Below are 55,400 nucleotides of genomic sequence, written 5' to 3' on the forward strand. Positions count from 1 at the left end.
ACCCTTGGCCGTGCCGTAGGCGCAATAGCCGCCGTACTGGGGAGCGAACTTCGCGGGTTCGGCCTTGAACGCATCGAGATTGGCCTTCGAGGCGAACTTCCACTTCGCGCCCTGCCATTCGGTGACCCACTGGTCGGTGCCCTTCACTGCCTTGCTGTCGGTGAAGTAGGCGACGGGATCGTAGCCCTTGATCGCCACGCCGTTCGGCGAGTAGTAGGCCGGCGCGGCGTGCGCGAGCGCCGAGACCAGCAATCCGGCGGTCATGACCAGTCCGGAGATCGATTTGCTGAGCAGTTTCATGTTGAAAGTCCGTGTCTTGAGCGTGCAGCCGTCAGGCCGCGCGCGTGATGATGGGTATCGCTGCGGCCGTCCGTGGAATGGCCGCAGCGGCAAGATTCGCTTACTTCTTGATCAGCGTGGTGAACTTCGCGTCGGCCTGCTTGATGTAGCCCGCCGTGTCCTTCTTCCACTTCTTCAGAATGTCGTCGTCATAGTTCAGATACAGCTTGCCGTCGACGATCGTCCACTGGTCCGGCTCGATCTTCACGACATTGTCCTTGGCGATGCCGTAGGCGCAGTAGCCGCCGTACTGCGGCGCGTACTTCGTCGGATCGGCCTTGAACTTGTCGAGATGATCCTGGCTCGCGAACTTCCACTTCGCGCCCATCCACTCGTGCACGAACTGGTCGCTGCCCTTCACCGGCTTGCCGTCGGTGAAGTAGGCCACGGTGTCGTAGCCGCGGATCGCGGTATCGGTGCGCTTCGGGTCGGTGAAGTAGCTGCCGCCTTCGCCAAACGTGTTGATCACCGGCGCAGCAATGGCGGCACCCGTCATCGCGACGCTCAGTGCCAGCGCCACACCGAACTGCTTCATCGTCTTCATCTTGATCATGGAATGTTCTCCTTGAGGTTGGGCGCCACGTTGTCACCGTGCGCCTGAATCCATCGTGAATGCGACGGGTTGCCGCATCGTGGATGACTTCTTTCCACTATGGGATGCATCGTGCCGTTGCCGACGATGCCGCTCCAGTGGTCTGCGTCCGCCATTTGATACTGATCGTTCAACCGCCGGCGCCATCGCAGACCGGCACCTGACCGACATCAACGCGCACTCCTGTTTGATTTGATTGGCAATATTTAGATTGCAGTCACTTTCTATCTTTCGTACGCTGGCGGCTCGGCCTCTTACCGGTGACTGCCATGCCCGCACACGCTGCCTTCGATCTGATCATCAAGAACGGCCGCCATTTCGATGGAACGGGCGCGCCGTCGGGCATTCGCCACCTCGGCATCCGTGACGGCCGGGTCCGCGCGATCTCGACCACGGCGCTCGATGAAACCGGCTGCCCCGAGGTGATCGATGCCGCCGGGCAGTGGGTCACGCCCGGCTTTCTCGACACCCACACGCATTATGACGCCGAACTCCTCGCTGGGCCGGGCCTCAAGGAAAGCGTGCGCCACGGCATCACCACGGTGACCTTCGGCTCCTGCTCGATCGGCATGGTCTGCTCGGAAGCCGAGGACTGCTCGGACCTGTTCACCCGCGTCGAGTCGATCCCGCGCGAGCAGGTGCTGCCGCTGCTGCGCCGGACCAAGACCTGGAACACGCCGCGCGCCTATGTCGATCATCTCGAGCAGATGCCGCTCGGGCCGAATGTCACCGCGTTCCTCGGCCACTCCGACCTGCGCGTGTCGGTGATGGGCCTGAGCCGCGCGGTCGATGCCAAGGTGCAGCCGACCGAAGCCGAAATGCAGCGGATGGAGGCCGTGCTTGCCGAAGGGCTGGACGTCGGCCTGCTGGGCCTGTCCACGATGACGACCAAGTGGGACAAGCTCGACGGCGACCGCGAACGCTCGAAGTCGCTGCCGACCACCTACGCCAAGTGGCGCGAGTACGCGCGGCTGAATCGCCTGCTGCGTGCCCGCGGCCGCATCCATCAGGGGGCGCCGGACATCGTCACCAAGATCAACATGTTCGCCTTCCTGTTCGCGAGCTTCGGCTGGTTCCGCAAGCCGCTGAAGACCACGCTGATCACGCTGATGGACGTGAAATCGAACGGCTTGCTGCATCGCGTCGTCGGCAAGCTGGCCCATGTCTGCAACCGCTTCTTCAACGCCAACTTTCGCTGGCAGGCGCTGCCCTGCCCGTTCGAGGTTCATGCCGACGGCATCGATCTGGTGATCTTCGAGGAATTCGGCGCCGGCGAGGCCGCACTGCACCTGGCCGACGAGATCGCTCGCAACGACCTGATGCAGGACGAAAAGTATCGCCGCTGGTTCCGCCGCAACTACGACTCGAAGCTGACGCCGCGGGTCTGGCACCGCAATTTCCACGATGCCGAGATCGTCGACTGCCCGGATCGCGCGCTGGTTGGGAAGAGCTTTGGCGCCATCGCCGATGTCCGCGGCATCCACCCGGTCGACGCCTTCCTCGATCTGGTCGTCGCCCACGGCCGCAAGCTGCGCTGGAAGACCACGATCGGCAATCATCGTCGCGCACGACTCGAGGCGATCGTGCAGGACAAGGGCGCGATCATCTCGTTCTCCGACGCCGGCGCCCACATCCGCAACATGGCGTTCTACAACTTCCCGCTGCAGCTGCTGAAGCTGGTCAACGACGCGATCGTCGAGAACCGCCGCTTCATGAGCGTCGAGCACGCCGTCCATCGTCTGACCGGAGAGCTCGGCGACTGGTTCGGCATCGACGCCGGCCACCTGCGGCTGGGCGACCGGGCCGACATCGCCATCATCGATCCGAACGGCCTCGACGACGCGATCAAGGCCTACGCCGAAGCGCCGATGCCGGAATTCGGCGGCATCCTGCGCATGGTCAACCGCAATGACCGCGCCGTGTCCGCCACGATCATCAACGGCCGGATCGCCTGGCGCGATGGCCGCTTCGCCGCCGACTTCGGCCAGGCGCGCGGCTACGGCCGCTTCCTGCGCGCCGACGAGATCCCGGCGCGACCGCCGGCCGACGAGGCGCTGGCCCGCGCGGCGTGACGATGGCGTTCGACTCCCCGGCAGACAGCGCCGCCGCGACCGGAGCGACGGTCGCGGCCGGCGTGGCCCCTCGCCGTACCCAAGCCGAGCGCCGGGCCGAGATGGTTCGGCGCCTGCTCGATGCCGCCACGGCAGCGCTGATCGAGGTCGGCTACAACCGCACCACGGTGCAGGAAATCTGCACCCGAGCCGGCGTCTCGCAAGGCGCGCTGTTCCGGCATTTCAGCACCCGCATCGCGTTGATGATCGAGCTGGCCGAAGACATCGGCAGCGGCCTGCGCGCGTTGTACCGGCGAGACTTCGAACAGCATCCGGCGCGGCGCGAGGACGAGCTGCGCCTGGCGCTGGAACTGCTCCGCAGCAACGTTGCCTCGCCGCTGCATCAGGCTTGGTTCGAACTGCTGATGGCGGCGCGCACCGACCCGGCGCTGCACGCCGCCCTGCTGCCGATCTGGCAGCGTCGTTCGGCCGAAGATCAGGCATTGGCCGCCATGCTGCTGCCGGCAGCGGCGCGCGAATTGCCTGATTTCGCGGTGATCGTCGACACCATCGTGACCCTGTTCCACGGCGAGGGTGTCGATCGCTTCCTGCGCGACGATCCGACCGCCGAGCAGCGCCGGATGGACTGGCTGCTGCAGCAATTGCGCCCGCTGCTGAGCGCGGCGCCGATCTGATCCGGCGTCCTTTCCGGCGCCCGGTCCGACGCACGCCGATGACCCGGGGCCATGCCGGAAGCGCGATGACGCCAGCTATCCGGAATCATGAACCGATAGTTAATCCGGATTGACTTTTATCGGCCGCAAGCTATCGGGCTTGCACTATGATCATGCTTTGAGATCAAGCGTTTCCCGACTCGCCTGCTTCGCGAGCTCACGCCCCCGGCCCGAATGAAGAAGCTCTTCCTCAGCGTTCGCACCCGACTGCTCGCCCTGTGCCTGAGCCTGGTGGCGGTGCTGGGCGGTGCCAGCGTAATGCTGGGCTACCTGATCCTGCGCGATCAGGACTTCCAGCTGGCGCAGCAGAAGCAGTACGACCGCTTCGAGACGATCTATTCCGCTCAGCAGGCGATGAGCCTGCTGCGCCATCGCGGTGGTCAGCTGAACTCAGCCGTGCTCGCCCGCGACGCCGAACTGCAGAGCCGTGCCAAGGCCGCGCAGGAGAAGGCCAAGGCCGCGCTCGATCGGGAACTGGTCAAGCTGGCGGCGTTCGACCCCGCGAGCGCGCGGATCATCGACGACAGCATGGCCGACGTGCCGGGCCTGACCCGCAAGGTCATGGAAGCGCTGATCAGCGGCCAGCAGGCGCAATCGGCCCCGGTGTTCGGCGCCTTGCAGCAGAAGCTGAACGTGATCGAGGAAACGCTGCAGCGTGCCAGCCAGCGCGAGCAGGCGCTGGCCACGGCGATCCAGTCGCGCGAGCGCGTTCGCGTGCAGCGCGCGATCCAGCTGGCGGCGGTGATCATCATCGGCGCCGGTCTGGCCGGCGTGCTGGTGACGCTGGCCGTCGTCCGCTCGATCATCCGGCCGCTGCAGGCCACGACGAACGCGATCCGACAGGTCAACAGCGGCGAGATCGACATCGACCTGCCGCCGATCCGCTCCGACGAGTTCGGGGACATGGCCGTGGCGTTGCGCCAGTTCCGGGATCAGGCCGAGCGCCTGCGCCGTCTCGCGTATCAGGATCCGCTGACCGGGCTCGGCAATCACGCGCGGCTCGAGGAAAGCCTGCAGCGGGCGATCGAGCGTGCGCGCCAGACGCGGGAATCGCTGGCGCTGCTGTATGTCGATCTCGACAACTTCCGCGCCGTCAACGACAAGTTCGGCCACAAGGCCGGCGACCGCTACCTGTGCGAGGCGAAGTCGCGCCTGCATCGCTTCATGCCGTACGACGCGCTGCTGTGCCGCCACAGCGGCGACAAGTTCACGATCATGGTCGAAGGCCTCGATGCCGGCCCGAGCCTCGAAGGCCTGCTGCGAGATCAGGCCGACTGCATCCTGCGCGGGCTGGCCGAAAGCTATCCGTTTGGCGATCACCTGCTGAACATGTCGGTGTCGATCGGCATCGCCGTGTTCCCGGGCGATGGCGAGACGGCCGAGCAGATCCTGTCCAGTGCCGACGCGGCGATGTATGTCGCCAAGAAGAACGGCCGCAACAACGCCCGCTTCGCGTCGGCCCAGCTGACCGGCACGATGCGCAAGCAGCTGGCGCTGGCCAGCGACATCCGGCGCGGGCTTGAGCGCGGCGAGTTCGAGCCGTTCTACCAGCCGGTGGTCGATGTCGAGCGCGGCCGCGTGGTCGGCGCCGAAGCGCTGCTGCGCTGGCGCCATCCGGAGAACGGCCTGCTGCCGCCGAGCGAATTCATCCAGGTGGCGGAGGAATCCGGCCTGATCAACCAGCTCGGCGAGCTGTGCCTGATGAAGGCACACGAACAGTCGCTGATCTGGGCCTCGCGCAATCGGCCGCTGCGGATTTCGGTGAACCTGTCGGTGCGCCAGGTGCACGACGGCAAGATCCTGCAGATCCTGCGCGGGCTGCGCACGGCGCCGGGCCAGCGCGAACGCCTGATCGATTTCGAACTGACCGAGAGCGCGCTGCTGGACTCCACCGAGTACAGCCACAACATGCTGATGGAAATCAAGAAACTCGGTTTCCGCATCGGTCTGGACGATTTCGGTACCGGATACTCGTCGTTCAGCTACCTGCAGCGTCTGCCGATCGACAAGATCAAGATCGATCGCCAGTTCGTGATCTCGATGGGCACCTCGAAACAGGCGCTGGCGATCGTCTCGGCAACACTGACCCTCGCCCAGAACCTCGACCTCGGCGTGATTGCCGAAGGTGTCGAGAACACCGAACAGATGCGCCAGCTGCGCATTCTCGGCTGCAAGTTGCAGCAGGGCTTCTACTTCACGCGCGCGCTGCCGGCGGCGGATTTCGAGGCCTGGGCCGCCGCGTTCGAGCAGAACGGCATGGCGGCGCATGCCACCGCCGTGGCGGCGCGGGAACCGGTGACGATCGGCCTCAGCGCACGCTGAGGCGCGCGTGCGCCTGATTGACGACCAGCGGCGACGCATCGGCCGTCGCCCGTTCCCAGATTCGCGCGGCATCGTCCGGCAGCAGCTTCGCGAGTGATTCGTAGGCGGTCAGCCGCGTGCGCCGACACGGGTGCCGCAGCGCGAGATCGGTCAGCAACTGGCAGGTTTCGGAATTGCCGGCAAGTCCGGCCATGGTCACGACGTTGACCCGGCGCGAGCCGTCGGATTCCGCCGGGTAATTGGTGATCGTGCGGCGCTCGAGATCGAAGAAGTACTGATCGCGCGAGCGGACTTCCGGCGTCTCCACCATCAGGTTCAGCGTGATGCTGAGATCCTCCGGCGGATACTGCACGTGCAGGTCGCGGCTCGCCCGGTACAGCATCGCCCGGCCGGACGCGAAATGCGTGCGCTCGAGAAAGCGGAAGTCCACCGGCTCGCCCGGATAGCCCTCGACCTTGTCGTGCTCGTACTCGTAGATTTCCGTCACGTAGCCGGGGCCGAAGTAGCCAACGGTCATGAAGTGGTAGTTGTGGTCGTGCGCCACGTTGTACGAGAACTGGTCCTGATAGACCCGACCGGCCGCGATGTCCGCCGTCGAGGGCCAGGCGTTGGCGCGCACATAGAAGTTCTTGCCTTCGCCGAGAAAGATCACCTGGGCCGAGGCGACCGTCGCGCCCTTGAAGATGCCCTTCATCTGGCGATTGAGCTGGTTGACGACCAGATCCCGGTCATTGGCGAGTGCGGCAAGCATCGGGGCCGCTTCCGCGATGCTGTCGACATCGCGCAGGTCGACCTCGCGCCGCACGTGGTCGATGAACTCCTCGAGACCGATCGAGCGGCTGGTCGTGCAGGGAATCGTCAGCGCCATGGACAGGACATCCGTTCAGCGTTTCCGGGGAGCCTGCTCGGCACGATCGAGCGATTTCTTCGCCGCGCGCCGAATGTGGGGATGCGGATCATCGAGCGCGACCTTCAGCCGCTTCAACGCCTCCGAACGGCTGAGACGGCCGATGCTCTGGATCGCGGCCCAGCGCACGTTCGGGTTGGCATGGCCAGCCAGGTCCTGCAGCGGCGCCAGTGACGATTGATGCGCGAGCCGCCCGAGCAGATAGGCCCCGACCCGGAGCTGGGTCGACGACAGGTCGGCATCGTTGGCCTGCCACGGATGCAGCGTTTCCTTGCTGAACAGCCACTCCAGCATCTGGAACGGCGCCGTCGTCAGCTTCAGCACGAGCTGCGGCTCGCCGATCTGGAAATCGTAGGCGAACTGCTGCGATTGCAGACGCAGCACCTCGCTCGGCGCCACGGTGAGGCCGGCATCGCGCTCGAGCTTCAGCGATGGATCGAAGACCGCGTTGTCGTAGCCTGCCGGCAGCCGGAAGCGGTCGACGACCAGCGGCCGGCCGCCGATCGGCGCATACAGTCCCAGGAACGGCGTGCTGTGGATGTAGCGTCGCGGGGTGTCGAACACCGCCAGCGACAGCGCGAAGCCGGCGCCCCGATGCAGCATGATCTGCTTCGGCGGCCAGTCCCCGACGTGGTTGGGGTCGGCCACCAGCGCCTTGAGCTGTGCGACCAGCACCGCTTCGACGAAACCGGGATCGGCCAGCTTGCGGAACAGCGGCTCGCAATCCCAGAAGGATTCGAGGCGGTCGGGCTGAAAGCGGGTACGAACCTGCTCGGCAAATACCGTGATCAATCGGTTGGATTCGGACATGCAGACGGGAGGGGGACAGCGAGCGCGTCAACCCTTGCGCGCCCGCCGACATTAGTGCGTTCGCGCAGCGTGCGCCACTGCCGGCAGGCAGGCAGACGACCGATGGTTTCGCGATGCCGATGGCCCGGCGTCAGGCACAAAAAAACCCGGCCTCGGGGAGTGGCCGGGTTTGCGTCCGCTTGCTTCAGGCCTGTGGGGAGGGCCGGCGCTGCAAGACGAAACGAAGCACTGCTTGAACCATGCCGGTGCTGACGGCACGGCTTCAGCGAATCGGTCAGGCGTTGGCGACCGGCAGGCGATACGAAACCAGATAGAAGGCCGCATGATTGGCTTCCGACGAAGCGGATTCCTCGGCGCCGACGCCGGCGACGTCATACTCCAGATCGCAGATATCGAGGAAATCGTTCTGGTGGGTATCGAGGTTCATCGAGAAGCTCCTAGGCTCTGTTCTGGTGGCGGGAAGGGGGTTGTATCCCGTGCAGCAACCGTACCCCACCCGAAGGCAAATGTAAATATTTACGACCTGACAATCCTGATTTTTTATTGAGGCTTCCGTCTTTCCTGAATTCGAGGGCTGTGCGAAGCCGCACTTCGCGCGTTCGCACGGCGGCTGACATCGTCACGCCGCGTTGCATCCAATCTGCGGCCGGCGGCATCCAACCGGTATTCGCGCGCCACCGGAGACCGCCATGAACCATCGCTTTGTCGTGCTGTCCAGCCTCGCCTGCGCCGTGATCTGGCTCGGTCTGGCCGATCTGCAGAGCGCCGTCGCCCACGATGACGGCCCGCACACCGGTCACCGCGAAGGCTGGTGGGGCGACCAGGTCCGCGGCTCCGGCAAGATCGTTCGCGAGACGCGCGAAATCGAGGAATTCGACGAGATCGACCTGCGCGACAGCACCGATCTGGAGCTGACCATCGGCAGCCCGCGCTCGCTGACGGTGGAAGCCGACGACAACCTGATGTCGCACATCGTCACATCCATCGGCGGCAAGCGCCTGCGCGTCGAAAGTCACGGCAGCTACACGACGCGGCACAGCCCGAAGCTGATCGTCACGGTGCCGTCGCTGACTGCGCTCGCGATCCACGGCAGCGGCGACGCCACGCTGGTCGGCCTCAGCGGCGAGCGCCTGAAGCTGTCGATCGACGGCTCCGGCGACATCCGGGCGCGCGGCGATGCCGGCACGCTGGAGCTGCGCATCAACGGCTCGGGCGATGCCGACCTGTCCCGTCTCGTCGCCCGCAGCGCGACCGTCGCCATCAACGGCAGCGGCGATGCGCGCCTCGACGTTCGCGAACAGCTTGACGCCGTGGTCAATGGCAGCGGCGACATTCGCTACGACGGCGAACCGGCGCGGGTCCAGAAGCGCGTGCGCGGCAGCGGCGAGATCTCCGCGCGCTGACCGTTCGCGCCGCGACGCGTTGGTGCCGCAGCGCCGCTCAGAACGCTGCGATCGGCATGGTCAGCGTGGTGTCGTCGAGGCTGTCGAGCAGCGCCGCTGCCACCGCCGTCTTCGGCAGTTCGTGCCGGAAGAAATAGCGGCAGGCCTGCAGCTTGCCGGCGTAGAAGTCCGCGTCGTCGCCAACGGCAGCGCCTGACGCGGCCCTCGCAATCACCGCCTGCCGCAGCCACAGCCAGGCGATGACCGTGTGGCCGACGAGATCGAGATAGCTCGCGGCATTGGCGAGAAACCGTTCGGTGCGACCGGACGCCGCCACCGCCGCCAGCGCCTGCGTCGTCCGCGCGATCCGGTCGACCGCAGCCGACAGCGCCGTCGCGAACTCGGCCAGTGCCGGCTCGTCCGCCGCCTCGGCAACCGTTCCCGCCATCTCACCGAGCAGCAGCTTCAGTGCCGCCCCGTCCTGCATCATCGCCTTGCGCCCGAGCAGATCGAGCGCCTGAATGCCGTTGGTGCCTTCATGGATCGGGTTCAGGCGGTTGTCGCGATACAGCCGCTCCACCGGGTAGTCCCGCGTGTAGCCGTAACCCCCGAGGACCTGGATCGCCAGCTTGTTCGCCTCCAGCCCCCACTCCGATGGCCAGGCCTTCGCGACCGGCGTCAGGATCTCGAGCAGCAGCCGGCAGCGCCGGTGCTCGGCCTCGTCGACCGCCGTTTCAAGCCGATCGACCAGCGTGGCGCAGTACAGGCCGAGCGCCAGCCCCCCTTCGACATACGCCTTCTGCGCCAGCAGCATCCGGCGCACGTCGGCGTGCTCGATGATCGCGACCGGCTTCGACGACGGATCGCGGTTCGTCGCCGGGCGACCCTGCAGCCGGGTGCGCGCGTAGTCCAGCGAGTAGCGGTAGCCGACATAGCCGAGCATCGTCGCCCCGAGGCCGACGCTGATCCGGGCCTCGTTCATCATGTGGAACATGCAGGCGAGGCCGTCATGCTCGTGCCCCACCCGCTCGCCGATCGCCGGCTCGGCCTCGCCGAAGTTCAGCGCACAGTTGGTCGTGCCGCGATAGCCCATCTTGTGGTTCAGACCCGCCAGCCGCACGCCGTTGCGTTCGCCCGGATTGCCGTCGGCATCGAGCCGCCGCTTCGGCACGATGAACAGCGAGATACCGCGGGTGCCGGCCGGTGCGCCGTCGATGCGCGCCAGCACCAGATGCACGATGTTCTCGCTCAACTCGTGCTCGCCGCCGCTGATCCACATCTTGCTGCCGACCAGGTGGTAGCGGCCATCCGGCTGCGGAATCGCCCGGGTGCGGATATCGGCCAGCGACGACCCAGCCTGCGGCTCGGACAGGCACATCGTCCCGAAGAATCGCCCGGCGATCATCGGCTGCATGTAGCGCCGCTGCTGCTCCGGCGTGCCGTGCACGCGCAGCAGGTTCGCCGCGGCCGCAGTCAGGAACGGATAGCCGGACGTGCCGCAGTTGGCGCCGACGAACAGGCCGTTCACCGCGGCCGCGATCGTGTACGGCAACTGCAGGCCGCCGTGCTCGATGCCGAACGAGGTGCCGAGGAAGCCGGCCTCGATGTACGCGCGGAGTGCCGCCTGCACTTCCGGAATCATCTGCACCTGCTGGCCGTCGAAGTGCGGCTCGTGCGCGTCGGCCTTCGCGGCATGCGGCAGGAATTCGTCGACCGCCAGCCGGTGCGCCGCCTCGATCACCTGATCGAAGGTTTCGCGATCATGCATCGCGAAGCGCGGCCGGCCGCACAGCGCCGTAGCGTCGAGCAGTTCATACAGCAGGAAATCGAGATCGCGGCGGTTGATCAGCGGGGACATGACGGGACTCGGAAACGGACGGGAATCCGGAAGGAGGCCGATGGTACGTCGGCGCCGGGTTCGCCACGACATCGAGGCTCCGGCGTCGGCAGGATTTGCCCACTGGTAAACACTCGTGCGCCCATTTTCCTTATCCTTGTCGTCTCCCCGAATTGCCCCTTGAGGACCCCTGCATGAACGCCGCTGCTCCGCTGACCGTGGTCGACGCCGAAGAACTGAGCCTGTTCCGCGACAACGTGGTTCGTTTCCTCAAGGACAACGTCGAGCCGCATTACGAGAAATGGGAAAAGGCCGGCATCTTCCCGAAGGAGCTGTACCTGGAACTCGGTGCGGCCGGCCTGCTGTGCGTCGACCTGCCGGAAGCCTACGGCGGTGCCGGTGCGCCGTTCGAATTCTCGATGGTGGTGCTGGAAGAAGCCGCGCGCATGGGCTTCCTGGCGCTGGCGTCGAACCTGTCGGTGCATTCCGACATTGCCGCACCGTACATCCTGCATCTCGGCACCGAAGCCCAGCGCCAGAAGTACCTGCCGCGCATGGTCAGCGGCGAATGCATCGGCGCCATCGGCATGAGCGAGCCGGGTGCCGGCTCCGACCTGCAGGGCATGAAGACCTCGGCGATCGATGACGGCAACGGCGGCTACGTCATCAACGGCTCGAAGACCTTCATCACCAACGGCCAGCACGCTGGCGTCGTGGTCCTCGCGACCAAGACCGACCCGAAGGCCGGCGCCAAGGGCACCACGCTGTTCACCTTCGACACCACCCTGCCCGGCTTCAAGCGCGGCCGGAATCTCGACAAGGTCGGCATGCATGCCGCCGACACCAGCGAACTATTCTTCGACAATGTGCGGATCAGCGCCGACGAGGTGCTGGGCCGCGTCGGTGGCGGCTTCGGCCACCTGATCGACGAACTGCCGCGCGAGCGTCTGGCGCTGGCGGTGACCGCCGTCGGCCATGCCCAGGGCGCGCTGGAGAAGACCATCGAGTACACCAAGAGCCGCAAGGCCTTCGGCGCACCGATTTCGAGCCTGCAGAACACCCGCTTCGAACTGGCCAAGTGCAAGACCGACATCGAGGTGCACCGCGCCTTCGTCGAGAAGTGCAACACGCAGTACGCCAGCGGCCAGCTCGACGTGCCGACGGCGGCGATGGTCAAGCTCGCGACCACCGAGATGGAAGGCCGCGTCACCGACGCCTGCCTGCAGCTGTTCGGCGGCTACGGCTACATGACCGAGTACCCGATCAGCCGCTACTGGGCCGATGCCCGCATCCAGCGCATCTACGGCGGCACCAGCGAAATCATGAAGGAAGTGATTGCGCGGTCGCTGGTCGGGCGCTGATGGCCGGGCAGGGGTCAGCCTGACAAGGACGCAGCCTCGCCATGGATGGCGGGGAAAGCGAGTTCGAAGCGGGCGACTCAAGCCTCCCCGCCAATCTCCGGCAAAGGCTCATCGACCGGATGCGGCTCGTCCTTCGGAAAGCGGAAGCTGTTCCAGCCGATCAGCGCCGACACGCCGCCAGCCGCAACGATCAGGCCGACCACGCCGGGCCAGCCGGCCCAGTGCCAGACCACGGCCGGCAGCACGCCGCCGACGCTGCCGCCCGCGTAGTAGCAGGTCACGTACAGGCCCACCGCCGGGCCCCGTTCGGCGCCGGCGGACTCACCGACGAAACTCGTGGTCGTGGTCTGAGCCACGAACAGGCCGAGCGAGAACAGCGCCAGTCCGGCGGCGACCGCCAGCAGCAGCGGCAACAGGGTCGCCAGCAGGCCGCAGACGGCGATCACCCAGGCCAGCACCAGCACCCGCGCGTGGCCGAAGCGGTTCAGCAGTCGGCCGGAATACGGCGTCACCAGCACGCCGATCACGTAGACGCCGAAGATCGATGACAGCGCCGCCGGCCCGAGCGCGAACGGCGGCTCGGACAGGTGCAGCGTCATGTAGGTGAAGCCGCCGACCAGCGCGAACAGCATCAGAAAACCCGTCGCGTAGGCCCCGCGCAGGCCCGGCCGGAGCATCAGCGGCAGCAGCGGCGTTCTCGGCGATCCCCTGAGCTTCGGCTGATCCCGGCCCGGCGGCAGCCAGGCCCGGATCGCCAGCGCCAGCAGCAACTGCACGACCGCGAGCGCGGCGAAACCCCAGCGCCAGCCGGCGAACTCGGCGACAACACCGGACAGGAAACGCCCGACGAAGCCGCCGCCGATGGTCCCGGCCACGTACACCGCCGTCACTGCCCGCGCCTCGGCCGCCGGCCATTCCTCGGCGATGTAGGCCACGGTCACCGCGAAGATGCCCGGCAGGCAAAGGCCCTGTACCAATCGGATCGCCATCAGCGCTTCCGGCGTCGGCGCCAGCCCGGCGAAAAGTCCCGGAATCACCGCCAGGAACGCTGCGATCACGATCACGCGGCGACGGCCATAGCGATCGGCCAGCAGACCGGCGAACGGTGCCGCGAGCGCGACACCAAACGTCCCGGCCGAGACGATCAGCCCGGCCCGCGCCGCGTCGTCACCGATCCATGCCCGCAGCAGCGGCAGCAGCGACTGCGGCGCATAGAGATTGATGAAGGCCGCAACCCCGGCGAGGATCACGGCGAGACGGCGACGGTTCATGCGCAACTCGAAGGACCGCTTGAAGCCATCGCCCTGAACTCGGCGAGACCCGCCACTACTTCTTGGTCTTCGCCGACTGCGCCGCGAGCCGCTTCTTCTTCATCTGCATGGCCTGCGACAGGTCGCTCTTCTTGTTCTTGAACGGGTTGTCGCCGGTCTTGAATTCGAGCTTCAGCGGCACGCCCTTGAGCTTGAACGCGTCGCGGAAGGTGTTCGCGAGGTAGCTCTTGTAGCTGTCCTTGAGCTTGTCGGTCTGGTTGCCGTGAATCATGATCTCCGGCGGGTTGCGGCCGGTCTGATGGCAGTAGCGCAGCTTGATCCGGCGGCCGAGGATGGCGTGCGGCGCGTGCTTCTCGATCGCGGCGATCAGCACGCGGTTCAGTTCCGGTGTCGGCATCTCGCGGGTCGTCGCCTCGTAGCCGGCGACGACGTGCTCCATCAGCTCGCGCAGGCCCGAACCGTGCAGCGCCGAGATGAAGTTCACCGGCACGTAGTCGAGAAACGGCAGCTTGAAGTCGACCATCTCGCGCACCCACTTGCGCTTGTCGGTGTCCAGCCCGTCCCACTTGTTGACCGCCAGCACCATCGCCCGGCCGTGGTGGGCAACGAGGCCCATCACCCGCGCGTCGTGCGTGCCGATCTCGTCGTGGGCATCGACCATCGCGATCACCACGTGCGCGCGGTCGATCGCCTGCAAGGTCTTGACGATCGAGAACTTCTCGATCACTTCGGTGACGCGTGCCTTGCGCCGGATGCCGGCGGTGTCGATCAGTTCGAAGGCCTTGCCGCCCCATTCGAACGGCACGCTGATCGAATCGCGCGTGGTGCCCGGCTCGTTCGACGACAGCACGCGGTTCTCGCCGATCAGCCGGTTGACCAGCGTCGACTTGCCGGCGTTCGGGCGCCCGACGATCGCCACGCGGATCTTGCCGTCATCGAATTCCGGCTCGAAAGCGCCCGCCGGCGTATTGGCCAGCAGTTCGCGCAGCAAGGCCCCGATGCCATCGCCATGCTCGGCGGAGATCGTCGTCGGCTCGCCCAGGCCCAGCTTGTAGAACTCGGCGACCAGCGACTTGGTCATCCCTTCGGATTTGTTCGCCAGCAGCCGCACCGGCTTGCCGAGCTTGCGCAGCACGCTGGCAATCTCGATGTCGGACGCCATCAGCCCGGCCTTGGCATCGACCAGGAACAGCACGGTGTCGGCGTCCTCGATCGCGATGCGCGCCTGCGCTTCGGCAAGGGCGGCCAGTGCGTCGTCGGATTCCGGCATCAGGCCGCCGGTGTCGACGACGATGAAGCGCTTGTCCTCGAACTTGCCCTGCCCGTACTGACGGTCACGGGTCAGGCCGGCGTAGTCGGCCACCAGGGCATCGCGGCTGTTGGTGAAGCGGTTGAACAGGGTCGACTTGCCGACATTCGGCCGGCCGACCAGCGCGATCACCGGCAGCACGTTGACCGGCGTTTCCGCCGCCGCAACAGGGGATTCAGCGGCCGGCTGGACGGATTCGGTTGTGGCCTCGGAAGGCACTTCTGGGATGCTGCTCATGATTCACGACCACCGGGAAAAGCTGACGATTCAAGCACTTGCGCACTCATCGCCATGACGACAAAAGCCCCGGAGCGGACGCTCCGGGGCGTGGGAACCGCATCCGGGCAAGCGGTGCCCGGACCCATCAAGACTCAGCGCGACGTGCCGATGCGGTAGGCGGCGAGCTTGCCATCGACATCCATCACGAACAGGCGCTCGCCATCGCTGACCGGCGGCGCGGTGATCGGCTCGCCGCCGAGATTGTTGCGGGCAACGAGACGGCCTTCGCCGTTCTCGTACCAGTGCAGGTAACCCTTGTAGTCGCCGACGACGGCATATTGGCCGAGCGTGATCGGCGGCGACAGGCGGCGGTACTTCACGCCTTCCTGCTTCCAGCTGACGGCACCGGACTCCGGATCGAGGCTCCACAGCACGCCGTCGTTGTCGGTGACGTACAGGTGCTTGGGATCGGCGAACATGCCGGAATAGCTCTTGATGCTGCGGCGCCAGCGGCTTTCGCCGCTCGCGGGATCGAGCAGCGCGATGTCGTTGCCATAGGTCACGACATACAGGCCGTTGTCGGATGCAATCAGATCGGCATCGATGTCGGTCAGGCGGTCGAGATCGCCGCGGCCGGTCGGAACCGAGATGTTCTGTTCCCACGCGGTGACGCCATCGGCCAGGTTCAGCGCCACCAGCTTGCCGCTGTCGAGCCCGGTGTAGACCTTGTTGCCGAGGATCAGCGGCTCGGACAGGCCGCGCAGGGTCAGCGTCGGCACCTGACGGTCGAAGCTCCAGATGCGGCTGCCATCCTTTGCCGACAGGCCGAACTGCTTGCCGTCGACGCCGCGGACCACGACGATGTCGCCGCTGCCGACCGGCGCTGCGGTCAGCTCGCTGGCGAAGTTCGCGCGCCACACTTCCTTGCCCGTGGCGCGCTGCAGCGCGATGGCGTCGCCATCGAGCGTGCCGACCAGCACCAGGTCGCCCGACACGCTCGGCCCGGAAATGACGCGAGCCTTCGTCGAGGTGCTCCAGATCGTGGCACCGGTCTTCGGCGACAGCGCCACGACCTTGCCGTCGACCGATGCGGTGTACAGCGCATCCGCTTCGAGTGCCAGACGCAGGCCGGCGTAGAAACCGCCGCTGCCGTTCCCGATCGAACGCGACCAGACCTGCTCGACCTTGATTTCCGGCGATTTCAGCTCGGCCAGCTTGGTCGGCTGACGAACCTTCGGCTTCGACGAACAGGCGCTGCTGCCGAGCAGCGCGATACCGAGTGCAACGCCGAGTGCAGCAGCGCGGCGCATCGGCATCACGGAGTCACCGCAGCGGCGGCCGCAGGCGCGGCGCTGGCGACGTCGGCGAGGTCATCGACCTTGCGCTGCAGCGCTTCGGCGATCGGCGCGTTCGGCGTACCGGCCGTCGCCGTGCCGAGAACGCCGAGTGCCTTGTTGTATTCGGCCAGTGCCGCGGCGCGATCGCCTTCGGCGAGCTTGATGTCGCCGCGCAGTTCGTCGAACAGCACGGCGTAGGTGCCGGCATCGCCGTCGAGCAGCTTCAGCGCCTCGGGCGCCTTGCCCTGTTGCCAGGTCACGCGCGCGAGACGCAGCTGGATCAGCGGCTTCAGCGCGGCGTCCTTGGCATTGGCGGCGGCCCATTCCAGACGGGCACGCGCCTCTTCCAGCTTGCTCGCTTCGACCGCGGCCTGCGCCAGCTTCAGGGCGCCCGCCACGGCGTACGGTGTCGAATCGAAGTCGGCGACCAGACGGTCACCCATCTTCACGGCCTCGTCGTACTTGTTGCCAGTGACGGCGGCCTTCAGCTCCTCGAACAGTTGCGAGGCTTCGGCGCGCTTGTTGTCCTTGTTCCGGGTGTAAGCCTCGTACGCGAAGATCGCGCTCAGACCCAGCACCAGACCGATCGCCAGCGGCTTCCAGTTTTCCTTCCACCAGCGGCGAAGGTCTTCGACTTGGGCTTCGTCGTCGTAATGGGTGCTCATCGGTCTTTCTCGGCAGTCGCGTCAGGAGGCAGCTCGAAGCTGCTTTTGGGATTCGGGATCGAAACGAAATACGGGATCTGGCTTCAGAGCCCCAGCCGGCGGGAGAGTTCCGCGGCCAGCTCGGTTCGGGCGCAGGTGAAGGCGTCGCCCTCGCCGCGCAGCGATTTTACTTGAATGGTGCCGGCGGCGACTTCGTCGTCTCCCAGCACCAGTGCGTAGCGGGCGCCGCTGTTGTCGGCGCGCTTCAGTTGCGACTTGAGCCCGCCACCGCCGGCGTTGAGCACCAGCCGCAGGTTCGGAAAGCTGTCGCGCAGCGACTCGGCCAGGGTCAGCGCGACGTGTTCGGCACCGTCGCCGAAGCGGCAGACATAGACCTGCGGGCCGTTCGACACCACCGGCACGTTCTGCACGCCCATCAGCAGGATCAGCCGCTCGATGCCGAGGCCGAAGCCGACGCCGGTGGTCTGCGGCCCGCCGAGCTGCTGCACGAGGCCGTCGTAGCGGCCACCGGCGCAGACCGTGCCCTGGGCACCGAGCTGGTTCGTCGTCCACTCGAACACGGTGTGCGTGTAGTAGTCGAGCCCGCGGACCAGCTTCGGGTTTACGATGTAGCCGATGCCGAGTGCATCGAGCCCGGCCTTCACCGCCGCGAAATGTGCCAGTGACGCCTCATCGAGATAGTCGAGCAGCTTCGGCGCACCTTCGACGATGGCCTGCGTTGCGGGCACTTTCGAGTCGAGCACGCGCAGCGGGTTCGTGTGCAGGCGGCGGCGCGCGTCGTCGTCGAGCGCGGCCTCGTGCTGCTGCAGATAGTCGATCAGCGCCGCACGATGCACGGCGCGGCAGGCCGGCGTGCCCAGCGTATTGATCTCCAGCTGGAAGCCGCTCATGCCGAGCCGCTTCCACAGTTGTGCGGCGATGGCGATGATCTCGACATCGACATCCGGCGTGTTGATGCCGAACGCTTCGACATCGAGCTGGTGGAACTGGCGGTAGCGGCCGGCCTGCGGGCGCTCGTAGCGGAACACCGGGCCGGTGCACCAGACGCGCTGCTGCTGGTTGAACAGGATGCCGTGCTCGATGCCGGCGCGAACGACACCGGCGGTCAGTTCCGGCCGCAGGCTGATCGCTTCGCCACCGCGATCCTCGAACGAATACATCTCCTTCTCGACCACGTCCGTCACTTCGCCGACCGCGCGCTTGAACAGCTCCGTGCGCTCGACCACCGGCAGGCGCAACTCGCCATAGCCATAGGCCGCGAATACCTGCGCGGCCACGGCATGCACGTGCTGCCAGGCCGCGGAATCGGCAGGCAGGACATCGTTCATGCCACGGACGGATTGGATCTTCATGGGGCGAGTCGGCGGCGGGAGGGCCGCAGGGAAAGTCGAAAAAGGATGGGAGTCGAAACGCGGGCTTGCGGCAACGATCAGCCCGCGGTCAGGGCGTCGGTGCCGGTGTCGCGGTCGCGGGCGGCAGCGGCACGCTGATCCGCGCCGTCGAGTTCTGGCGCACGAACGGCGTGGTGTCGATCGGCCGGCCGTTGTACTCGACGCTGACACCCGGCGCGTAGCCGAGGAACAGCGCGTACGGTGCCCGCCCGCTGAGCTGCTGGCGGTCACCGGCCTGGATCGTGCCGGACAGCAGCAGACGGCCGTCGGCATCCTCGATCCGCACCCAGGAACTGGACTTGAAGCTCAGCACGAGCGGACCGGATGACGCCGCTGCGCCCGACGCGGCCGGAATGGTCACGGCGGCCGACGTCGGCGCCGGTGTCGGCGCGGCCGCAGTGGTGTTGCCGGCCAGCGTGGTCGATGGCGTCAGCGTGGCGGGCGCGGGCGAAGCACCGCCCGCGGTCGACGGCGACACCGACGGCGGCGCCGTCTGCGTGCCGGGCTGCGGCGCGCTCTGCGGGGTGCTCGACGTGCCGGACGGCGACGTCAGCGTGGCATCGAGATTCAGCGACGCGGCCGGCGTCGCAGTTGCCGGGGTCGCGGTCGTCGCGCCGCCATCGGACGTCGTCGTGACGGCCGACGGCTCGATCGGCGATGGCGGCGGCAGCGGAATCGGCGTCGGCGCGGGTGCGCTGGCGGCGACCTCGGTGGTGCCGGTCGCCGCGGCATCGCCGAAGCCGAAACGCGACGGGTCGTGGGTCACGAACCAGATCGCGGCGGTCAGCACGGCGACGACCACGACCGTGGCCAGCATGCCGCGTGAGCCGCCACGACGGCCGCTGGGACTCATCGTGTCGGAATTGCTCAACAGCAGCTTGGTCGGGATCGACTGGCTCTTCGGCGCGAACAGCTTGTCGTAGCTGGCGATCAGCTCGTTCTCCGACAGGTTCAGCACCTTCGCGCACTTGCGGTAGTAGCCGCGGACGTAGACCGGCTCGGTCAAGGTCGAGAAGTCATCACGCTCCAGCGCTTCGAGCGTCGCCCGCGCGAGGCGCGTTTCCTTGGCCAGCTCTTCGAGGCTCAGGCGCGCGCGTTCGCGCGATTGACGGATCGTGCGGCCGGGGCCGGCGGAACCGGTGTCGTGCGGCTGATCGGAGGTTTCGGAGGCCATGCGCAGCGTGGTCGGGATGTCGGAAGTCATGGAGCGGCCGGCTTCTTCTGCAGTTGCACGGCCTGGTCGGATTCGGGGAATTCGCGCAGCAGCTTCTGCTCGTGACGGCGGGCGGCCGCCTCGTCGCCGAGCGCGCGTTCGGTGCGCGCCGCCACCAGCAGCAGTTCCGGCGTCAGGGCCGCCACGCGCTCGTAACGCTGCAGGAAGGCGCGGGTCCGCAGCCAGTCGCTCTTGCGCGCGGTCAAGACCGCGATTCGCGCCAGCGCATCCGGAAACTCCGGATCGATCTTCAGCGCCTGGCGGAAATTCTCTTCGGCGCGCGCCGTGTCACCCGCCTTCTGGGCGCAGACGCCGGCATTGGTCCAGGCCGCCGCCGGTGTGCCGTAGTTGCGATCGGCCAGCGCGGTGCGGAATTCCTTGTCGGCCTCGGCGGTCTTGCCGCGGGCACACAGGAACACACCGAAATTGTTGTGGGTGCCGGCATCGTTCGGATCGAGCGCCAGCGCCTTGCGGTACTCGCGCTCGGCGCCCTCGGCGTCGCCGATCTGGGTCAGCACGTAGGCCATCGCGGTACGCGCCGGTGCATAGCGGTCGTCCTGCTCGATCGCCTTCAGCAGCTTTTCCTGCGCGATGTCGAAGCGACCCTGCCGCGCATAGTCGACACCGAGCTGGGTGTTGATCTGCGCCGCTTCGCCCAGGTTGGCCGGCGTCTGGATGCGGGCATCGCCGACCTGCTCGGTGACGCACGAAGCGAGCAGGACTGTCGCAGCCATGAGGGCGAGTCGGCGCGTCATGACACGCGCACCGGAATGTCACCCAGCCGCTTCTTCTGCTTCGACTGCACCTTGCCGACGAGCTGGCCGCAGGAAGCCCGCGAGCCCCCGACGAGGGGCCCCGCCGCAACGGCGGTGGGGATCGGAGCCAGGCGAGTCGGGCGCACGGCCTGCGGGCTGGTCATGACACGCGCACCGGAATGTCGCCCAGCCGCTTCTTCTGCTTCGACTGCACCTTGCCGACGAGCTGCCCGCAGGCCGCGTCGATGTCGTCGCCGCGGGTGCGGCGGGTCATCGTCAGCAGGCCCTTGGCGCGCAGGATTTCGGAGAAGCGCTCGATCGCTTCCGGCTTCGAACGCTTGTAGCGCGCCTGCGGAAACGGGTTGAACGGGATCAGGTTGACCTTCGCCGCCTGACCCTGGCTGTTCAGCAGCTTGGCCAGCTCGCGCGCGTGCTCGGGCTGGTCGTTGATGCCGTCGAGCATCACGTATTCGTAGATGATGTGCGCCTTGCGGTCCTTGCCGGCGAGGTAGCGCTTGCAGGACTCCATCAGCTCGGCGATCGGGTACTTCTTGTTGATCGGCACCAGCTGGTCCCGCAGCTTGTCGTTCGCCGCGTGCAGCGAAATCGCCAGCGCGGTATCGACATCGCCGGCCAGCCGATCGATGAACGGCACGAGGCCGGACGTGGACACCGTGACCCGACGCTTGCTCAGGCCGAAGCCGAAGTCGTCGAGCAGGATGCGGATCGCCGGCAGCACGTTGTTGTAGTTGGCGAGCGGCTCGCCCATGCCCATGAACACGACATTCGAGATGACGCGTTCGTTCTGGAAGTCGCCACCGAGGGTTTTCCCGGCGAACCAGACCTGGGCCACGATTTCCGCGGTGCTCATGTTGCGCGAAAAGCCACCCTGCGCCGTCGAGCAGAACGAGCAGTCCATCGCACAGCCTGCCTGCGACGAGATGCACAGCGTTCCGCGATTGGCTTCGGGGATGTAGACGGTCTCGATCATCGTGACCGGCTTGCCTTCAGCTTCCTCCAGCCGCAGCACCCACTTGCGGGTGCCATCGACCGACACCTGTTCGGTGACCAGTTCCGGCGGACGGATGACGAAATGCTCGGCAAGGCGCGCGCGCAGCGCCTTGCCGATGTTGCTCATCTGCTCGAAATCCGAGACGCCGCGCCGGTAGATCCACAGCATGACCTGATCGGAACGCCAGCCGGCTTCGCCCATCTTCTCGAACTGCTCGCGCAGCGCGGCGCGATCGAGGCCGAACAGGTTGACGCGCTTTGCTGCGTCAACGTGAGGCGTAAGGGGTGAGGAGAGAGGCGTGACAACGGGTACGGGATTACAGGGCGGCACCTTGCCCCCCAGATCCACCACCGGCATTTCCGCCTCACGCCTCACGCCTCACGCCTCCCGTCGACTTCAGCGCGTGCGCGGCGCGAGTTCGGTGATGCGGAAGAAGTAGCTGATTTCGCGCGCGGCGTTTTCGAGGCTGTCCGAACCATGCACGGCGTTCTCGTCGATCGAGTCGGCGAAATCTGCACGGATCGTGCCCGGTGCGGCCTTCTTCGGGTCGGTGGCGCCCATGATGTCGCGGTGCTTGGCGACGGCGTCCTCGCCTTCGAGCACCTGGATGATGACCGGGCCCGAGATCATGAAGTTGACCAGGTCCTTGAAGAACGGACGGGCGCTGTGCACCGCGTAGAAACCTTCGGCTTCTTCGCGCGTCATGTGTTCCATGCGGGCGGCGACGATGCGCAGGCCGGCTGCTTCGAAACGCGAATAGATGCCACCGATGACGTTCTTGGCAACGGCGTCGGGCTTGATGATCGAAAGGGTGCGTTCAACCGCCATGATGATGTTCCGTGTGTTGATGAAAATAGCGCCCACGGAGCATCCGGGGGCGGAAAAACACGGAATGTTAGCGGGTTACGGCGAGCAGCGGCAATCTGCGGCGCTGCAACAAGCACGCCAGCCGCCGAGGCGGCCGGCCATCGGAAGCCTCAGACGGCGAAGCTTTCGCCGCAGCCGCACTCGCCGGTGACGTTCGGATTGCGGAACTTGAACGCCTCGTTGAGGCCATCGCGCTGGAAGTCGAGCGTCAGCCCGTTCAGGAACGACAGGTGTTCCTTCGCCACCACGACCTTGGCGCCATGGGCGTCGAACACTTCGTCATCGGCACCCGGCGCGTCGGCGTAATCGAGCACGTAGGCGTAGCCCGAGCAGCCGGATTTCTTGACGCCGATGCGCAGGCCATAGCCCTTGCCGCGCTTGGTCAGCTGGGACTGGATGCGCTTCGCGGCGCTTTCGGTCAGTGCAATGCTCATGTCGATTCCCTCGAATACCGGGCCAGAACGGCGCGCAGCGCATCTTCCCCGAGTAAGGCACAGTGTGCACGATCTTCCGGAATTTCAAGCGCTTCGCGCAGATCGCCGGCTTTCAGTGTCGACAGTTCCGCCATCGACCGCCCACGGACCCAGCCGGCGATGTAGGCACCAACGGCGATGCTGGCCGGGCAGCCGTACGCGCGGAACCGGGCGTCGGCGACCATGCCGGCGTCCACGCGCAGTTCCAGCCGCAGCACCGAGCGCGCTGCCGGCGTGCCCGCTTCGGCCGCGACCACGCCATCGGTGCCCGGCGGGAAGGCGCCGGCGTTCGGTGCCGTGCGGAACAGCCGCCAGATTTCCGGCGCGTAGCCGTACGGATTGTCGAGATCAGAATCGCGAGCGGTCATCGCGTCACCGCCGGAACGGGCAGCGGTGACAGTTCGCGCAGCCACGCCACCTGCGCGATGACGGTCTTCGCGACCTGCTCGATCTGCGCCAGGGTCGTGGCGCGGCCGACCGAAAACCGCAGGCTGGCGTTGGCCAGTTCGTCGTCGCGGCCGAGTGCCCGCAGCACGTACGACGGCTCGGCCGTGGCCGATGAGCAGGCCGAGCCGCTCGAGACCGCGATCGCCGGCAGCGAGGCCCGCAGCGCTTCGCCCTCGACACCCGGGAAGCTCAGGTTCAGCACGTGCGGCGCCACGCGGTGCTCGCCATCGCCGCCATCCGGACCGTTGCGCAGCACGCCCGGAATGTCGCGCAGGCCGGCCCACAGCGCATCGCGCAGGCCGCGCCAGTGGGCGACATCGGCATCGAACTGCTGCATCGCCAGCGCGCAGGCCGCCCCCATGCCGACCACCTGATGCGTGGCCAGCGTGCCCGAGCGCATGCCCTGCTCGTGTCCGCCACCGTGCATCTGCGGTGCCAGTCGCGCGCGCGGCTTGCGGCGCACGAACAGCGCGCCGACCCCTTTCGGCCCGTACAGCTTGTGCGCGGACAGGCTCAGCAGATCGATCGGCACGGCTTTCAGATCGATCGCCAGCTTGCCGGCCGCCTGGGCGGCGTCGACATGCAGCATCACGCCGCGCTCGCGCAGCCGCGGCGCCAGTCGCTCGATGTCGTTGACCGCGCCGATCTCGTTGTTCACCCACATCAGCGAGACCAGCACCGTGTCCGGCGTGATCGCCGCCATCACCGCCTCCGGCGTGACCCGGCCGAGCGCGTCCGGCTTCAGGTACGTGACGCGCGCACCGAGCGTTTCGAGATGTCGGCAGGTATCGAGCACGCACTTGTGCTCGATCCGCGAGGTGACGATGTGCGCGGCCTTCGCGTTCTTCGGAAAGCCGCGGAACTCGAGCGCCCCCTTGATCGCGAGGTTGTTCGATTCGGTGGCGCCGGAGGTCCAGACGATTTCGGCGGCGTCCGCGCCGATGAGCCCGGCGACCTGCGCCCGCGCCTTCTCCACCGCCGCCCGCGCCTTGAAGCCCGGACCGTGGGTCGAAGCCGGATTGCCGTGGAAACCGTCCGGCTTCAGGTACGGCAGCATCGCGTCGAAGACCCGCTCGTCAAGCGGCGTCGTCGCGGCATAGTCGAGATAGATCAAGCCGCCACCTGCATTTTCAGTTCACCCAGCACGATCAGGAAGCGGTCGATTTCGGCCTCGGTCGAGGCAAGCCCCAAGCTGACGCGGATCGCCGAGAACGCGATGTCGCGCGGCCAGCCCATCGCCAGCAGGACATGGCTCGGCTCGCCGGTGCCGCTGGCGCAGGCGGAACCGCTGGACACGGCGATGCCCTTGCGATCCAGCGCCATCAGCAGCGCTTCGCCTTCCCAGCCCTCGACGCCGAACTGCACCGTGTTGGCCAGACGCGCCACGCCATCGCCGAAGATCGTGATGCCGGGAAGCCGGCGCAGACCGGCCTCCAGACGCGCCTTGAGTTCGGTCCAGCGCGCCATCCGGCCTTCGACTTCCGCCGCCGCCAGCGCGCAGGCCGCGCCGAAGCCGACGATCGCGGCGAGGTTTTCGGTGCCGCCGCGCAGGCCGCGCTCCTGGCCACCGCCGTGCAACTGCGTCGCAAGACCGACGTGCGATTTCACCAGCAGCGCGCCGACGCCTTTCGGACCGTACAGCTTGTGCGCCGACAGGCTCATCAGATCGGCGCCACTGCTGCCGAAATCGAACGCGAGCTTGCCGGCGGCCTGCACCGCGTCGACATGCAGCAGGCCACCGCGGGCGTGAACCAGGGCTGCCGCGCGCGCGGTATCGTGGATCACGCCGGTTTCGTTGTTCGCGAGCATCAGCGCCGCGAGCCGCACCGGGCCACCCGCCAGCTGCGCCTCGAACGCCGGCCAGTCGATGACGCCGGAACGGTCGACGGCGATGGTCTCGACCGGCCAGCCCTGGCCACGCAGCGCTTCCGCCGCCTCGAGCACCGCGGGATGTTCGGTGCCGCCGTACAGGATGCGCGCGGCATCCGCGGCCCGCGGCACGCCGTCGGCCAGCCCCTTCAGCGCCAGGTTGTTCGATTCGGTGGCGCCGCTGGTGAACGTCACTTCCGAGGCTTCGGCCCCGGCCAGCGCCGCCACCTGCACCCGCGCGGCCTCGATGGCATCGCGGGCGGCGCGGCCGTAGCGGTGCACGCTGGACGCGTTGCCGTACGGCCCGCTGAGGTACGGCAGCATCGCATCCAGCACCCGCGGGTCCAGCGGCGTGGTCGCGTTGTGGTCGAAATAGATCGGCATGCGCGGAGTTTACCGCTCCGCCCCGGCTGCCCCCGACGACAGCCCCGACGCGGCGCTCAGGTCAGCTTGATCTCGCGCAACCGCTCCCACAGGTAATCGTTCGCGGTGATCGGCGTCGGATACCGGCTCGGGTTGTCCGGGGTGATGCACGACGGCAGCACGTCGATCAGGAAATCCGGATTCGGATGCAGGAAATACGGCACCGAGAACCGGGCGCGGCGCGCGGCCTCGCCTTTCGGATTGACCACGCGGTGCGTCGTCGATGGGTACACGTGGTTGGTCAGCCGCTGCAGCATGTCGCCGATGTTGACGACGATGGCATCGCCCTCGGTGGTGATCGGCAGCCACTCGCCCTTGCGGGTCTTGACCTCGAGCCCGCCCTCGCTGGCGCCCACCAGCAGCGTGATCAGGTTGATGTCCTCGTGGGCGCCGGCGCGCACGTTCGGGATGTCGTCCGACGTGATCGGCGGATAGTGGATCGCGCGCAGGATGGCGTTGCCGCTGTCAATCTTGTCGTCGAACCAGTGTTCCGGCAGGCCGATGTGCAGCGCCAGCGCCGACAGCACGCGGGCGCCGAGTTCGCCCAGCGCGGTGTACAGCGCATAGCCCTTCTCGCGGAAGCCCGGCACTTCGGCCGGCCAGACGTTCGGCGCCATGATCGCCGCGTACTTCGAATCGCGCGGGATTTCACGCCCGATGTGCCAGAACTCCTTGAGGTCCGGCAGGCTCGCGCCCTTCGCGGTCTCGACCTTGAACGGCGTCAGGCCGCGCGTGCCGCCGGGGCCGGCGACGTACTGCAGCTTCGCTTCCTGCGGCAGCGCGAAGAACGCCTGGAAGACCGAATAGGCCTCGTCGATCAGGGCTTTCGGGATGCCGTGGTGGCTCAGGCCACAGAAACCGTATTCGCGATACGCCGCGCCGAGTTCGGCGACGAAGGCGGCACGGTCCGTGTGGTAGCGGCGGAAATCGAGAGTCGGGACGCCGTTCATGGCTGCTCTTTCTGGGTCTGTGCGTGGAGCGGGAGGTGGGGAAAGGTCTTGGTCGTCGGCTTGATCCCGAGCGCTTCCTCGACCGAGGTCAGGATGCCTCGAAGAATATTGATTTCGTGGCTGTCCGGCGCGGCGCGGCCGAACATCCGTCGCATCCGCCGCATGATGAAGCGCGGCGCAGCCGGATCGACGAACGTGGTCGCGATCAGCACCTTCTCCAGATGATCGAAGAAATGCTCCATCTGGCCCTGCGGCACCGGCTGGTGCTCGGGCATTTCCGGAATCCTGGCACCCGCGGCCAGCCGCAGTTCGTAGGCCATGATCTGCACGGCGGCGGCCAGGTTCATCGAGCCGAATTGCGGATCGGTCGGGATCGCGACCGCTTCGCGGCAATGGTCGAGCTCCTCGTTGGTCAGCCCGGTGCGCTCGCGGCCGAAGACGATCGCGACCTTCCCCGGATGCTGGCCGGCGGCGAGTCGCGCCACGCACTCGCGCGGCTCGGAAAACGGGATCGACACGTAGCGCACGCGCGCGGTCGTTGCGATCACGTGCTCGCAGTCGGCAATGGCATCGACCAGCGTCGCGTGCACCGTCGCGCTGTCCAGAATGCTGTCGGCGCCACTGGCCAGCGCGGTCGCTTCAGGGTCCGGAAAGCGGTGCGGATCGACCAGCGCGAGATCGGTCAGGCCCATGTTGCGCATCGCGCGGGCGGCGGAGCCGATGTTGCCCGGATGGCGGGTGGCAACGAGTACAACGCGGATGCGGGATAATAGTTCCACTTCTTGATTCATCGACGGCAAAGCCGGAAGTTTCCGGCTTTGAACGCGCGGATGCCAGTTCCGCGCCGCGCCACACGATCACCGGACCCGATTTTCCATGCATCCGCTCGTCAACATCGCCACCAGCGCAGCGCGCTCGGCCGGCAACTTCATCATGCGCAGCCTCGATCGCGTCGACCAGCTGACGATCGAATCGAAGGGCCGCAACGATTTCGTGACCCAGGTCGATCGCAGCGCGGAAGCGGAGATCATCAAGATCATCCGCAAGGCCTACCCGAACCACGCGGTGCTCGGCGAGGAATCCGGTGCGACCGGGGACAACGAAGTGGTCTGGATCGTCGATCCGCTCGACGGCACGACCAACTTCCTGCACGGCCTGCCGCATTTCGCGGTGTCGATCGGCATCCAGGTGCGCGGCAAGCTCGAACACGGCGTGATCTACGCCCCGTGCACGCAGGACCTGTACTGCGCCACGCGCGGCTCCGGCGCCACGCTGAACAATCGCAAGATCCGCGGCAGCCAGGCCAAGGAACTCGACAGCGCCCTGATCGGCACCGGCGTGCCGATCCGCGCCGACCTGCTCGACGCCTATCTGCCGATGCTGAAGACCATCGCCGGCAACTCGGCCGGCATTCGCCGCGCCGGCTCGGCCGCACTCGATCTGGCCTACGTCGCCGCCGGCCGTCTCGACGGCTTCTTCGAACTGGGCTTGAAGCCCTGGGACATGGCTGCCGGCGTGGTGCTAGTGCAGGAAGCCGGCGGCACCGTCAGCGAACTGTTCGGCGGACTCGACCCGATGACCACCGGTCATGTGCTGGCCGCGCCGCACAAGCTGCACGCGCAGCTGGCGGAAGCGCTGCGCGGCGTGGCGCAGCCGATCGTCAGCGATCCGGCCTGAAGCGCCGGCACCGGTCAGCGACCGGGACATCGCGCCGACAAAAAACCCCGCCGCAGCGGGGTTTTTTGCATGCGCTGCGGTGGATCAGACCACCGCGCCGTCGTTCTCGGCCTTGGCCAGCTTTTCGGCCTTGATCTTCTCGTCCTTCTCTTCCGGCGGCAGCAGGTCGTCGCGCTTGACGCCGAGCGCCACGGCCAGACCGGTCGAGACGTAGATCGATGAGTACGTTGCCACGATCACGCCGACGATCATCGACACCGAGAAGCTGTGCACGCTGGAACCGCCGAGCAGGAACAGTGCGGTACAGACCAGCAGGGTCGTGACGTGGGTGATGATCGAGCGCAGCAGGGTCTGGTTGACCGACAGATTCACCACCTCGAACACCGTGGCCTTGCGGGTCTTGATCAGGTTTTCGCGAACGCGGTCGAAGATGACGATGGTCTCGTTGTTCGAATAGCCGATCAGCGCGAGGATCGCCGCCAGCGTGGTCAGGTCGAACTCGACCCAGAACGCCGACAGGAAGCCGAGCACCATCACCGCGTCGTGGATCAGGGCCGCGATGGCGCCCAGCGCGAACTTCCATTCGAAGCGGAAGGCGATGAACGCGGCGATCAGGCCGAACGCGACCAGCATCGCGATCGAGCCCTTCTGGCTCAGTTCCTCGCCGACCTGCGGGCCGACGAACTCGATGCGGCGCATGCCTTCCTTCGCCACGCCGACCGCGGCGAGCACCTTCGTGCTCAGCTCCGCCGACGTGTCCTCGTTCGGCGGCAGGCGGATCAGCACGGTGGACGAGCCGCCGAAGTACTGGACGATGCCGTGCTCGTAACCGCCCTTGGCGAGATCCTCGCGGACCTTTTCGAGCTCGACCGACTGCGGAAAGTTGACTTCGACCAGCACGCCGCCGGTGAAGTCGATGCCGAAGTTCAGGCCGCGGAAGATCACCAGCAGGATCGACGCTGTCGTCAGCAGCGCCGAGATCGCAAGGCCGACCTTGCGCTGCGCCATGAAGTCGAACTTCGGGACATTCGAGAAGATTTTCATGCGTTCAATGTCCTCTGCTTACCAGATCGGCAGGTCTTTCAGGTTGGTGCGCTTGCCGAACACCCAGTGGGCGAGCGTGCGCGAACCGACGATGGCGGTGAACTGCGAGGTCACGATGCCGATGGCCAGCGTGATCGCGAAGCCCTTCAGCGCGCCGGCGCCGAGGAAGAACAGGATCAGCGTGCCGATCAGCACGGTGACGTTGGCGTCGGCGATGGTCAGGAATGCGCGGTCGTAGCCGGCGTCAATCGCCTGATGCGGCTTGAGTCCCGCCCGCAGTTCTTCGCGAATGCGCTCGTAGATCAGCACGTTGGCGTCGACCGCGATACCCATGTGCAGCACGATGCCGGCGATGCCGGGCATCGACAGTGTCGCCTGGAACAGCGACAGCACGGCGGTCAGCAGCAGCAGGTTGACGGTGAGCGCGGCGATCGCGAACAGGCCGAACACGCGGTAGTAGATGACCATGAACGCCATCACCAGGCCCAGGCCGAGCACGGCGGCCGAGAAGCCGCGGCGGATGTTGTCGGCGCCGAGGCTCGGGCCGACGGTACGTTCCTCGATGATCTCGATCGGTGCCACCAGCGCACCCGCCTTCAGCAGCTGGGCCAGCGTGCTGGCTTCGCGGCTGCCGAGACCGGTGGTCTGGAACTGCGCGCCGAACACGCCGCGGATGGTCGCGGCCGAAATCACTTCCTGCACGTCCTTCCGCTCGCGGATCGGTTCGCCCTTCGCATTGTACGTGGTCCTGATCTCGGTTTCCTTGTAGACGACGGCCATCAGCTTGCCGACGTTCTTCGACGTGAAGTCGAGCATCTTCTTGGCGCCGCTGCTGTCGAGCTTGACGCTGACCGCCGGGGTGCCGGATTCCTGATCGATCGTCGGCGTGGCGCTGGTCAGTTCGGCGCCGCTGGCGATGGTTTCGCGCTTCAGCAGGAACGGCCGACGCGTGCCGCGCTCGTAGAACAGTTCGTCGCCGACCGGGATCACGCCGCTGGCAGCCGCCGCGTTGGCATCCGCGGCTTCGTCGACCGCACGGTATTCGAGCGTGGCGGTGGCGCCGAGCAGTTCCTTGACCCGGGTCGGGTCCTGCACGCCGGGCAGCTGGACGACGATGCGGTCTGCGCCCTGGCGCTGCACGATCGGCTCGGCCACGCCGAACTGGTTGACGCGGTTGCGCAGGGTGATGAGGTTCTTCTCGACGGCGTCGTCGATCAGGCGCTTGGCGGCGACTTCCGACAGCGTGACCTGCAGCGACGGCGCCGTGGCGTCAGCCGGCGGGGTCAGGGTCAGGTCCGGATTGTCCTTGGCGATGGCGGCACGGGCCTTTTCAAGCCGATCGGCATCGGCGAATTCGATCACGATCGACTCGCCGGCCTTGCGCCGGCCGGTGTAGCGGATGTCCTTGTCGCGCAGCAGCTTCGGCACGTCGTTGAACAGGCGGTCGACCGCGGCCTTCTTGACGTCCTCGATCGCGACCTGCAGCAGGAAATGCACGCCGCCACGCAGATCGAGGCCCAGCGACATCGGCTTGCCGCCGATGGCCCGCAGCCAGTTCGGCGTCGTCGACACGAAATTGAGGGCAGCGACGTAACCCTGACCATCGAGATCGCGCTTGATCGCGTCAACCGCCTTCAGCTGCGTTTCCGGGTCGGCGAAGCGGACGATCCACTGGTTGCCTTCGAGGCGCGAACCCTTGGCCACGATCTGCTTGGCTTCGAGCGTCGCCGCGACCGTGTCGCCGAGGCTGGCCGGCACCGGATCACCGGAGGTCGTGCTGATCTGCACGGCCACGTCTTCGCGATAGACGTTCGGCAGCGCGTACAGCGCGCCGAGCAAGGTGACGATGACCAGCGTCACGGGTTTCCAGAAAGGGTAGTGATGCATGGGATTCGTCAGGCTGCGAGGCGGGACCGGCGGCTGACCGGCCGGTGCGTGAAGGCAGGCGCGCCGGGTGGACCGGCGGCCGGACGCCGGGAATTACAGGTTCTTGAGCGTGCCCTTCGGCAGGACGCTGCCGATGGCCGATTTCTGAAGCTTGACCTCGACCTTGTCGGCGATTTCGAGGGTGATGTAGTTCTCCCCGATCGTCGTGATCCGGCCGGCGAGGCCGCCGCTGGACACCACCTCGTCGCCCTTGGCGAGCTTGCCGAGCATTTCGCGGGCTTCCTTGGCGCGCTTCATCTGCGGCCGGAGCAGCATGAAATAGAACAGCGGCAGCAGCACGAACAGCGGCCAGATCGCGGCCAGGACTCCCGGCGGGGACGCGGAGCCGGCAGCGCCCGTGCCCTGGGCCTGCGCCACGGGAATCAGAAAGTCGAGAATTTCCAGCACGTTGAAAACCTGATGTTCGTGGAAAAAGGGGCTGGATTATGCCACACGGTCCGCAGCGCTCTTTCAAGGTGCATTTCGGGGCAAATCCGGGCTCCTGACGCGGACTTTTCGTCGAACTTCCGCGCCGGCTTCCCTGCTGTGCGGCCGCCGCCGCGGAGATTCAAGGCTGCACGCGATCACGGTGGATCGGCCTTGATCCGGATCGCATCCGTGCTCGCCGGTCGATATCCCGGTCGACACCTTGCCCGAACCAGGTGCAGCGCCGTCGGCTCGGGATCGACGGTGATAATCTGCCGACCCGGCATCCGTTCTGCCCTGCCATCTCCCGACGAGCCCTTCCGATGAGCACGCCTGCCCCGACTCCGCCGCCGTCCGCAACGCCCTCCGCGTCGAGCACCGGCCCGCAGGGACCGTTCGGACCGACGCATCGCGGCGACAAGCGCACGGCCGGCGTCATCTGCGTGGCGATCGCGGCGGCGCTGCTGCTGGCCTACCGTGCGCCGTCCGCGGAAGCGGTCGCGGCGGCGCAGACACCGGCCGTGTCCGATGCCGAACCGTTCAATCTGAACGCGGCCATGCGGCTGGCCGGCGAACAAGTGCCGGCCGAGGTCGAGAGCTACTACTTCTTCGCATTCACCGACGACAAGCCGGCCAGCGAGGAGATTGCCGAATTGGGCGAGAAACTGGTGCTGGCCGCTGCCGAGAACGACTTTCTCGGCATTTCCGGGCCGGACGCCGAGCGCAATCGCCGCAACCTGCTCGGCGCGCTGGCGGCGCACCGGGACGAAAGCCTGAGCGGCCTGACCATCATCTATGTCGGCCCGGCCGTGCATGCCACGGAACTGACCGGTGCAGCCAAGGCCGCCGGCGCGGAACTGCGATACGTCGTCTACCCGGCTGCCAAGTCCCCGATCTGACGGCATTTCCGGGCGCGTTCGGCATCACGCGCCACGCGCCAGCGGCCGCCCGCGGCGTGTGTTGACGCCCCGGCCGGCGTGCGGCCGACACGCCACGCGCCGAGTCTGATCCGCGGACGGCAGCGTCCCGCGGACGACGCAGCCTGCGCCGGATTCGACACGATGGGCACATCCTGACCGGGGCCAAACCGGGTCCGGATCGGGTGGCCTGTGTTAGCCTTTCGTTCAATAAATTTCCCTTTCCATTCACCCCAAACCCGGAGTTGCTTGATCCATGGCGACCTATACAGCGCCCGTGCGCGAAATCCAGTTCGTGCTCAACGATGTCCTGAATGTCGGTCAGCTGACCGAGATGCCGGCCCTCGCCGATGCGACGCCGGACACCCTCAACGGTCTGGTCGAGGAAGCCGCGAAGTTCATCCAGAACCAGATCGCGCCGCTGAACGCGCCGGGCGATGCCGAAGGCTGCAAGCTGGCCAACGGTGAAGTCACCGTGCCGAAGGGCTTCGTCGAAGCCTACAAGCAGTATTGGGAAGGCGGCTGGGTCGGCATCGCCAACCCGGCGGAATGGGGCGGCGCCGGCCTGCCGTACACGCTGGCCAAGGTCATCGACGAGATGCTGTGCTCGGCGGACGTGGCGTTCGCGCTGTACCCGGGCCTGACCGTCGGCTGCTTCGAGGGCATCCTCGCCAGCGGTTCGGACGAGATCAAGCAGAAGTACCTGCCGAAGCTCGCGACCGGCGAGTGGACCGGCACCATGTGCCTGACCGAGCCGCAGGCCGGTTCGGACCTCGGCGCGGTGAAGACCAAGGCGACGCCGAACGGCGACGGCTCGTTCTCGCTGGAAGGCGGCAAGATCTTCATCACCTCTGGCGAACACCAGATGGCCGACAACATCATCCACTTCGTGCTGGCCCGGGCCACCGATTCGCCGCCGGGCGTGAAGGGCCTGTCGACCTTCGTGGTGCCGAAGTTCCTGGTCAACGATGACGGCACGCTGGGCGCGCGCAACGGCATTCGCTGCACCTCGATCGAGCACAAGATGGGCATCCACGGCTCGTGCACCTGCTCGCTGCAGTTCGAGGGTGCCAAGGGCTGGCTGGTCGGTGCGCAGAACACCGGCATCCAGAACATGTTCGTGATGATGAACCTCGCGCGCATCCTGGTCGGCATGCAGGGCCTCGGCCTGTGCGAGCTGGCCACGCAGAACGCCATCGCGTACGCCAAGGACCGCAAGCAGGGCAAGGCCTTCAACGGCGGCACCGCGATCATCGACCACCCGGACGTGCGCAGGATGCTGCTGACGATGAAGGCGACCACCGAAGGTGCCCGCGTGCTGGCCTACGAGACCGGCATGTACGTCGACATGTCGCACCACCACCCGGACCCGGCGGTGCGCGAGGAAGCGAACGACTGGGTCGAACTGAACACGCCGCTGGTCAAGAGCTTCTGCACCGACGCGGCGGTGGAACTGGGCTCGACCGCGATCCAGGTCTACGGCGGCCACGGCTTCATCCGCGAACACGGGGTCGAGCAGATCATGCGCGACGCCAAGATCCTGTGCCTGTACGAAGGCACCAACGGCATCCAGGCGATGGATCTGGTGCGGCGCAAGCTGATGATGCACAACGGCCGTCTCGCGCAGCGCTTCTTCGCCAAGGTCCGTTCGGAATCGACCGGCGACGCGCCGCTCGGCTTCATCGCCAAGCCGCTGCGCGAAGCGCTGGACGATCTGGAAAAGACCGCCACCTGGCTGCAGGAATCGTTCAAGACCAACCCGAACGATGCCGGCTTCGGCGCCGTCGACTTCCAGCGCGCGTTCTGCCTGACCTATCTCGGCTACAACTGGCTGCGCATGGCCAAGGCGGCGATCAATTCGAGCGACGAGCTGTTCAAGCAGCAGAAGCTCAACACCGCGCAGTTCTTCGCGGCGCGCATGCTGCCGCAGGTGCACAGCCTGTGCGCAAACGTGCGGATGCCGGCCAGCGAGCTGATGGAACTGGAAGCGGCCAACTTCTGAGGCCTCGACAGGCGGAATCGGCGGGCCGACACCAGTCGGCCCGCTTTCGTTGCACCACCGGTTCAACACGGAGCGACCGATGACCACTCTTTACGATTTCAGCGCCAAGACCATCACCGGCAGCACGACCACGCTCGACGCCTACAAGGGCAAGGTCCTGCTGATCGTCAACGTCGCATCGAAGTGCGGCTTCACGCCACAGTACAAGGGCCTCGAAGCGATCTACCGGCAGTACAAGGACAAGGGTCTGGAAATCCTCGGCTTCCCGTGCGACCAGTTCGGTCATCAGGAGCCGGGCGACGAAAAGGAAATCCAGCAGTTCTGCTCGCTGACCTACGAAGTGAGCTTCCCGATGTTCGCCAAGATCAAGGTCAACGGCGACGATGCCCATCCGCTCTACAAGTTTCTGAAGAGCGAGGAGAAGGGTATCCTCGGCTCGGAAGCGATCAAGTGGAACTTCACCAAGTTCCTGGTCGGCAAGGACGGCACGGTGCTCAAGCGCTACGGCTCGATCGATACCCCGGCGTCGATCGCCAAGGACATCGAACCGCTGCTCGCCTGAACCCTGCGCGCCCGCTGCCGACATGCGTCAGCTTCGCGATGGTCTGATCCTGAACCTGCTGTTCGGCGCCGCAGCGTTCGCGGTGTTCCGCTTCCTGCATGCGCCGGTGCTGGGGCTGGGCATTCTCGCCCTCGTCATCGGCTACAACGTGCTGCTGCCGCTGATCGCCCGCAGCGGCGGCCACGGCGACTGGTTCGATCTGTGGGCGTTCCTGCTGCCGCTGTCGGTGTTCCAGGTGGTGCCGGACTGGGTGCTGTCGCAGCTGCTCGGCATCCTCGTGTTTCCCGATGTCGGCGCACCGCGCATCGGCACGGTGCCGGTCTACATGGCCGGCATGTGGGTGATCCCGCTGTTCTGGATCCTGTGGCTCGGCGGCCGGTCGACCGCGCTGTGCGGCCTGCTCGCGCTGCTGGTGTTCGGGGCGTCGGAGTGGGCCGCGCCAATCTTCCACCTGTGGCGCCCGCAGAACGTGGCCATGCATTACGGCATTGCCGATTACGTGCTGATTCCGGAAGCGCTGCTCGGCTGGGCGGCCGCCTTCGCGTATCGCGAAACCGCATCGGCGCACCCGCTGGCGCGGGTGGCGGCGGCCGCGGCGGTCAGCGTGTTCTATACCGGCGCGCTGATCGTGTCGTACTTCCTGATGACGCGCGCCGCCATCTAGGGCCCGCCGGCGTCATCCGCGCACCGGCGTCAATGCCTCGCGACTGACGCCCCGGCCGGGCTGCACCCGATCTACAGGCGCGCAGCCGAGAACGTGTCGCAGCCGGCGATCTGCCCGCCATCGAATCCGGTGCGGAACCAGGTCACGCGCTGGCGCGAGGTGCCGTGCGAGAACGATTCCGGACTGACCGTGCCGCGGGCCTGCTTCTGCAGCCGGTCGTCGCCGATCGCGGTCGCCGTGTTCAGCGCTTCCTCGATGTCGCCCGGCTGCAGCCACTGGTGCCGCGCCTGCGCGTGATGCGCCCAGACACCGGCCAGGCAGTCCGCCTGCAGTTCCTGCCGAACCAGCAGGCCGCCGTCCCCGAGCACGTCCTCGCCGCGCTGCCGCGCCGCGTTGACCTTGGCCGACACGCCGAGCAGCGTCTGCACGTGATGACCGACCTCGTGCGCAATGACATAGGCCTCGGCGAAATCGCCGCCGCCGCCGAGCTGCGTGCGCATCTGCTCGAAGAAGCCGAGGTCGAGATAGACCTGCTGGTCGCCCGGGCAATAGAACGGCCCGGATGAGGCCGAGGCGCTGCCGCAGGCCGACTGCACCTGATCGAGGAACAGCACGAGCCGCGGCTGCGCATAGCGGGCGTTCGCGTTCTGGAAGATCGTGCCCCAGACGTCTTCGGTGTCACCGAGGATGCGGGCAACGAATTCGGCGCCGGGATCATCCGCCGCCGGGGCGTCGCCGGCGGGCTGCTGCTGGGTCGGCGCGCCAGCGAGCCCGGACTGTTCGAGCAGGCCGATCATCTCCAGCGGGTTCTTGCCGAGCAGCACGCTGACCACGACCACGGCGAGCAGCGCCCCGGCACTCAGCTTGCCGCCGCCCCCTCCGCCGCCACCGCCGCGGCGTCGGTCCTCGACATTGTCGCTGCGGCGTCCTTGTTTCCAGTCCATGGCGTGCTCCGGTGACGGGTGTCGGGTGGGTCGATGGGCGATCAGGCGGGGTCGCTGACGGCTGCCGATTCGGCGGCGCGGCGCGACTGCCCTTCCGGCCCGGCGAGGAAGGCTTCGGCGAACGCGGCGAAGGTGCCGGCCTCGATCGCGGCGCGAATCCGCTTCATCAGGTTCAGGTAGTAATGCAGGTTGTGGATCGTGTTCAGGCGCGCGCCGAGAATCTCGTCGCAGCGATCCAGATGATGCAGGTAGGCGCGCGAATAGTGCGTGCAGGTCTCGCAGTCGCAGGCCGGATCGAGCGGCCCCGGATCGGTGCGATGCCGGGCATTGCGCAGCTTGATCACGCCTTCGGACGTGAACAGGTGGCCGTTGCGGGCGTTGCGCGTCGGCATCACGCAGTCGAACAGGTCGATGCCGCGGCCGACCGCCTGCACCAGATCGCGCGGCGTGCCGACGCCCATCAGATAGTGCGGCCGGTTCGCCGGCAAGGTCGGGCCGATGGCATCCAGAACTTTCAGCCGCTCGTGTTCCGGTTCGCCGACCGACAGACCACCGACCGCGTAGCCGTCGAAACCGATCTCGGTCAGGCGGGCCAGCGATTCCGCGCGCAGGTCGGTGTGCATGCCGCCCTGCACGATGCCGAACAGCGCCCCGCGTGGTCCGGTTTCCGGCAGCGGCGTGCCGTCCGGGGGCGGCGGCGCAGCCTCCGGCGTCCACGCCAGATGCTGGGTCTTGCAGCGCGCCGCCCAGCGCGCCGACAGTTCCATCGACTTGCGAGCCTCGTCGGGTGTCGCCGGATACGGCGTGCACTCGTCGAACTGCATGATGATGTCGCTGCCGAGCCCGTGCTGGATCTGGATCGACTTCTCCGGCGACAGGAACACCTTGTCGCCATTGATCGGCGACGCGAAATGCACGCCGTCCTCGGTCAGCTTGCGCAGCTCGGCAAGGCTCCAGACCTGAAAGCCGCCGGAATCGGTCAGGATCGGCCCGTCCCAGTTCATGAAGCGGTGCAGGCCGCCGAGCGCGCGAATGGTGTCGTGCCCCGGCCGCAGCCACAGGTGAAAGGTGTTGCCGAGGATGATCTGGGCGCCCGCCGCGCGCAGCTCCGCCGGCGTCATCGCCTTGACCGTGCCATACGTGCCGACCGGCATGAACTGCGGCGTCTCGATGGTGCCGCGCGGGAAGGTCAATCGACCGCGACGGGCGTGGCCCTCGGTGGCAAGCAGTTCGAAACGCATGGGATCGGGCAAGGCGGCAGGGCAGACCCCTTGATTATCGGACATCCGGCCGGCACGACGCTGCGGCTATGATCGACGCCCGCCCGCGCCGGAACCGCCGGACGCGCCGCCCCGCCCGCTGCCACTCAGGAACACCGCATGCTCCGTCTGCATTCCCATCCGTTCTCGACCTTCGGCCGTCGCGTCGAGATCGCCCTGATCGAGAAGAACGTGCCGTACGAACGGGTCGAAATCGACCTCGCCGGTCGCCAGCACAAAACGCCGGAGTACAAGGCGATCAACCCGTACTCGCGGGTGCCGACGCTCGAGGACCACGGCTTCTACCTGTACGAATCGTCGGCGATCCTGCAATACCTCGAGGCCGAGCACCCGGAACCGGCGCTGACGCCGGCCGACAACAAGGGCCGCGCCAAGGTCGACATGCACCTACGGCTGTGCGACGGGCAGATGGCCGGCCCGGCCGGCGTGATCATCTTCCAAAAGCGCTTCTTCCCGGAAGCGAAGTGGAATCTGGACTCGATCGCCAAGGCCTCGAAGGACATCGCGGCCCATCTGGAAATCGTCAATCAGGCGCTCGAAGGTCAGGACTATCTGGTCAACGACCGCTACACGCTGGCCGACATCGCCTACATCCCGTTCCTGCACTTCCTCCCGCTGATGGTCGATCCGGCAACGGTGCCGGCGAACGTCGCGAAGTGGTCGGCGCAGTTGCTGGCCCGTCCGAGCAGCCAGCAGACGATCCCGGCGAAGTAGGCCCCCACGCGGGCAAGGCCGACGCGGCGGGTCACGACCGCTCGTCGGCACGTTCGGCGGGACCGGAGCTTGCAAGGGAGCGGCTCAGGTCACCGGTCGAGACGGAAAAATGCCATCCCAGAGTGCGCTGCGGCTGCCCGAGCCGCAGTTGTCGACACACCAGCTTTTACAATCGATTGCGGAGGTGACCGACAGTCAGGACTGCCGGCGCTTCCGCCGCAGTCTGGCCGACACCATCCGCGAGCTGCTGCCGGTGCAGGAACTGGCGTTCTCCAAGCCGGTGCGGCATGACGGCGTGGTTGAATACCGCGTGCTGTTTTCCGATGCCGCGTACGTGCGCCGCGGCCCGCAGCGCAACGGCCCGACGGATTGGCACACGCTGCTGACCGCCGACAACATCCTGACGATGATGAGCAGCGGCCAGTACGTGGCGGTCGACGCCCATTCGGCGCTGGCGCTGCTGCCGGTGATCCATCGCGACAGCCTGGTCGAGGTCGTCATCGTGCGCGCGCTGGCGATCCCGCAGGCCACGCTCGACGTGATGAAGTCGTTCATCCGCCTGTACCGCAACTTCCGGGCGCTGATCTTCGAAAGCGAGACCGATGCGCTGACCGGCCTGCTGAACCGCAAGACGCTCGAAACCGAGCTGCGCCAGCTGGTGCGGGACTCGGCCGAGCAGGCCGCGAGCGATGCGCTGGCCGTCGCCGGCGACGGCCGCCGCCCGGCGCTGCATCCGCGGCCGTTCCTGGCGGTGGTCGACATCGACAACTTCAAGCGGATCAACGACACGCTCGGGCACCTGTTCGGCGACGAGGTGATCCTGCTGGTGTCGCGGCTGATGCGGGAATCGTTCCGCGACCACGACCTGCTGTTCCGCTATGGCGGCGAGGAATTCGTCATCGTGCTGATGGCCGAGGATGCGGCCGCGGCATTGGCGGCGCTCGAGCGGCTGTGCCTGCGCATTGCCCAGCATCGCTTTCCGCAGCTCGATCAGGTGACGGTCAGCGTCGGCTTCGTCGAGGTCGACCTGCAGGACGTCGTGGCCAGCGTCATCGGCCGCGCCGACAAGGCGCTGTACCACGCCAAGCGTCACGGCAAGAACCGCGTGACCCATTACCGCGACCTGCTGACCAGCGGCACCGTCACCGAAACGCGGGTGTTCGGCGGCGTCGACCTGTTCTAGTGCCCGTGCTGGTGCCGGTCGCGAACCGGCGACGGGCGCGCTAGCGGCTGGCCAGCCGCGCCAGCCCGGCGATCACCAGATCGCCGGCGACGGTCCAGTCGCCGTCGAGAAACGGTCGCAGCACGGCGGCATCGCCGCCGGTCAGATAGCGCCGCTCGCCGCCGTGACGCGCCGCCAGCCGTTCGACCAGCCCGGCGCAGGCGTGCAGCGCGCCCTGCCGCACGCAGGCTTCGGTGTCGGTTCCCAGATGGTCGCCGTAGACATGCGCCGGGCCGGCCGCGGCGAAGCGCGTGGCCCCCAGCACCGCCTGCTGCGCGGTGAGCAGGCCCGGCGCGATGATGCCGCCGAGGTGCTGGCCCGCGGCATCGACGGCATCGAAGGTCAGCGCCGTGCCGGCACTGGCGACACAGGCCGCGGTCCCGCCTTCGGCCCAGGCCGCCAGCAGCCCGAGCCAGCGATCGACGCCGAGCCGCGTCGGCTCGGCATAGGCGATGCGCAGACCGAGCAGGCCATCGACCGGCTGCGCGAATTCCGGCACGCGCCCGAAGCGCGCGACGAGCGCGGCGCGCAGTGCCTCCGCGTGGGCGGCCCCGGTGACGTTGGCGACGACGATGCGATCGACCGCGCCGGCATCGATCGACGCGATGGTCTCGGCCGGGGCGCCGTGATGGCTGATTGCCGTGGCTGGCGTGCGCCCCGTGTCATCGAGCAGCGCCCACTTCAGCCGGCTGTTGCCGACATCGATCAGCAGGCGTCGCGCGCTCACGGTGCGGCCGCGACCGGCAGGCGCAGGCTGACGTCGCCCGCGTGCAGATGATGGCGCGCGCCATCGTCGGCCTGCACGATCAAGGCCCCGTGCGCGTCGATGCCGCAGGCCACGCCGTCGAGCCCGCTGCCGGCCGGGCCAAGGCCGCTGCCGTCGATCCGCACGCGGCGGCCGGTGGCGATGTCGAAGCGGTTCCAGCCGTCGACGAACGGCGCGAAGCCCGCGTGCTGGAAGCGATCGAGCATCGCCAGCACGGCATCGAGCAGCGCCGCCGCCAGCCCATTGCGCGACAGCGGCGGCAGGCCATGCGCAGCGCGCACCGCCTGCACCGAGGTCCACGGCTGGCCGACATCGGCCGCCTGCGCAGCCGTCATCGCGACATTCAGGCCGATGCCGATGACCACGCGGCAGGCGCCGCCGAACTCGCCGCGCTGCTCGATCAGGATGCCGCCGAGCTTGTCGTTGCCGACGCGCAGATCGTTCGGCCACTTGAGCCCGAGCCCTGGCACGCCCGCGCCCGCCAGCGCCGTGGCGCAGGCCACGCCGACCGCGAGCGGCAAGGTGCCGAGCGCCGGCGGCCATGCCGGAAAGCTCCAGCCGAGCGACAGGTACAGATTGGCGCCAAACGGCGAGCGCCAGTCCCGCCCGCGCCGGCCCCGGCCGGCCGTCTGGGCTTCGGCGAACAGCGCCTGCGGATCGTGATCCGGGTTCGCATGCAGTTGCTGCTGATTGGTCGAATCGACGCGCAGCGCCACGTCCAGCCGCTTCAGCGCGGCCCGCGCGTGCGGAGCGAGGGCCGCGAGAATCCGGGCGTCATCGAGCCGTTCGAGTGGTGCCGCCAGCCGATAGCCGAGACCCGGCCGCGCCTCGATGTCGAGGCCCCAGGCTTCGATCTGATCGATGCGCTTGGCCAGTGCCGCGCGACTGACGCCGGCCGCGGCGGCCAGCGCTTCCCCGGACAGCCATGCGCCCGGCGCCAGTGCATCGACCAGCGGCAGCAGCGCCTCGTCGTCGAGCGCGCGGGTCAAGTCGGGTTGTCCGGCTTGCGCGCCAGCCAGCGGCCAAGCACGCGGGCCTTCTCGAAACGCGATTCGGTGCCGCGCACCAGCCGCAGCAGATTGTCGCGATGCTTGAACAGGATCAGGGCCAGCATCGCCGCGGTGAAGGCGCCCGTCACGGTCCACAGGCCGGCGCCGAAACAGGTCACGTAGAACAGCGCGACCACGCCGCCGGTGATCGAGGCCAGACTGACATAGCCGCTGAGCAGCACGACCGCCGCGAACGCGGCGATGATCCACGGCAGTGCGGCCGGCAGCAGCGCGCCGAACACGCCGGTCAGCGTGGCCACGCCCTTGCCGCCGCGGAATTTCTGGAACACCGGATAGCAGTGGCCGAGCGCCGCGCCGAGGCCGCAGGCATACGGCAGCCACGGCCGCAGCGCGGCATCGCTGGCCAGCGGCCACGGCAGCGACGGCAGCGCCAGCGCGGCCAGCACGCCCTTGCCGATGTCGATGGCCAGCACGCCCAACGCGAACTTCGCGCCGCGCGTGCGCAGCGCATTGGTCGCGCCGACATTGCCCGAACCGGCCGCGCGCAAGTCGCTGCCGCCAACGAGGCGGCGCATGACGTCGCCGCCCATGACGCCGCCGAGCAGGTAGGCCAGCAGGAATTTCGCGATCAGTTCCACGGGGCAGCCCGGCTGCGGGATCGGAGGGTGGCCGTTGCGTTCAGGCGCCGAGCCAGGCGCGGCGCCGCGCCAGTTCGTCGCCATCGACTTCCGCGAGGGTCAGGGTCCAGGTGTCCGATGGCCACGCGGCAGCGGTGATCTCGGCCTGCAGCAGTTCGTCGCCGCGGAAATAGCTGACGGCCACGCGCTGGCCGACCGCCAGCGCCTCGAGCCGGTTGGCCCAGTTGCCGGCGGTGAGCTTCAGGCCATCGAGCGCGATCAGTACGTCGCCACCGGCCAGTCCGGCCGCCGCCGCGGGCCCGGTCGACAGCACGCTGGCAATCGTCGTTTCGCCGCCCCTCAGGGTCAGCCCGAGCCACGCCACCGGATGCGGTTTGACTTCGCCGCGGCCGCCTTCGTCGGCGAGGCCGCGGGTCGGATGCCGGTTGGCGAGAATGCCGAACTCGGACAGCAGCTCCGCCAGCGGCAGTTCGTCCGTGCTGCGCAGCCAGCGATCGAACTGCGGCTTCAGATCGAGCCCGGACAGCTCGCAGGCCACCGCTTCGAGCCCGCCTTCCGGCACGCCGAGATCATGGCGGCCGTAGCGCTGCCACAGGCCGCGCATGACATCGTCCAGCGTGATCGCCGAATGGCGGCGCAGGGTCAGGTCGAGGCACAAGGTCGCCAAAGCACCCTTGACGTAGTAATTCACCGCCGCGTTTGGCGTCTGCTCGTCCGGCTGGTAGTACTTGATCCAGGCTTCGAAGCTGGCATCGGCCAGGGTCTGCACGCGGCGGCCCGGTGTCCGTTCGAGGCGGGTGGCGGCTTCGGCGACGAGATCGAGATAGCTCGCCGCGTCGATCAGCCCGGCGCGCAGGAGCATCAGGTCGTCGTAGTACGAGGTCGTGCCCTCGTAGGCCCACAGGTCTTCGGAATAGGCCTCGGCGGCGAGGTCGGAATCGGCGAAGCGTGCCGGCGTGATCCGCTTGACGTTCCACAGGTGGAAATACTCGTGGCTGACCAGCCCGAGAAAGCCGCGATAACCCTTGCGCAGGCCGGCCTGACCAGGCCGCGGCAGCGCATCGCGCGCAGTGACCAGCGCGGTGGACGTGCGATGTTCCAGCCCGCCGTAGCCGTTGCCGGTGACCTGCGTCAGGAACAGGTACTTCGGCATGGCCGGTTCCTGCCCGAACATCTCGCGCTGCACGTGGCAGACCCGCGTGATGTCGGCCGCGAGGCGCGGCAGGTCCGGCTCGCAGCGGCCGGACAGGATCAGGCTGTGCGGAATGCCGTCGACGTCGAAATCGACGCGCTGGAACGCCGCCATCTCGACCGGACAGTCGATCAGTTCCTCGTAGTGCGCGGCGCGGTAGCGGCCGAAGCCGGCAGCGTCGACCTCGACCGCAGTCAGCGCGGTGGCGAGCTGCCAATCCGGCGCGACCGCGGCATCCGGCCGGGCGATGGCGACCTCGAACGGCGACTGCGCATGGCCTGCCGGGCAGTAGAACAGCGAGCTGCCGTTGAAGAAGCCGCGCCGGGTGTCGAGGTAGGCCTTGCGCACCGACGGGTCCCAGGCATGGACGCGGTAGGCCAGCACCACGGTCCCGGCGGCCGGGCAGGCCACGTCGAAGCTGCGCTTGTCGATGCGGGTGATTGTGGCCGGTGCGCCGTCGAGGGTCGCGACCAGCCCTTGCACGTGCTTGGCAAAGTCGCGGACCAGATAGCTGCCGCGAATCCACGACGGCAGGCTGAAGCGCTGCGCGCCCGGTGTCGTGACCGCGAGTTCAAGCGTGACGTGGAAGGCATGCGCCAGCGGATCGGGCGCGACGGTGCAGCGAATCGATGCGGAAGTCATGCCCGGATTATGCCGCGCGACGAAGGCCGATCGGGCGCCTTCGCGCACCGTCTCGTCGGCTGGACGACACAGGTCCGCCGAAATGACGAAGCCCGCCGGGTGGCGGGCTTCGAGGCAGCGGCGCGGCGCGGATCAGAGCGCGAAGCCGTTGCGCTCCGGCGGGTTCAGGTCCACCGCCATCCCACGGATGATGCGATCGCCGTCGATCCGGTCTTCCTGGCTGGTGTTGGCGCTCGACAGATTGAAGTTGTAAAAGCGCGAGGTGCCGCCACGCGGCGCGATGATGACGTACGGCGTGCCGACTTCATCGTTGTCCTGGTCACCGCGGTCGCGAACGATGTCGAAGCCGGCCTGCGAGACGAAGCCGCGATCCAGCGCACCGACCGTCGTCAGCACGCCGGCGTTGGTGATCCGCACCAGGGTCTGCGTCGTCACTTCGAGGCCGTACAGCGTCGTCGTCGTCGCGTTCGTGCGGCTGTTGGTGTACGCGATGGCGGCCAGCTGCGGCACTTCGCCGTCGTTGACGTCGTCCGGATCGAAGATCGGCGCGGCATCGGTCTGGATCAGCATGCCGTTGGTGGGATTGACCCGGCCGTTGAATGCCGCCGTGCTGCCGCTGGACGACGAGATCACGCGCAGGTAGTCATCGATGGCGTTCACGTCCATCACCGGCGACACCAGCGTGGCCGTCGTGAACGGCGTGGTCGACACCAGAGTGGCAGCGCCGGAGGTCGGATCGATCGTGACGATGCGGTTGTTGCTGGTCAGGCCGTACAGCTGCTCGTTGGCCGGGCGGAAATCGATCTGCACCACGGTTTCGTTGGCAGCCAGACCGGTGAACGACACTTCGCTGTCGATTCTCGTGGCGTTGTCAGTCTGGAAGCTGATCAGGGTATTGGTGTTGGTGATGGCATAGGCCACGCGGCCGTCCTGGCAGCCGGCCAGCACGAGTCCGGCGGTGATGACAGCCGCCAGGCGCAACAGAGATTTTGAATTCGGGAAGCGCATCGCTCAGGTCCTGGTGTCGGCCGGGGGCGGCCGCGGGGCGGGGTTCGGCGGTGATCCAGCATCGGCCGGGCACAATGCCAGATGATAACGACCCTGGCTCAACGCTGGGTCGCCCGGCAATGGACCTTTGGCCTGCGCCGATGTTCCGCATCGGGCCTTCGCGCAGGGCGTGGCCCCGGCGGCGGACAATCGGGATTGTCGTCTCGTCCGACGGTGGATGATCGGCTACGCTTTCCGACCGCTCCCTGACCCGATCTCGCCCGATGACCGTGACCCTTAGCCTGCGCGCCCGCCTGTTCGGCCCTGTCTGCCAGTTGCTGCTGCAGCCGGTGCTCGCCAAGCCGGCCGAGCAGATGCGGCCACAGCTCGACGCCATCGCCCGGCTGATCACCCGCATCCCGCGCGGCACGACGATCTCGCCGACGATGCTCGGCGCACGCCCAGCCGAGATGCTGACGCCCGCGAAGCTGGAATCGGACACCGTCATCTACTATCTGCACGGTGGCGCCTATCTCGGCGGCTCGCCGCGCTCGCACCGCGGCATGCTCGCGCACTTCGCCAAGGCGGCGGGCTGCAAGGTCATCGCGCTCGACTACCGGCTGGCTCCGGAAGACCCGTACCCGGCACCGCTCGAAGACGCAGTGGCCGGCTACAAGGCGCTGCTGGCGCAGGGCATTCCGGCTTCGAAGATCGTCATCGCCGGCGATTCGGCCGGCGGCAACCTGAGCATCGTCACCGCCATCGCGCTGCGCGACGGCGGCCTGCCGGCACCCGCGGGCCTCGTGCTGCTGTCGCCGTGGACGGATCTGTCGTCGAGCGGCCGCTCGATGGGCAGCCGCGCCGAGCGCGACCGCATCCTCACCGTCCTCGGCATCAGCAAGGCCGCCGAAGTCTTCGCCAATGGCCGCAAGCTGACCGACCCGCTGCTGTCGCCGCTGTTCGCGGACCTGAAGGGCCTGCCGAAGATGCTGATCCAGGTCGGCGACGACGAAGTGCTGCTCGACGATTCCACCCGCTTCGCCGCCGCCGCCCGCAAGGCTGGCGTCGACGTCACCCTCGACGTCAAGCCCAAGCTCTGGCACGTCTGGCAGATCCTCGCCGGCTGGATGCCGGAAGCGGACGACGCGGTCGAGGAGATGGGGGCTTTTGTGCGGGCGGTGGTCTGAACGCCGTGATCTAGCGGCCGTCAGACCGGCAACGGCCACAGCCACGCCGCGCCGCGGACGCCGCTGGCGTCGCCGTGGACGGCCGGCAGCAGGCGGGTGGTGACGGAATCGGAAAACACCCAGCGCTTCCAGCGCAGCGGGATCTGCGTGTACAGCCGCGCGATGCGCGACAGGCCGCCGCCGAGGACGATGATGTCCGGGTCGAGCACGTTGATGACCGAGGCCAGCGCCCGCGCCAGCCGGTCCTCGTAGCGCGTCAGGGTGTCCGAGCACGCGGGGTCGCCGGCCAGCGCGCCGCGCACGATCGCTTCGCCGTCGAGCCTCTGGCGGGTCACGTCGTGGTGGTCGCGGGCCAGCGCCACGCCGGAGCACCAGTCCTCGATGGCGCCATGACGGCCATCCCAGCCGAGCGGGCCCGGCATCTCGCCCCATTCCGGGCGCGGCCAAGGCAGCGGGTTGTGGCCCCATTCGCCGGCGATGGCGTTCGGCCCGGCGCGGAGTTTTCCGTCGATGACGATGCCGCCGCCGACGCCGGTGCCGAGAATCACGCCGAACACGCACGGCGCGCCGAGCGCCGCGCCGTCTTCCTGCGCTTCGCTGAGGGCGAGACAGTCGGCATCGTTGGCCATGCGCACGGCGCGGCCGAGCGCGGCTTCCAGATCACGCTGGAGTGGCTGATCGTTGAGACAGGTGGAATTGGCGTTCTTGATCCGGCCGGTGAACAGCGAGGTCGCGCCCGGATGCCCGATGCCGACCGGCAGGTGGCCGGCACCGACTTCGCGTTCGAGATTCGCGACCAGTGTGGCGACCGCCGCCACCGTGGCGGCGTAATCACCGGCGGGTGTCGCGATGCGCTGACGGGCGACGACGGCTGCCGCACCGCGCAGCACGACACCTTCGATCTTGGTGCCGCCGAGGTCGATGCCGATCCTGAGCACGGCAGTGCGGCCGACCATGCCTCAGCCGCCGCCAACGGCGAAGGCTGCGCGGATCGCTTCGACCCGTTTCCGGTTGGCGCCGAAATCGTGGTAGCCGATGCGGCTCGACGAGCGCACCTGGATCACGCCGGGCTGGGTCGCGGTGGCGACGAATTCGGCGTCGTCGACGAACTTCATCAGCGCCGTGGTGAAGGTGGCGTGGATGTAGCCTTCGCTGCGGGTCACGACGGCTGCACCCGGCATTGCCGCGATCACCTTCGCCAGCCGTGCCATGGCCGCGTCGGGGGCGTCGTCATGACGCAGGGGCGCGACCTGGCGTTCGACATTGGCCTCCTCCGAACTGACGCAGTGCGGGCCGTCATCGCAGGGCTGGAGCTTGCCCTGGCTGTCGCGCAGTGTCGGCGTGCCGGCACCGCAGCCGCTCAGGCCGATGAGCAGCAGGCTCGAACCCAGCAGCCGGGCGACCTGGGAGGTCGTGAAAATCTTGCGCATTGCCTGTCCCTCGGGTGATGTCCAAACCGGAACCCCGATGATCGCCCGAAAAGCCGCGGGCCGCGATCATCGCGACACCCGGAAAAGCACGCCGCTGCGGCGAAGTCCGGCGGCAAAGGGGCTCGGACGCTTGAACATCAAAACCGGTCATTCGGTGACAGACGATCGTCTGGCACGGTGCAAGACTTTTGCGCGATCGTGCGGGAGCCGGACGCAGCCCTGAGTCCCGCTGTCACCCGCCTTCCGCAATCGAACTCGATCCGACCAGCCAGCACTGCATTTTCCGCACATGCGACAGATGAAATTTCCTTCATGCGAATTACCGCTCGCGACGCTGCTGGTCCTTGTCGTCATCAGCGCGGACCTGAACGCGGCGGAGCCCGTTGCCGGCCGTGACGAGCCGCCGGCCGTGGTCGCGCTCGATCCCGTCGTCGTGGAAGGCGCACGCGAAGCCACCGGGAACGGGCCATCGAAGCAGTCGGTGGAGGGCGTCTTCGGCGATCAGCGCAAGCTCGTCGACGTGCCGCGATCAGTGACCGCGATTGGCGCCGATCTGATCGACCGGGCGGCGATCGTCGAACTGCGCGACCTTCAGCGTCTGGTGCCGAACAGCTACGGTGCGAACACCTTCGGCGCCAGCAGCCTGCCGACCCTGCGCGGCCAGTTCGGCGAGCTGTATCAGGACGGCCTGCGCCGACAGGGTGGCAACAACGGCCTGGGGCTTCCGCTGTCGTTCAATTCCATCGAGCAGATCGATGTCATCAAGGGACCGCCACCGGTGGCGTTCGGCAGCAGTCAGCGGGTCGGCGGTTTCATCAACCTGGCACCGAAGCGCCCGGACCTCGACACCTCCCGCGCCGACATCCAGGTGCAAGCCGGGAGCTGGGACCGTTATCGGCAATCGCTGGACTGGTCGCAGCCGATCAAGGCCGGGCAGTCGGCGGTGCGTCTTTCTGCCGAGAACCGCAACGAAGGCAGCTACTACGACTTCGTGAACTATCGCAGCCAGAGCCTGTTCACGGCCTACCGCCTCAAGCCGGATCGCGATTCGCAGCTCGATGTCGGCGTCGAATACTTCAACGTCGATTTCGCCGACAACGCGGGCTTCAACCGGCCGACCCAGCAACTCATCGACGACGGCCTGTACATCACCGGGCAAGGCGTTCAGGCCGACGGCTCGACCGTGCCCGCCGCCGGTTCCGTGGTGTCCCCGACCGGACTGACCCGCATTTCGCGCCGCCGCGTCTTCACCGACCCGGATGACCGCAACAGCGCCGAAACGGTGATCGGCAACCTGCGCTACGAGCGAACGCTGGACGAGGGTTTCCGCTGGGTGACGCGGGCCTTGTACCAGCACCTGGAGCGCGAGGAAATCGCGCGCAACAGCTTCGTCGAAATCATCGATGGCGCCGACACCTTCAACCTGCGCAGCGAACTGAGCCTCGATACCGAGTTCCCGCTGGCCGCGTTCGCGGCGGCGCAGACCACGACGTTCGGCGTCGAATATCGCTTCCACGACATCCTCGGCTACAGCCAGTTCACGACCGAAGCGGACAATCCGATCGATCTGACCGGCCCGATCGAGAACCGCCGCATCCCGCTGAGCGCCGCCCAGCAGGCCCGGCTGGTGGAACTCAGGCCGGGCCTGTTCGTGTCGCCCGGTGCGCAGTACGACGTCGACGGCGATGGCAGCGGCGATTTCAACACCTCCGACACCACCGATTCGACGAGCCACCAGACCGGCGTGTTCGTCCAGCATTCGATCCGCCCGAATGCCGCGTGGGAACTGCTGCTGGGTGCGCGCGGCGACTGGTTCGATGTCGATGCCGGCGATGGCGCGCCGCCACCGGGCGTGACCGCCGCACGCGACGGCATCAATCGCTGGCTCAAGGCCGGCAACGCCGCCCTGCTGTTCAAGCCGCAGACCGACATCACGCTGTTCGCGACGGCCAACTACAGCGAATCGACATCGAACAGCCTCGGCGGCGGCTTCGTGCTCGGCGCCGGCAACGAGATCGCGCGCGAGAACTTCGCCACCGAAAGCCGGCTGTACGAGGCGGGCATCAAATGGGCGCCGGCAAACGGGGCCTGGTACGCCGACCTGAGCCTGTTCGATCAGACCCGAAGCCTGCGCAACCGCGACGGCAGCAACAGCGGCATCCAGACCCACGGTGCCGAAAGCCGTATCGCCTGGACGCCAGACCGCCACTGGTTCCTGCAGGTGGCCGGCAGCTGGATCGATGTCAGCTTCGACGACTCGGTAGCGTTCCAGGACAGCAGCAACGTGCTGGACGCCTTTGACGACTCGCGCCCGGATCTGGTCGCCGGCACCGGGGTCGGCAGCCCCAGCTTTGCGGTGTTTCCCGCCAGCAGCAATCGCGTGCCGGGCATTCCGAGAGTGCAGGCGTCGGGACTGCTGAGCCACGAAACCGCGTTTGGCCTGGGCGTCGCGATCAATGCCCTGTACACCAGCGAATTCCCGCTGGATTACCAGCAGACCGTGAAGATTCGCGAACAGATCACGGTCAACGCCTCCGTTCACTGGGACGTCAAGGCGATCGCCACCGACTTCCGCTTCGATGTCTTCAACCTGACCAACGAGGACAACTTCTCCCCGGTGTTCGAAGGCGGCTTCTTCGGCTCGACCCTGGTGTTTCCGGAGCAGCCGATCAACGTGCTGTTCTCGATCCGGCACCGGTTCAGCCTGTGAAACGCGGGCTTGTCGCATGCGCGTTGGCGATGGCGGCGGTGCTGCTCGCCGCCTGCTCGCGCACGCCGCCGCCGCTGTCGGATGCGGCCCTTGCCGCCATGGACTGGCCGCAGGTCGAAGCCGCGGCGCGCGGTCGCACCGTCACTTTCGTGATGTGGACCGGCGATCCGGCGATCAATGCCTACATCGATGGTTACCTCCGGCCAAGGCTCGAACGCCTGCACGACATCCGCCTGCGGGTCATTCCCGGACAGGCTGATATCGCCAATCAGGTGATCGCCGAGCGCGACGCCGGACGGCGAACCAGCAGTCTGGATCTGCTGTGGATCAATGGCGAAACCTTCTTCAAGCTGCGCCAGTTGCAGTCGCTGCACGGCCCGTTCACCGAGCGCCTGCCCAACAACCGCTACGTGCGCTGGTCCGATCCAACCATCGCCCGGGATTTCCAGCAACCGGTCGACGGCTACGAGATGCCATGGGGCAACGTGCAACTGCTGCTGATCGCCGATCGCGAAAAGGTGTCGCCGCCACCGGACACGCCGGCGGCGCTCGCCGACTGGATCCACGCGCATCCCGGCCGCTTCAGCTTCGATTCCGGCTTCACCGGCCTGAGCTTCCTGAAATCGCTGATGCATGCCTTCGCGGCTTCGCCGGACATGCTCGAAGGACCGTTCGACGAAGCGCGCTACCTGCGCCTGCGCGATCCCGTGTTCGCATGGCTGCGCGACGTGCGGGCCGACCTGTGGCGACAGGGCCGGACCTTTCCCCGTGATGTCGCGCAGCTGCATCAGCTGTTCGCCGCCGGCGAACTCGACTTCACGATGAGCTTCAATGACGGCGAGGTCGACAACAAGATCGCGCTCGGCCAGTTCCCGGTCAGCGCCGAGGGCTACGCGCTGCGCACCGGCATGCTGCGCAACTCGCATTACCTCGGCATTCCCGCAGCCTCGCTCGAACGGGCCGCGGCGATGGTGGTGATCAACGAGCTGCTGTCGCCGGAAGCGCAGTTCGAGAAGCTTCAGCCGTCGGTCTGGGGCGACGGCACGGTGCTCGATGTCGAGCGCCTGCCCGCGCCGTGGCCGGCCCGCTTCGCCGCAGCCGCCGAACGGCGACGGGTGCCGAGTCGCGCGGCGCTGGCTGCCATCGCCCGGCCCGAGCCATCGCCGGAATTGATGATCCGCCTGGAGCAGGATTTCCGCCGTGCTTTCATCGAGCACTGATCGCGCAGCCCGCCTGCTGTTCGGCGTCGCCACCGGCGGCGTCGTGCTGCTGGCGCTGGTGGTGGCGGCCGCCGGCAGCGTCGGCATCATCGGCGGCATCGAGCCCGCGTTCACCACCGCCCACTGGCTGGCAGTCCTGTCGACGCCGACGCTGTGGCTGTCGCTCGCCTACTCGGCGTTGATCGCGATGGCCAGCCTGCTGCCGAGCGTGCTGCTGGCCCTGCTCATCGTGCTGGCGGCGGGCGAACGCCTGCGCCGCGCGCCACTGGGGGCGCTGCTCTACCTGCCGCTGGCGTTTCCGGGCGTGGTCGCGGCACTGGTGGCGGTGCAAGTGCTCGGCGGCGCCGGGTGGCTGTCGCGCATCGCCCACACGGCCGGCGTGCTGGCGGCGCCGGAGGAGTTCCCGGCGCTGGTGCAGGATCGCATCGGTGTCGGCATCGTCATCACCCACATGCTGATGGTGACGCCGTTCTTCGTGCTGCTGATCGATCGCCTGTCGACGCTGGAACGGCTCGATGCCCTCGCCGCGCTGGGTCGCTCGCTCGGCGCGACTTCGGCGCAGGTGCTGTGGACGATCCGGCTGCCGATACTGCTGCGCGGCCTGACACCGGTCTGCACGGTGTACGGCGCGGCGCTGCTGGCGTCTTTCGAGGTGCCGCTGCTGATCGGTGCCCAGCATCCGGCGATGATCGCTGTGGAAATCGACCGCCACCTGCATCCGCTCGACCTGAGCACGCAGGGTCAGGGATACGCGATGGCCTGCGTGCACGTGATGCTGCTGACCGGCATCTGGTGGCGGATGTCCAGACCCGCGGCCCGCCGATGATCCGCGCCACCGCATCGCGTCGGGCCGCCGTGATCGCCTGGGGACTGGCGGTTCTGATCGTGCTGCCCTACGCGGTGCTGGCCTTCGGTGCGTTCGCCCAGCAGTGGCGATATCCGGCACTCCTGCCGGCCGGCTGGTCGATGCGGGCCTGGACCGCGCTGGCGGGCGGCGGCGCGCTGCTCGACGCCGCCGGACGCTCGGCAGTGATCGCGCTGGCGGTGTCGCTGCTGTCGGTGACGGCCGCACTGATCACCTCGCAGGCACTGGCGATCGCGCGTCACCGCGAGCGTATGCAGGCACTGGCGCTGCTGCCGTTCTTCGTGTCGCCGGTGGTGATCGGCATGAGCCTGCAGCAGCTGCTGCTGCGCAGCGGCCTCGATCATGGCGCGCTCGGCGTGCTGCTGGCCCAGAGTTTCATTGCCTACGCCTATGCAGTGCTGCTCATGAACGCGCTGTGGTCGCCGACGCTTCTGGCGATGGGCGATGCGGCCGCAGGGCTGGGGGCTTCGAAGCTTGCGATCTGGCGCGAGGTCTGGCTGCCGGCCGGTGCCGGCGTGATCGCGATGGCGCTGTTCCAGACCTTTTCCCTGTCCTGGTTCGACTACGCGCTGGCGCGCGTGATCGGCGGCGGGCGGGTAGTGACGCTGCCGATCCGGGTGTTCGAAGCGCTGAGTGCCGGCGACCTGCGGGTCGCCAGCGCCGGCAGCCTGCTGCTGGTGCTGCCGCCGGCGGTCGCATTCCTGCTCGCCAGACGCCTGGTGGCAGCCTCGCCGCTGCTGAAGGTGTCGCAATGATCGCGGGCCTCGATGTCGACGGCATGAGCAAGCGCTTCGACGGCCGGCCGGTGCTGGACGCCGTCTCCCTGTCAGTGCCGCGCGGCGAGCTGATGGCCGTGCTCGGGCCGTCGGGCTGCGGCAAGTCGACACTGCTGCGCGGCATCGCCGGCCTGATCGCGATCGACAGCGGCACGGTGACCGTCGCCGGACGCCGCGTGGACCATCTGCCGGTGCGCGAGCGCGGCATCGTCTATCTCGGTCAGGAGCCGCTGCTGTTTCCGCATCTGGATGTCGGCGGCAACCTCGCTTTCGGACTCCGGCTGTCGCGGCGACCGGCGCAGGAGATCGAGGACCGGGTCCGGCAACTGGTCGAGGAACTCGGCCTGCCCGGGATGGAACGGCGGAACCCGGCCGACCTGTCGGGCGGCGAACGTCAGCGCGTCGCGTTCGGCCGCGCACTGGCGATCGAACCGGCCGTGCTGCTGCTCGACGAGCCGTTCAGCAGCCTTGACGCCATGACGCGCAGCAGAATGCAAGGCTTGTTTCGTCGCGTGGCCCGCCGCCATGCGATCACCACCGTGCTGGTGACGCACGATCTGAAGGAGGCGCTGGTCATGGGCGATCGTTTCGGGCTGATGCAAAACGGGCGGCTGCTGAGTCATCCCGACCGTGCTGCATTCGCGGCCGCGCCGGGCAGCGGCGTTGCCGCCGAGCGGGCGTTCTGGGACCTGCTCGACACCGGCCCATCGGCCCAATCGGGCCCGGCGGCGCGTGGCCACGGAGACCGTGATGCTTGACGTCATCCTGATCGACAACGGTGTTCACGGCCTGCGCGACTACTTCGTCGACGGCGCCGCAGTGCGGTATCGGCCGGCGCGCATCGGTGGGCAATGGCCGCCGGATCTTGCCGGCGCCGACCTGGTCATCGCACCGAATGGCACCGATCATGTCGCGCTGCATGCAGCGCGCGAGGCGGTCGCCGCACACCTGCAGGGCGGCGGTGCGCTGGCCTGCTTCTGCGGCTTCTTCACGCCGTGGATACCCGGCAACCGCTGGGTGCATGACACCGGCCGGCCGCTCAACGAGCTCGAGTATCACGCCGTCGACGATCGGCTGGGCCTGCTCGACGGCGTCGATCTCGAGCGCTTCGCCGCCGGTCGTCACGGCATTCGCGGCGGCTGGGCATGCGGGCGCATCGAAACCGACCATGCGGAATCGGTGCTGCTGCGCGACAGCCATCACCGCGTGATCATGGTGGCCGACACCCGCTCGACCCCCGGCCTGATCGTCGCCACCGCCAGCGGCCCGCTGGGCGATGCCGCACCCGATCAGCCGCTGCCGGCTGACGGTGGTGATCTCACCCGGATCTATCGAAACCTGCTCAACGTCGTTCGGCAACGCAAGGAGAGCCGTCAATGAGCCGCAAGCCCATCGCGATGATCTTCAACGGCGTATGGTCGCAGTACGCGGTCGCCACCGCGCCGAAGTACCGGGATCTCATCGATCTGGTCTACGTGCACGATCTCGCCGCCGTCGACTGGTCCGACTATCGCGGCGTGATCGTGCCATTCCAGAACGATCATGCAGCGCTCGCCGCCCACCGGGATCGCCTTTACGGCTTTCTCGCCGGAGGCGGCAGGGTCGCGGTGTTCGGCGATGCCCATCACTGGATCGATGCCGAGTGGGCGGACCGGCCCGTCGACAATCACTGGTGGACCCGCCAGCCCGATTCGCCGCCGGTGGTCACGCTGGATTTCGACCATCCGCTGTTCGCCGGCCTCACGCCGCGTCAGGCCGGCTGGCATCACCATGGTGTCTACCTGCGCCTGCCGGCGCGCGCGCGGGTGCTGCAACGCTCGCGCGAGGATGAAGTGGTGTGCTGGACCACCACCGAGTACGGCGGCGAATTACTGGCCGGCACCCAGGACCCGATCGTCGAGCACGGCGTGCAGCAGATCCGCCATCTCGATCATTTCGTCGATCAGCTCGTGCTGTGGCTGGGCGGCGAGCGCCCGTCCCCAGCCCGGCTGACGGTTGATGAAAGCGCCTATGGCGTGCCGTTTCCGAGGCGCGCGCGGGCAACGGCCGATGCCCGCCAGCCG

The 55,400-nt window shown here is 67.5% G+C and carries 54 protein-coding genes (2 of these 54 cut by a window edge); 20 read left to right on the top strand and 34 right to left on the bottom strand.

What is annotated here, in order from left to right; all coding sequences use genetic code 11:
* On the bottom strand, positions 1–300 hold the 5' portion of the coding sequence (locus QZ951_RS12375; RefSeq protein ID WP_293000978.1) for a YHS domain-containing (seleno)protein. It extends 165 nt beyond the left edge of the window; 300 of the gene's 465 nt are visible here — the first part of the coding sequence; it begins with the start codon at positions 298–300; its stop codon lies off the left edge, out of view.
* A gap of 100 nt (positions 301–400) precedes the next feature.
* On the bottom strand, positions 401–892 hold the full coding sequence (locus tag QZ951_RS12380) for a YHS domain-containing (seleno)protein (RefSeq protein ID WP_293000979.1): 492 nt from the start codon (positions 890–892) through the stop codon (positions 401–403).
* 308 nt (positions 893–1,200) lie between these two features.
* On the opposite strand from QZ951_RS12380, the gene QZ951_RS12385 reads away from it, so the two are divergent.
* The 3 genes from QZ951_RS12385 to QZ951_RS12395 all read left to right on the top strand — a co-directional run bounded on the left by QZ951_RS12385 (position 1,201) and on the right by QZ951_RS12395 (position 6,038).
* Complete coding sequence (locus tag QZ951_RS12385; protein WP_293000980.1) at positions 1,201–3,003, top strand: amidohydrolase family protein; 1,803 nt, start codon at positions 1,201–1,203, stop codon at positions 3,001–3,003.
* A 2-nt stretch (positions 3,004–3,005) separates the two neighbouring features.
* Positions 3,006–3,677 (top strand): TetR/AcrR family transcriptional regulator, encoded by a 672-nt coding sequence (locus tag QZ951_RS12390; protein WP_293000982.1) that lies wholly within the window; start codon positions 3,006–3,008, stop codon positions 3,675–3,677.
* Positions 3,678–3,890: 213 nt separating this feature from the next.
* Complete coding sequence (locus QZ951_RS12395; protein ID WP_293000983.1) at positions 3,891–6,038, top strand: EAL domain-containing protein; 2,148 nt, start codon at positions 3,891–3,893, stop codon at positions 6,036–6,038.
* On the opposite strand, the gene QZ951_RS12400 is transcribed toward QZ951_RS12395, so the two are convergent.
* The 3 genes from QZ951_RS12400 to QZ951_RS12410 all read right to left on the bottom strand — a co-directional run bounded on the left by QZ951_RS12400 (position 6,025) and on the right by QZ951_RS12410 (position 8,182).
* Positions 6,025–6,906, bottom strand: a complete 882-nt coding sequence (locus QZ951_RS12400) for a hypothetical protein (RefSeq protein ID WP_293000985.1) — start codon at positions 6,904–6,906, stop codon at positions 6,025–6,027. The two genes, QZ951_RS12395 and QZ951_RS12400, sit on opposite strands and share 14 nt — an antisense overlap.
* A gap of 15 nt (positions 6,907–6,921) precedes the next feature.
* On the bottom strand, positions 6,922–7,755 hold the full coding sequence (locus QZ951_RS12405) for a HEAT repeat domain-containing protein (protein ID WP_293000986.1): 834 nt from the start codon (positions 7,753–7,755) through the stop codon (positions 6,922–6,924).
* Between the two features lie 274 nt (positions 7,756–8,029).
* A complete protein-coding gene (locus QZ951_RS12410; protein ID WP_293000987.1) occupies positions 8,030–8,182 on the bottom strand; it encodes a hypothetical protein in 153 nt (50 codons plus the stop codon).
* A 262-nt stretch (positions 8,183–8,444) separates the two neighbouring features.
* On the opposite strand from QZ951_RS12410, the gene QZ951_RS12415 reads away from it, so the two are divergent.
* Positions 8,445–9,158 carry a head GIN domain-containing protein gene (locus QZ951_RS12415; protein ID WP_293000988.1) on the top strand — a complete coding sequence of 238 codons (714 nt, stop codon included), beginning with the start codon at positions 8,445–8,447 and terminating at the stop codon, positions 9,156–9,158.
* Between the two features lie 37 nt (positions 9,159–9,195).
* Here QZ951_RS12415 and QZ951_RS12420 read toward each other — a convergent pair whose 3' ends face one another.
* Positions 9,196–10,995 carry an acyl-CoA dehydrogenase gene (locus QZ951_RS12420; RefSeq protein WP_293000989.1) on the bottom strand — a complete coding sequence of 600 codons (1,800 nt, stop codon included), beginning with the start codon at positions 10,993–10,995 and terminating at the stop codon, positions 9,196–9,198.
* 173 nt (positions 10,996–11,168) lie between these two features.
* Between QZ951_RS12420 and QZ951_RS12425 the strand changes: the two genes are divergently transcribed.
* On the top strand, positions 11,169–12,335 hold the full coding sequence (locus QZ951_RS12425; protein WP_293000990.1) for an acyl-CoA dehydrogenase family protein: 1,167 nt from the start codon (positions 11,169–11,171) through the stop codon (positions 12,333–12,335).
* Between the two features lie 77 nt (positions 12,336–12,412).
* Here QZ951_RS12425 and QZ951_RS12430 read toward each other — a convergent pair whose 3' ends face one another.
* From QZ951_RS12430 to QZ951_RS12505, 16 genes are all read right to left on the bottom strand, one after another.
* On the bottom strand, positions 12,413–13,606 hold the full coding sequence (locus tag QZ951_RS12430; protein ID WP_293000991.1) for an MFS transporter: 1,194 nt from the start codon (positions 13,604–13,606) through the stop codon (positions 12,413–12,415).
* 55 nt (positions 13,607–13,661) lie between these two features.
* Positions 13,662–15,152, bottom strand: coding sequence for a ribosome biogenesis GTPase Der (gene der, locus QZ951_RS12435; RefSeq protein ID WP_366943895.1), 1,491 nt, complete (start codon positions 15,150–15,152; stop codon positions 13,662–13,664).
* 134 nt (positions 15,153–15,286) lie between these two features.
* On the bottom strand, positions 15,287–16,444 hold the full coding sequence (bamB, locus tag QZ951_RS12440) for an outer membrane protein assembly factor BamB (protein WP_293000992.1): 1,158 nt from the start codon (positions 16,442–16,444) through the stop codon (positions 15,287–15,289).
* 5 nt (positions 16,445–16,449) lie between these two features.
* A complete protein-coding gene (locus QZ951_RS12445) occupies positions 16,450–17,136 on the bottom strand; it encodes a tetratricopeptide repeat protein (RefSeq protein WP_293000994.1) in 687 nt (228 codons plus the stop codon).
* An 83-nt stretch (positions 17,137–17,219) separates the two neighbouring features.
* Positions 17,220–18,488, bottom strand: coding sequence for a histidine--tRNA ligase (hisS, locus tag QZ951_RS12450; protein ID WP_293000995.1), 1,269 nt, complete (start codon positions 18,486–18,488; stop codon positions 17,220–17,222).
* Positions 18,489–18,576: 88 nt separating this feature from the next.
* Entirely contained in the window at positions 18,577–19,731 is a 1,155-nt protein-coding gene (locus tag QZ951_RS12455) for a RodZ domain-containing protein (protein ID WP_293000996.1), read from the bottom strand.
* A complete protein-coding gene (gene pilW, locus QZ951_RS12460) occupies positions 19,728–20,474 on the bottom strand; it encodes a type IV pilus biogenesis/stability protein PilW (RefSeq protein WP_293000997.1) in 747 nt (248 codons plus the stop codon). The genes QZ951_RS12455 and pilW overlap by 4 nt, the downstream gene beginning before the upstream one ends.
* Before the next feature lie 17 nt (positions 20,475–20,491).
* On the bottom strand, positions 20,492–20,659 hold the full coding sequence (locus tag QZ951_RS12465) for a hypothetical protein (RefSeq protein WP_293000998.1): 168 nt from the start codon (positions 20,657–20,659) through the stop codon (positions 20,492–20,494).
* Entirely contained in the window at positions 20,656–21,753 is a 1,098-nt protein-coding gene (gene rlmN, locus QZ951_RS12470) for a 23S rRNA (adenine(2503)-C(2))-methyltransferase RlmN (protein ID WP_366943914.1), read from the bottom strand. The genes QZ951_RS12465 and rlmN overlap by 4 nt, the downstream gene beginning before the upstream one ends.
* 150 nt (positions 21,754–21,903) lie before the next feature.
* The gene (gene ndk / locus QZ951_RS12475) at positions 21,904–22,335 is read right to left on the bottom strand and encodes a nucleoside-diphosphate kinase (RefSeq protein ID WP_293000999.1); all 432 of its coding nucleotides are present in this window, start codon (positions 22,333–22,335) and stop codon (positions 21,904–21,906) included.
* A 149-nt stretch (positions 22,336–22,484) separates the two neighbouring features.
* Positions 22,485–22,808 carry an iron-sulfur cluster assembly accessory protein gene (locus QZ951_RS12480; RefSeq protein WP_293001001.1) on the bottom strand — a complete coding sequence of 108 codons (324 nt, stop codon included), beginning with the start codon at positions 22,806–22,808 and terminating at the stop codon, positions 22,485–22,487.
* Positions 22,805–23,215, bottom strand: coding sequence for an iron-sulfur cluster assembly scaffold protein (locus QZ951_RS12485; protein WP_293001002.1), 411 nt, complete (start codon positions 23,213–23,215; stop codon positions 22,805–22,807). Before QZ951_RS12485 ends, QZ951_RS12480 begins: the two co-directional genes overlap by 4 nt.
* Entirely contained in the window at positions 23,212–24,408 is a 1,197-nt protein-coding gene (locus QZ951_RS12490) for an aminotransferase class V-fold PLP-dependent enzyme (RefSeq protein WP_293001003.1), read from the bottom strand. The genes QZ951_RS12485 and QZ951_RS12490 overlap by 4 nt, the downstream gene beginning before the upstream one ends.
* Positions 24,405–25,547 (bottom strand): cysteine desulfurase family protein, encoded by a 1,143-nt coding sequence (locus QZ951_RS12495; RefSeq protein ID WP_293001004.1) that lies wholly within the window; start codon positions 25,545–25,547, stop codon positions 24,405–24,407. The genes QZ951_RS12490 and QZ951_RS12495 overlap by 4 nt, the downstream gene beginning before the upstream one ends.
* 56 nt (positions 25,548–25,603) lie before the next feature.
* The gene (locus tag QZ951_RS12500; RefSeq protein WP_293001005.1) at positions 25,604–26,536 is read right to left on the bottom strand and encodes a 2-oxoglutarate and iron-dependent oxygenase domain-containing protein; all 933 of its coding nucleotides are present in this window, start codon (positions 26,534–26,536) and stop codon (positions 25,604–25,606) included.
* The gene (locus QZ951_RS12505; RefSeq protein ID WP_293001006.1) at positions 26,533–27,327 is read right to left on the bottom strand and encodes an RNA methyltransferase; all 795 of its coding nucleotides are present in this window, start codon (positions 27,325–27,327) and stop codon (positions 26,533–26,535) included. Before QZ951_RS12505 ends, QZ951_RS12500 begins: the two co-directional genes overlap by 4 nt.
* Before the next feature lie 85 nt (positions 27,328–27,412).
* Between QZ951_RS12505 and QZ951_RS12510 the strand changes: the two genes are divergently transcribed.
* Positions 27,413–28,213 carry an inositol monophosphatase family protein gene (locus tag QZ951_RS12510; protein ID WP_293001008.1) on the top strand — a complete coding sequence of 267 codons (801 nt, stop codon included), beginning with the start codon at positions 27,413–27,415 and terminating at the stop codon, positions 28,211–28,213.
* A gap of 84 nt (positions 28,214–28,297) precedes the next feature.
* On the opposite strand, the gene secF is transcribed toward QZ951_RS12510, so the two are convergent.
* From secF to yajC, 3 genes are all read right to left on the bottom strand, one after another.
* The gene (gene secF / locus QZ951_RS12515) at positions 28,298–29,257 is read right to left on the bottom strand and encodes a protein translocase subunit SecF (RefSeq protein ID WP_293001009.1); all 960 of its coding nucleotides are present in this window, start codon (positions 29,255–29,257) and stop codon (positions 28,298–28,300) included.
* A gap of 18 nt (positions 29,258–29,275) precedes the next feature.
* Positions 29,276–31,144 (bottom strand): protein translocase subunit SecD, encoded by a 1,869-nt coding sequence (secD, locus tag QZ951_RS12520; protein ID WP_293001010.1) that lies wholly within the window; start codon positions 31,142–31,144, stop codon positions 29,276–29,278.
* 93 nt (positions 31,145–31,237) lie between these two features.
* The gene (gene yajC, locus QZ951_RS12525; RefSeq protein WP_366943915.1) at positions 31,238–31,588 is read right to left on the bottom strand and encodes a preprotein translocase subunit YajC; all 351 of its coding nucleotides are present in this window, start codon (positions 31,586–31,588) and stop codon (positions 31,238–31,240) included.
* Between the two features lie 344 nt (positions 31,589–31,932).
* Here yajC and QZ951_RS12530 point away from each other — a divergent pair, with 344 nt between their 5' ends.
* The 4 genes from QZ951_RS12530 to QZ951_RS12545 all read left to right on the top strand — a co-directional run bounded on the left by QZ951_RS12530 (position 31,933) and on the right by QZ951_RS12545 (position 35,754).
* Positions 31,933–32,508, top strand: a complete 576-nt coding sequence (locus QZ951_RS12530; protein ID WP_293001012.1) for a hypothetical protein — start codon at positions 31,933–31,935, stop codon at positions 32,506–32,508.
* 274 nt (positions 32,509–32,782) lie between these two features.
* Positions 32,783–34,528 (top strand): acyl-CoA dehydrogenase family protein, encoded by a 1,746-nt coding sequence (locus QZ951_RS12535; protein ID WP_293001013.1) that lies wholly within the window; start codon positions 32,783–32,785, stop codon positions 34,526–34,528.
* Positions 34,529–34,607: 79 nt separating this feature from the next.
* Positions 34,608–35,090, top strand: coding sequence for a glutathione peroxidase (locus QZ951_RS12540; protein ID WP_293001014.1), 483 nt, complete (start codon positions 34,608–34,610; stop codon positions 35,088–35,090).
* Positions 35,091–35,112: 22 nt separating this feature from the next.
* Positions 35,113–35,754 carry a hypothetical protein gene (locus QZ951_RS12545; RefSeq protein ID WP_293001015.1) on the top strand — a complete coding sequence of 214 codons (642 nt, stop codon included), beginning with the start codon at positions 35,113–35,115 and terminating at the stop codon, positions 35,752–35,754.
* Between the two features lie 71 nt (positions 35,755–35,825).
* On the opposite strand, the gene QZ951_RS12550 is transcribed toward QZ951_RS12545, so the two are convergent.
* Both QZ951_RS12550 and tgt read right to left on the bottom strand, forming a co-directional pair.
* Complete coding sequence (locus tag QZ951_RS12550) at positions 35,826–36,698, bottom strand: neutral zinc metallopeptidase (protein WP_293001017.1); 873 nt, start codon at positions 36,696–36,698, stop codon at positions 35,826–35,828.
* Positions 36,699–36,739: 41 nt separating this feature from the next.
* A complete protein-coding gene (gene tgt / locus QZ951_RS12555; RefSeq protein WP_293001018.1) occupies positions 36,740–37,939 on the bottom strand; it encodes a tRNA guanosine(34) transglycosylase Tgt in 1,200 nt (399 codons plus the stop codon).
* A 138-nt stretch (positions 37,940–38,077) separates the two neighbouring features.
* Here tgt and QZ951_RS12560 point away from each other — a divergent pair, with 138 nt between their 5' ends.
* Together QZ951_RS12560 and QZ951_RS12565 are read left to right on the top strand one after the other, a co-directional pair.
* Positions 38,078–38,692 carry a glutathione S-transferase family protein gene (locus tag QZ951_RS12560; protein WP_293001019.1) on the top strand — a complete coding sequence of 205 codons (615 nt, stop codon included), beginning with the start codon at positions 38,078–38,080 and terminating at the stop codon, positions 38,690–38,692.
* 109 nt (positions 38,693–38,801) lie between these two features.
* Positions 38,802–39,875, top strand: coding sequence for a GGDEF domain-containing protein (locus QZ951_RS12565; RefSeq protein WP_293001020.1), 1,074 nt, complete (start codon positions 38,802–38,804; stop codon positions 39,873–39,875).
* 40 nt (positions 39,876–39,915) lie between these two features.
* Here QZ951_RS12565 and QZ951_RS12570 read toward each other — a convergent pair whose 3' ends face one another.
* The 5 genes from QZ951_RS12570 to QZ951_RS12590 form a co-directional block, all read right to left on the bottom strand.
* Complete coding sequence (locus tag QZ951_RS12570) at positions 39,916–40,641, bottom strand: type III pantothenate kinase (protein WP_293001021.1); 726 nt, start codon at positions 40,639–40,641, stop codon at positions 39,916–39,918.
* The gene (locus tag QZ951_RS12575; RefSeq protein WP_293001022.1) at positions 40,638–41,669 is read right to left on the bottom strand and encodes a biotin--[acetyl-CoA-carboxylase] ligase; all 1,032 of its coding nucleotides are present in this window, start codon (positions 41,667–41,669) and stop codon (positions 40,638–40,640) included. Before QZ951_RS12575 ends, QZ951_RS12570 begins: the two co-directional genes overlap by 4 nt.
* The gene (gene plsY, locus QZ951_RS12580; protein WP_293001023.1) at positions 41,666–42,328 is read right to left on the bottom strand and encodes a glycerol-3-phosphate 1-O-acyltransferase PlsY; all 663 of its coding nucleotides are present in this window, start codon (positions 42,326–42,328) and stop codon (positions 41,666–41,668) included. Before plsY ends, QZ951_RS12575 begins: the two co-directional genes overlap by 4 nt.
* Positions 42,329–42,368: 40 nt before the next feature.
* Entirely contained in the window at positions 42,369–44,162 is a 1,794-nt protein-coding gene (locus tag QZ951_RS12585) for a PDZ domain-containing protein (protein ID WP_293001024.1), read from the bottom strand.
* Between the two features lie 132 nt (positions 44,163–44,294).
* Complete coding sequence (locus QZ951_RS12590) at positions 44,295–45,143, bottom strand: DUF4394 domain-containing protein (RefSeq protein ID WP_293001028.1); 849 nt, start codon at positions 45,141–45,143, stop codon at positions 44,295–44,297.
* A gap of 290 nt (positions 45,144–45,433) precedes the next feature.
* Between QZ951_RS12590 and QZ951_RS12595 the strand changes: the two genes are divergently transcribed.
* Complete coding sequence (locus QZ951_RS12595; protein ID WP_293001029.1) at positions 45,434–46,336, top strand: alpha/beta hydrolase; 903 nt, start codon at positions 45,434–45,436, stop codon at positions 46,334–46,336.
* 20 nt (positions 46,337–46,356) lie between these two features.
* Here QZ951_RS12595 and QZ951_RS12600 read toward each other — a convergent pair whose 3' ends face one another.
* A complete protein-coding gene (locus QZ951_RS12600) occupies positions 46,357–47,292 on the bottom strand; it encodes an ROK family protein (RefSeq protein WP_293001030.1) in 936 nt (311 codons plus the stop codon).
* Positions 47,293–47,295: 3 nt separating this feature from the next.
* Complete coding sequence (locus QZ951_RS12605) at positions 47,296–47,766, bottom strand: DUF1499 domain-containing protein (RefSeq protein ID WP_293001032.1); 471 nt, start codon at positions 47,764–47,766, stop codon at positions 47,296–47,298.
* Between the two features lie 298 nt (positions 47,767–48,064).
* On the opposite strand from QZ951_RS12605, the gene QZ951_RS12610 reads away from it, so the two are divergent.
* The 7 genes in view from QZ951_RS12610 to QZ951_RS12640 are tightly spaced (at most 29 nt apart) and all read left to right on the top strand, a layout consistent with a single transcriptional unit that may run on beyond the window.
* A complete protein-coding gene (locus tag QZ951_RS12610) occupies positions 48,065–50,476 on the top strand; it encodes a TonB-dependent siderophore receptor (protein WP_293001033.1) in 2,412 nt (803 codons plus the stop codon).
* A gap of 29 nt (positions 50,477–50,505) precedes the next feature.
* Positions 50,506–51,696 carry an ABC transporter substrate-binding protein gene (locus QZ951_RS12615; protein WP_293001034.1) on the top strand — a complete coding sequence of 397 codons (1,191 nt, stop codon included), beginning with the start codon at positions 50,506–50,508 and terminating at the stop codon, positions 51,694–51,696.
* Positions 51,677–52,522 (top strand): hypothetical protein, encoded by an 846-nt coding sequence (locus QZ951_RS12620; RefSeq protein ID WP_293001035.1) that lies wholly within the window; start codon positions 51,677–51,679, stop codon positions 52,520–52,522. The genes QZ951_RS12615 and QZ951_RS12620 overlap by 20 nt, the downstream gene beginning before the upstream one ends.
* Positions 52,519–53,316 carry a hypothetical protein gene (locus tag QZ951_RS12625; RefSeq protein ID WP_293001036.1) on the top strand — a complete coding sequence of 266 codons (798 nt, stop codon included), beginning with the start codon at positions 52,519–52,521 and terminating at the stop codon, positions 53,314–53,316. Before QZ951_RS12620 ends, QZ951_RS12625 begins: the two co-directional genes overlap by 4 nt.
* Positions 53,313–54,095 carry an ABC transporter ATP-binding protein gene (locus tag QZ951_RS12630; RefSeq protein ID WP_293001037.1) on the top strand — a complete coding sequence of 261 codons (783 nt, stop codon included), beginning with the start codon at positions 53,313–53,315 and terminating at the stop codon, positions 54,093–54,095. The genes QZ951_RS12625 and QZ951_RS12630 overlap by 4 nt, the downstream gene beginning before the upstream one ends.
* A complete protein-coding gene (locus QZ951_RS12635; RefSeq protein ID WP_293001038.1) occupies positions 54,088–54,717 on the top strand; it encodes a hypothetical protein in 630 nt (209 codons plus the stop codon). Before QZ951_RS12630 ends, QZ951_RS12635 begins: the two co-directional genes overlap by 8 nt.
* A protein-coding gene (locus QZ951_RS12640) for a hypothetical protein (RefSeq protein WP_293001039.1) crosses the window boundary here: on the top strand, positions 54,714–55,400 show its 5' portion. The gene runs 12 nt beyond the window's last position; the window shows 687 of its 699 coding nt (coding positions 1–687); the start codon lies at positions 54,714–54,716; its stop codon lies off the right edge, out of view. Before QZ951_RS12635 ends, QZ951_RS12640 begins: the two co-directional genes overlap by 4 nt.

Source organism: Nevskia sp. (genome assembly GCF_021732705.1).
Taxonomy (GTDB): Bacteria; Pseudomonadota; Gammaproteobacteria; order Nevskiales; family Nevskiaceae; genus Nevskia.

Excerpts from the sequence above, each read along its gene's own strand:
- QZ951_RS12380 (WP_293000979.1), bottom strand. The coding sequence starts at position 892 with ATGATCAAGATGAAGACGATGAAGCAGTTCGGTGTGGCGCTGGCACTG.
- QZ951_RS12385 (WP_293000980.1), top strand. The coding sequence starts at position 1,201 with ATGCCCGCACACGCTGCCTTCGATCTGATCATCAAGAACGGCCGCCAT.
- QZ951_RS12390 (WP_293000982.1), top strand. The coding sequence starts at position 3,006 with ATGGCGTTCGACTCCCCGGCAGACAGCGCCGCCGCGACCGGAGCGACG.
- QZ951_RS12395 (WP_293000983.1), top strand. The coding sequence starts at position 3,891 with ATGAAGAAGCTCTTCCTCAGCGTTCGCACCCGACTGCTCGCCCTGTGC.
- QZ951_RS12400 (WP_293000985.1), bottom strand. The coding sequence starts at position 6,906 with ATGGCGCTGACGATTCCCTGCACGACCAGCCGCTCGATCGGTCTCGAG.
- QZ951_RS12405 (WP_293000986.1), bottom strand. The coding sequence starts at position 7,755 with ATGTCCGAATCCAACCGATTGATCACGGTATTTGCCGAGCAGGTTCGT.
- QZ951_RS12410 (WP_293000987.1), bottom strand. The coding sequence starts at position 8,182 with ATGAACCTCGATACCCACCAGAACGATTTCCTCGATATCTGCGATCTG.
- QZ951_RS12415 (WP_293000988.1), top strand. The coding sequence starts at position 8,445 with ATGAACCATCGCTTTGTCGTGCTGTCCAGCCTCGCCTGCGCCGTGATC.
- QZ951_RS12420 (WP_293000989.1), bottom strand. The coding sequence starts at position 10,995 with ATGTCCCCGCTGATCAACCGCCGCGATCTCGATTTCCTGCTGTATGAA.
- QZ951_RS12425 (WP_293000990.1), top strand. The coding sequence starts at position 11,169 with ATGAACGCCGCTGCTCCGCTGACCGTGGTCGACGCCGAAGAACTGAGC.
- QZ951_RS12430 (WP_293000991.1), bottom strand. The coding sequence starts at position 13,606 with ATGAACCGTCGCCGTCTCGCCGTGATCCTCGCCGGGGTTGCGGCCTTC.
- der (WP_366943895.1), bottom strand. The coding sequence starts at position 15,152 with ATGAGCAGCATCCCAGAAGTGCCTTCCGAGGCCACAACCGAATCCGTC.
- bamB (WP_293000992.1), bottom strand. The coding sequence starts at position 16,444 with ATGCGCCGCGCTGCTGCACTCGGCGTTGCACTCGGTATCGCGCTGCTC.
- QZ951_RS12445 (WP_293000994.1), bottom strand. The coding sequence starts at position 17,136 with ATGAGCACCCATTACGACGACGAAGCCCAAGTCGAAGACCTTCGCCGC.
- hisS (WP_293000995.1), bottom strand. The coding sequence starts at position 18,488 with ATGAAGATCCAATCCGTCCGTGGCATGAACGATGTCCTGCCTGCCGAT.
- QZ951_RS12455 (WP_293000996.1), bottom strand. The coding sequence starts at position 19,731 with ATGACTTCCGACATCCCGACCACGCTGCGCATGGCCTCCGAAACCTCC.
- pilW (WP_293000997.1), bottom strand. The coding sequence starts at position 20,474 with ATGGCTGCGACAGTCCTGCTCGCTTCGTGCGTCACCGAGCAGGTCGGC.
- QZ951_RS12465 (WP_293000998.1), bottom strand. The coding sequence starts at position 20,659 with ATGACCAGCCCGCAGGCCGTGCGCCCGACTCGCCTGGCTCCGATCCCC.
- ndk (WP_293000999.1), bottom strand. The coding sequence starts at position 22,335 with ATGGCGGTTGAACGCACCCTTTCGATCATCAAGCCCGACGCCGTTGCC.
- QZ951_RS12480 (WP_293001001.1), bottom strand. The coding sequence starts at position 22,808 with ATGAGCATTGCACTGACCGAAAGCGCCGCGAAGCGCATCCAGTCCCAG.
- QZ951_RS12485 (WP_293001002.1), bottom strand. The coding sequence starts at position 23,215 with ATGACCGCTCGCGATTCTGATCTCGACAATCCGTACGGCTACGCGCCG.
- QZ951_RS12495 (WP_293001004.1), bottom strand. The coding sequence starts at position 25,547 with ATGCCGATCTATTTCGACCACAACGCGACCACGCCGCTGGACCCGCGG.
- QZ951_RS12500 (WP_293001005.1), bottom strand. The coding sequence starts at position 26,536 with ATGAACGGCGTCCCGACTCTCGATTTCCGCCGCTACCACACGGACCGT.
- QZ951_RS12505 (WP_293001006.1), bottom strand. The coding sequence starts at position 27,327 with ATGAATCAAGAAGTGGAACTATTATCCCGCATCCGCGTTGTACTCGTT.
- QZ951_RS12510 (WP_293001008.1), top strand. The coding sequence starts at position 27,413 with ATGCATCCGCTCGTCAACATCGCCACCAGCGCAGCGCGCTCGGCCGGC.
- secF (WP_293001009.1), bottom strand. The coding sequence starts at position 29,257 with ATGAAAATCTTCTCGAATGTCCCGAAGTTCGACTTCATGGCGCAGCGC.
- secD (WP_293001010.1), bottom strand. The coding sequence starts at position 31,144 with ATGCATCACTACCCTTTCTGGAAACCCGTGACGCTGGTCATCGTCACC.
- QZ951_RS12530 (WP_293001012.1), top strand. The coding sequence starts at position 31,933 with ATGAGCACGCCTGCCCCGACTCCGCCGCCGTCCGCAACGCCCTCCGCG.
- QZ951_RS12535 (WP_293001013.1), top strand. The coding sequence starts at position 32,783 with ATGGCGACCTATACAGCGCCCGTGCGCGAAATCCAGTTCGTGCTCAAC.
- QZ951_RS12540 (WP_293001014.1), top strand. The coding sequence starts at position 34,608 with ATGACCACTCTTTACGATTTCAGCGCCAAGACCATCACCGGCAGCACG.
- QZ951_RS12545 (WP_293001015.1), top strand. The coding sequence starts at position 35,113 with ATGCGTCAGCTTCGCGATGGTCTGATCCTGAACCTGCTGTTCGGCGCC.
- QZ951_RS12550 (WP_293001017.1), bottom strand. The coding sequence starts at position 36,698 with ATGGACTGGAAACAAGGACGCCGCAGCGACAATGTCGAGGACCGACGC.
- tgt (WP_293001018.1), bottom strand. The coding sequence starts at position 37,939 with ATGCGTTTCGAACTGCTTGCCACCGAGGGCCACGCCCGTCGCGGTCGA.
- QZ951_RS12560 (WP_293001019.1), top strand. The coding sequence starts at position 38,078 with ATGCTCCGTCTGCATTCCCATCCGTTCTCGACCTTCGGCCGTCGCGTC.
- QZ951_RS12565 (WP_293001020.1), top strand. The coding sequence starts at position 38,802 with ATGCCATCCCAGAGTGCGCTGCGGCTGCCCGAGCCGCAGTTGTCGACA.
- QZ951_RS12585 (WP_293001024.1), bottom strand. The coding sequence starts at position 44,162 with ATGACTTCCGCATCGATTCGCTGCACCGTCGCGCCCGATCCGCTGGCG.
- QZ951_RS12595 (WP_293001029.1), top strand. The coding sequence starts at position 45,434 with ATGACCGTGACCCTTAGCCTGCGCGCCCGCCTGTTCGGCCCTGTCTGC.
- QZ951_RS12600 (WP_293001030.1), bottom strand. The coding sequence starts at position 47,292 with ATGGTCGGCCGCACTGCCGTGCTCAGGATCGGCATCGACCTCGGCGGC.
- QZ951_RS12605 (WP_293001032.1), bottom strand. The coding sequence starts at position 47,766 with ATGCGCAAGATTTTCACGACCTCCCAGGTCGCCCGGCTGCTGGGTTCG.
- QZ951_RS12610 (WP_293001033.1), top strand. The coding sequence starts at position 48,065 with ATGAAATTTCCTTCATGCGAATTACCGCTCGCGACGCTGCTGGTCCTT.
- QZ951_RS12615 (WP_293001034.1), top strand. The coding sequence starts at position 50,506 with ATGGCGGCGGTGCTGCTCGCCGCCTGCTCGCGCACGCCGCCGCCGCTG.
- QZ951_RS12625 (WP_293001036.1), top strand. The coding sequence starts at position 52,519 with ATGATCCGCGCCACCGCATCGCGTCGGGCCGCCGTGATCGCCTGGGGA.
- QZ951_RS12630 (WP_293001037.1), top strand. The coding sequence starts at position 53,313 with ATGATCGCGGGCCTCGATGTCGACGGCATGAGCAAGCGCTTCGACGGC.
- QZ951_RS12635 (WP_293001038.1), top strand. The coding sequence starts at position 54,088 with ATGCTTGACGTCATCCTGATCGACAACGGTGTTCACGGCCTGCGCGAC.